At 64.5% G+C, this 57,295-nt stretch carries 50 protein-coding genes and 1 tRNA gene (2 of these 51 running past the window's edge); 26 read left to right on the top strand and 25 right to left on the bottom strand.

Annotated elements, in window-relative coordinates:
• The 3 genes in view from greB to M2333_RS06465 are tightly spaced (at most 50 nt apart) and all read right to left on the bottom strand, a layout consistent with a single transcriptional unit that may run on beyond the window.
• A protein-coding gene (greB, locus tag M2333_RS06475; protein ID WP_181559438.1) for a transcription elongation factor GreB crosses the window boundary here: on the bottom strand, window positions 1-439 show its 5' portion. It extends 50 nt beyond the left edge of the window; only the first 439 of its 489 coding nucleotides appear in the window; it begins with the start codon at window positions 437-439; its stop codon lies beyond the left edge, outside the window.
• A complete protein-coding gene (locus M2333_RS06470; protein WP_264611210.1) occupies window positions 436-618 on the bottom strand; it encodes a hypothetical protein in 183 nt (60 codons plus the stop codon). The genes greB and M2333_RS06470 overlap by 4 nt, the downstream gene beginning before the upstream one ends.
• A 50-nt stretch (window positions 619-668) precedes the next feature.
• Window positions 669-2,621, bottom strand: coding sequence for a lytic transglycosylase domain-containing protein (locus M2333_RS06465; protein WP_264611209.1), 1,953 nt, complete (start codon window positions 2,619-2,621; stop codon window positions 669-671).
• Between the two features lie 147 nt (window positions 2,622-2,768).
• Between M2333_RS06465 and dapA the strand changes: the two genes are divergently transcribed.
• The 9 genes from dapA to M2333_RS06420 all read left to right on the top strand — a co-directional run bounded on the left by dapA (window position 2,769) and on the right by M2333_RS06420 (window position 15,186).
• On the top strand, window positions 2,769-3,647 hold the full coding sequence (gene dapA / locus M2333_RS06460; protein ID WP_181559441.1) for a 4-hydroxy-tetrahydrodipicolinate synthase: 879 nt from the start codon (window positions 2,769-2,771) through the stop codon (window positions 3,645-3,647).
• 46 nt (window positions 3,648-3,693) lie between these two features.
• On the top strand, window positions 3,694-4,176 hold the full coding sequence (smpB, locus tag M2333_RS06455) for an SsrA-binding protein SmpB (protein ID WP_264570111.1): 483 nt from the start codon (window positions 3,694-3,696) through the stop codon (window positions 4,174-4,176).
• Entirely contained in the window at window positions 4,176-4,784 is a 609-nt protein-coding gene (locus tag M2333_RS06450) for a DUF2062 domain-containing protein (RefSeq protein WP_264611208.1), read from the top strand. Before smpB ends, M2333_RS06450 begins: the two co-directional genes overlap by 1 nt.
• Before the next feature lie 68 nt (window positions 4,785-4,852).
• Window positions 4,853-7,222: a response regulator gene (locus M2333_RS06445; protein ID WP_264612579.1), complete on the top strand. Its 2,370-nt coding sequence runs from the start codon at window positions 4,853-4,855 to the stop codon at window positions 7,220-7,222.
• A 107-nt stretch (window positions 7,223-7,329) separates the two neighbouring features.
• Window positions 7,330-8,511: an HlyD family efflux transporter periplasmic adaptor subunit gene (locus M2333_RS06440; protein ID WP_181559444.1), complete on the top strand. Its 1,182-nt coding sequence runs from the start codon at window positions 7,330-7,332 to the stop codon at window positions 8,509-8,511.
• Window positions 8,512-8,516: 5 nt separating this feature from the next.
• Entirely contained in the window at window positions 8,517-10,691 is a 2,175-nt protein-coding gene (locus M2333_RS06435; protein ID WP_264611207.1) for a glycosyltransferase, read from the top strand.
• Between the two features lie 108 nt (window positions 10,692-10,799).
• Window positions 10,800-11,879, top strand: a complete 1,080-nt coding sequence (recA, locus tag M2333_RS06430; protein ID WP_181559446.1) for a recombinase RecA — start codon at window positions 10,800-10,802, stop codon at window positions 11,877-11,879.
• A 189-nt stretch (window positions 11,880-12,068) separates the two neighbouring features.
• Entirely contained in the window at window positions 12,069-14,723 is a 2,655-nt protein-coding gene (gene alaS / locus M2333_RS06425) for an alanine--tRNA ligase (RefSeq protein WP_264611206.1), read from the top strand.
• A gap of 64 nt (window positions 14,724-14,787) precedes the next feature.
• Window positions 14,788-15,186 (top strand): cupin domain-containing protein, encoded by a 399-nt coding sequence (locus M2333_RS06420; RefSeq protein WP_264611205.1) that lies wholly within the window; start codon window positions 14,788-14,790, stop codon window positions 15,184-15,186.
• A gap of 13 nt (window positions 15,187-15,199) precedes the next feature.
• On the opposite strand, the gene M2333_RS06415 is transcribed toward M2333_RS06420, so the two are convergent.
• Window positions 15,200-16,984, bottom strand: coding sequence for a cation:proton antiporter (locus M2333_RS06415; RefSeq protein ID WP_264611204.1), 1,785 nt, complete (start codon window positions 16,982-16,984; stop codon window positions 15,200-15,202).
• Between the two features lie 113 nt (window positions 16,985-17,097).
• Window positions 17,098-18,318: an NADP-dependent isocitrate dehydrogenase gene (locus M2333_RS06410; RefSeq protein ID WP_264570116.1), complete on the bottom strand. Its 1,221-nt coding sequence runs from the start codon at window positions 18,316-18,318 to the stop codon at window positions 17,098-17,100.
• A 208-nt stretch (window positions 18,319-18,526) separates the two neighbouring features.
• Between M2333_RS06410 and M2333_RS06405 the strand changes: the two genes are divergently transcribed.
• Together M2333_RS06405 and M2333_RS06400 are read left to right on the top strand one after the other, a co-directional pair.
• Window positions 18,527-19,273: a phosphatidylserine decarboxylase gene (locus M2333_RS06405; protein WP_264570117.1), complete on the top strand. Its 747-nt coding sequence runs from the start codon at window positions 18,527-18,529 to the stop codon at window positions 19,271-19,273.
• A 58-nt stretch (window positions 19,274-19,331) separates the two neighbouring features.
• The gene (locus M2333_RS06400) at window positions 19,332-20,114 is read left to right on the top strand and encodes a CDP-alcohol phosphatidyltransferase family protein (RefSeq protein WP_264584893.1); all 783 of its coding nucleotides are present in this window, start codon (window positions 19,332-19,334) and stop codon (window positions 20,112-20,114) included.
• On the opposite strand, the gene M2333_RS06395 is transcribed toward M2333_RS06400, so the two are convergent.
• Complete coding sequence (locus M2333_RS06395) at window positions 20,074-20,301, bottom strand: hypothetical protein (RefSeq protein WP_264578727.1); 228 nt, start codon at window positions 20,299-20,301, stop codon at window positions 20,074-20,076. The two genes, M2333_RS06400 and M2333_RS06395, sit on opposite strands and share 41 nt — an antisense overlap.
• A gap of 210 nt (window positions 20,302-20,511) precedes the next feature.
• Between M2333_RS06395 and rpsB the strand changes: the two genes are divergently transcribed.
• The 12 genes from rpsB (at window position 20,512) to rpmE (ending at window position 31,764) form a co-directional block, all read left to right on the top strand.
• Entirely contained in the window at window positions 20,512-21,270 is a 759-nt protein-coding gene (rpsB, locus tag M2333_RS06390; protein WP_181559454.1) for a 30S ribosomal protein S2, read from the top strand.
• A 114-nt stretch (window positions 21,271-21,384) separates the two neighbouring features.
• Window positions 21,385-22,311, top strand: a complete 927-nt coding sequence (tsf, locus tag M2333_RS06385) for a translation elongation factor Ts (protein WP_264570120.1) — start codon at window positions 21,385-21,387, stop codon at window positions 22,309-22,311.
• Window positions 22,312-22,417: 106 nt separating this feature from the next.
• Entirely contained in the window at window positions 22,418-23,140 is a 723-nt protein-coding gene (gene pyrH / locus M2333_RS06380) for a UMP kinase (RefSeq protein WP_181559456.1), read from the top strand.
• An 18-nt stretch (window positions 23,141-23,158) separates the two neighbouring features.
• Window positions 23,159-23,716 carry a ribosome recycling factor gene (frr, locus tag M2333_RS06375; protein WP_264570122.1) on the top strand — a complete coding sequence of 186 codons (558 nt, stop codon included), beginning with the start codon at window positions 23,159-23,161 and terminating at the stop codon, window positions 23,714-23,716.
• 60 nt (window positions 23,717-23,776) lie between these two features.
• Window positions 23,777-24,520 carry an isoprenyl transferase gene (locus M2333_RS06370; protein WP_264611203.1) on the top strand — a complete coding sequence of 248 codons (744 nt, stop codon included), beginning with the start codon at window positions 23,777-23,779 and terminating at the stop codon, window positions 24,518-24,520.
• Complete coding sequence (locus tag M2333_RS06365; protein WP_264578728.1) at window positions 24,517-25,182, top strand: phosphatidate cytidylyltransferase; 666 nt, start codon at window positions 24,517-24,519, stop codon at window positions 25,180-25,182. Before M2333_RS06370 ends, M2333_RS06365 begins: the two co-directional genes overlap by 4 nt.
• Window positions 25,179-26,345, top strand: a complete 1,167-nt coding sequence (locus M2333_RS06360) for a 1-deoxy-D-xylulose-5-phosphate reductoisomerase (RefSeq protein WP_264611202.1) — start codon at window positions 25,179-25,181, stop codon at window positions 26,343-26,345. Before M2333_RS06365 ends, M2333_RS06360 begins: the two co-directional genes overlap by 4 nt.
• Complete coding sequence (locus tag M2333_RS06355) at window positions 26,342-27,478, top strand: M50 family metallopeptidase (RefSeq protein WP_264570126.1); 1,137 nt, start codon at window positions 26,342-26,344, stop codon at window positions 27,476-27,478. The genes M2333_RS06360 and M2333_RS06355 overlap by 4 nt, the downstream gene beginning before the upstream one ends.
• A gap of 175 nt (window positions 27,479-27,653) precedes the next feature.
• A complete protein-coding gene (gene bamA / locus M2333_RS06350) occupies window positions 27,654-30,266 on the top strand; it encodes an outer membrane protein assembly factor BamA (RefSeq protein WP_413716520.1) in 2,613 nt (870 codons plus the stop codon).
• The gene (locus M2333_RS06345; protein ID WP_264572649.1) at window positions 30,266-30,937 is read left to right on the top strand and encodes an OmpH family outer membrane protein; all 672 of its coding nucleotides are present in this window, start codon (window positions 30,266-30,268) and stop codon (window positions 30,935-30,937) included. The genes bamA and M2333_RS06345 overlap by 1 nt, the downstream gene beginning before the upstream one ends.
• A 6-nt stretch (window positions 30,938-30,943) precedes the next feature.
• The gene (gene fabZ, locus M2333_RS06340) at window positions 30,944-31,426 is read left to right on the top strand and encodes a 3-hydroxyacyl-ACP dehydratase FabZ (protein ID WP_264611200.1); all 483 of its coding nucleotides are present in this window, start codon (window positions 30,944-30,946) and stop codon (window positions 31,424-31,426) included.
• Window positions 31,427-31,536: 110 nt separating this feature from the next.
• On the top strand, window positions 31,537-31,764 hold the full coding sequence (gene rpmE, locus M2333_RS06335; protein WP_181559464.1) for a 50S ribosomal protein L31: 228 nt from the start codon (window positions 31,537-31,539) through the stop codon (window positions 31,762-31,764).
• A gap of 103 nt (window positions 31,765-31,867) precedes the next feature.
• Here the strand turns inward: rpmE and M2333_RS06330 are convergent, their stop codons facing one another.
• From M2333_RS06330 to M2333_RS06305, 6 genes are all read right to left on the bottom strand, one after another.
• Window positions 31,868-33,064 carry a S41 family peptidase gene (locus M2333_RS06330; protein ID WP_264611199.1) on the bottom strand — a complete coding sequence of 399 codons (1,197 nt, stop codon included), beginning with the start codon at window positions 33,062-33,064 and terminating at the stop codon, window positions 31,868-31,870.
• Between the two features lie 119 nt (window positions 33,065-33,183).
• Window positions 33,184-37,440 carry a DNA-directed RNA polymerase subunit beta' gene (gene rpoC / locus M2333_RS06325; RefSeq protein ID WP_181559466.1) on the bottom strand — a complete coding sequence of 1,419 codons (4,257 nt, stop codon included), beginning with the start codon at window positions 37,438-37,440 and terminating at the stop codon, window positions 33,184-33,186.
• A gap of 80 nt (window positions 37,441-37,520) precedes the next feature.
• Window positions 37,521-41,693: a DNA-directed RNA polymerase subunit beta gene (gene rpoB / locus M2333_RS06320; protein WP_181559467.1), complete on the bottom strand. Its 4,173-nt coding sequence runs from the start codon at window positions 41,691-41,693 to the stop codon at window positions 37,521-37,523.
• Between the two features lie 364 nt (window positions 41,694-42,057).
• On the bottom strand, window positions 42,058-42,612 hold the full coding sequence (locus tag M2333_RS06315) for a superoxide dismutase family protein (RefSeq protein WP_264578734.1): 555 nt from the start codon (window positions 42,610-42,612) through the stop codon (window positions 42,058-42,060).
• A 56-nt stretch (window positions 42,613-42,668) separates the two neighbouring features.
• Complete coding sequence (locus M2333_RS06310) at window positions 42,669-43,331, bottom strand: purine phosphorylase (protein WP_264611198.1); 663 nt, start codon at window positions 43,329-43,331, stop codon at window positions 42,669-42,671.
• 5 nt (window positions 43,332-43,336) lie between these two features.
• Window positions 43,337-43,900, bottom strand: a complete 564-nt coding sequence (locus tag M2333_RS06305) for an adenine phosphoribosyltransferase (RefSeq protein WP_264611197.1) — start codon at window positions 43,898-43,900, stop codon at window positions 43,337-43,339.
• A 179-nt stretch (window positions 43,901-44,079) separates the two neighbouring features.
• Between M2333_RS06305 and M2333_RS06300 the strand changes: the two genes are divergently transcribed.
• On the top strand, window positions 44,080-44,844 hold the full coding sequence (locus M2333_RS06300) for a hypothetical protein (RefSeq protein WP_264611196.1): 765 nt from the start codon (window positions 44,080-44,082) through the stop codon (window positions 44,842-44,844).
• Window positions 44,845-44,982: 138 nt separating this feature from the next.
• On the opposite strand, the gene rplL is transcribed toward M2333_RS06300, so the two are convergent.
• Window positions 44,983-45,363 carry a 50S ribosomal protein L7/L12 gene (gene rplL / locus M2333_RS06295; RefSeq protein ID WP_181559472.1) on the bottom strand — a complete coding sequence of 127 codons (381 nt, stop codon included), beginning with the start codon at window positions 45,361-45,363 and terminating at the stop codon, window positions 44,983-44,985.
• A gap of 84 nt (window positions 45,364-45,447) precedes the next feature.
• Entirely contained in the window at window positions 45,448-45,963 is a 516-nt protein-coding gene (rplJ, locus tag M2333_RS06290; RefSeq protein ID WP_181559473.1) for a 50S ribosomal protein L10, read from the bottom strand.
• Between the two features lie 550 nt (window positions 45,964-46,513).
• On the opposite strand from rplJ, the gene M2333_RS06285 reads away from it, so the two are divergent.
• Window positions 46,514-47,104 carry a PEPxxWA-CTERM sorting domain-containing protein gene (locus tag M2333_RS06285; RefSeq protein WP_264605298.1) on the top strand — a complete coding sequence of 197 codons (591 nt, stop codon included), beginning with the start codon at window positions 46,514-46,516 and terminating at the stop codon, window positions 47,102-47,104.
• Window positions 47,105-47,207: 103 nt separating this feature from the next.
• Here M2333_RS06285 and M2333_RS06280 read toward each other — a convergent pair whose 3' ends face one another.
• The 7 genes from M2333_RS06280 to M2333_RS06250 all read right to left on the bottom strand — a co-directional run bounded on the left by M2333_RS06280 (window position 47,208) and on the right by M2333_RS06250 (window position 53,076).
• Window positions 47,208-47,735, bottom strand: coding sequence for a TIGR02281 family clan AA aspartic protease (locus tag M2333_RS06280; RefSeq protein ID WP_264611195.1), 528 nt, complete (start codon window positions 47,733-47,735; stop codon window positions 47,208-47,210).
• Between the two features lie 72 nt (window positions 47,736-47,807).
• Window positions 47,808-48,839, bottom strand: coding sequence for a hypothetical protein (locus M2333_RS06275; protein ID WP_264611194.1), 1,032 nt, complete (start codon window positions 48,837-48,839; stop codon window positions 47,808-47,810).
• 166 nt (window positions 48,840-49,005) lie between these two features.
• Complete coding sequence (rplA, locus tag M2333_RS06270; protein ID WP_264611193.1) at window positions 49,006-49,704, bottom strand: 50S ribosomal protein L1; 699 nt, start codon at window positions 49,702-49,704, stop codon at window positions 49,006-49,008.
• Between the two features lie 4 nt (window positions 49,705-49,708).
• Window positions 49,709-50,140, bottom strand: a complete 432-nt coding sequence (gene rplK / locus M2333_RS06265) for a 50S ribosomal protein L11 (RefSeq protein WP_181559478.1) — start codon at window positions 50,138-50,140, stop codon at window positions 49,709-49,711.
• A gap of 178 nt (window positions 50,141-50,318) precedes the next feature.
• Entirely contained in the window at window positions 50,319-51,017 is a 699-nt protein-coding gene (locus M2333_RS06260; protein WP_264593014.1) for an HPP family protein, read from the bottom strand.
• A gap of 117 nt (window positions 51,018-51,134) precedes the next feature.
• Window positions 51,135-52,511 (bottom strand): MFS transporter, encoded by a 1,377-nt coding sequence (locus M2333_RS06255; RefSeq protein WP_264611192.1) that lies wholly within the window; start codon window positions 52,509-52,511, stop codon window positions 51,135-51,137.
• Between the two features lie 109 nt (window positions 52,512-52,620).
• Window positions 52,621-53,076, bottom strand: coding sequence for a hypothetical protein (locus tag M2333_RS06250; RefSeq protein WP_181559481.1), 456 nt, complete (start codon window positions 53,074-53,076; stop codon window positions 52,621-52,623).
• Between the two features lie 113 nt (window positions 53,077-53,189).
• Here M2333_RS06250 and M2333_RS06245 point away from each other — a divergent pair, with 113 nt between their 5' ends.
• Window positions 53,190-53,864 (top strand): spermidine synthase, encoded by a 675-nt coding sequence (locus M2333_RS06245; protein ID WP_264611191.1) that lies wholly within the window; start codon window positions 53,190-53,192, stop codon window positions 53,862-53,864.
• Between the two features lie 18 nt (window positions 53,865-53,882).
• Here M2333_RS06245 and M2333_RS06240 read toward each other — a convergent pair whose 3' ends face one another.
• From M2333_RS06240 to M2333_RS06225, 4 genes are all read right to left on the bottom strand, one after another.
• Complete coding sequence (locus tag M2333_RS06240; protein ID WP_264611190.1) at window positions 53,883-55,994, bottom strand: PQQ-dependent dehydrogenase, methanol/ethanol family; 2,112 nt, start codon at window positions 55,992-55,994, stop codon at window positions 53,883-53,885.
• A gap of 299 nt (window positions 55,995-56,293) precedes the next feature.
• Window positions 56,294-56,830 carry a transcription termination/antitermination protein NusG gene (gene nusG / locus M2333_RS06235; RefSeq protein WP_181559484.1) on the bottom strand — a complete coding sequence of 179 codons (537 nt, stop codon included), beginning with the start codon at window positions 56,828-56,830 and terminating at the stop codon, window positions 56,294-56,296.
• Window positions 56,831-56,874: 44 nt separating this feature from the next.
• A complete protein-coding gene (gene secE / locus M2333_RS06230) occupies window positions 56,875-57,081 on the bottom strand; it encodes a preprotein translocase subunit SecE (protein WP_181559485.1) in 207 nt (68 codons plus the stop codon).
• 144 nt (window positions 57,082-57,225) lie between these two features.
• A tRNA-Trp gene (locus M2333_RS06225) sits at window positions 57,226-57,295 on the bottom strand; it runs 6 nt beyond the window's last position.

Raw genomic sequence — 57,295 nt, 5'->3', positions numbered from 1 at the left:
GCAGGTCGACGCGACGCAGGTCGCCCACGGCCGCGCCCCGCAGGGCGCGCGCGAGCGGCGTGTCCCAGCCGATCCGTGCGGCGCCGGCATCCGCCTCGTCATTGCCGACGATGGTGACGCTGCGCTGATTGTCCTCCTCATCGGCGAGCGTGACGGTGGCGCCGAAGAAGATGCGGCTCTTGTCCGGCTGCTGCGCGGGTTCGACGATCTTGGCGAGCTTCATCCGCTGGGCCAGCCATTTCAGGCGTCGGTCGATTTCCCGCATCCGCTTGCGGCCATAGAGATAGTCGCCATTCTCGCTGCGATCGCCATTGCCGGCGGCCCAGCTGACGATCTCCACGATCTTGGGCCGTTCTTCCCCGAGAAGCTGGTCATATTCGGCGCGCAGCGCGGCAAAACCGCCCGGCGTGATGTAGTTCGGCCGAGGAAGCGCGCTCATTTGCCCCGGCGTTTCGGCCGCTTGCTGGCGTACATCAGGGCCGCCGCGAGCGCTGCCGATCCGATGCCGACGCCGGCCCAGAAGGCCTTGGTCCCGCGCTTTTCGTCGGTCTCGGCGGCGTCGGCAGGCCCGGAAATGGGCGTCGATGCGGGCGCGGTACTCGTCTCTCTTTCAGTCATGATCTCTATTCTGTTCTGGGTCGAAAGGTCGGATTAAGCGGAAGCGGGCCTCAGCCGGGCAGGGACTTGCCCAGGAACCGGCTGAGCGGCGCCAAGTCGGCGGTGCTCTGCACGGGGCTCAGCATGTCATAGATCACCGCATTCTCCAGCACACGCTGCACATAATTGCGCGTTTCGAAAATGGGAATGTCCTCGATCCACTGGACCATGTCCACGCCGGGCAGACGCGGGTCGCCGTTGGACTGCAACCAGCGGTTCACCCGGCCCATGCCGCCATTATAGGCTGCGATGGCGAGCGGGTAGCTGCCGTTGTAATAGCGCAGCAGCTGCTGGAAATAGGCACTGCCGAGCTGCACGTTATAGTTCGGGTCGTAGAGCGAGCTTTGGTTGAAGCTCATCCCGATCTTGCCCGCGACTTCGCGTGCGGTCGAGGGCAGCAGCTGCATCAGGCCATGCGCATTGGCGTGGGACACGATGGCCCGGTCGAACTGGCTTTCCTGCCGGGTGATCGCGTGGATCATCGTCCAATTGGAGCGGTCGCTCAGCGGCACGTTCATGCGGGGGAAGCTGTAGTCGGGCGCGGCGCTCAGGCCATTGCGGCCGGCGCTGCGTGCGGCCATGACGCCCAGATCCGGGCGGCCGAGGACTTGCGCCAGTTCGCCGGCAAGCGCCAGCTCCGTGTCCGTCTGCGCATTGTCGGCAATGGCGCGGATGAACAGCGACTGGTCGCGCGTCTGGCCGTTGCGCCCGAGCAGGCTGGCAGCGCGCACGACCGGTCGCGCCATGAATGCGGCGCGCTCGCTGGCGCTGGGGCGGACGGCACTGGCCAGCGCATCGGGATTGACGCGGCGCTTGAGGCGCTCGAGCGCGAGCTGGCCGTAATATTGATCGGGGTAGCTACCGGCCTTCTCGAAATGCGCGGTCGCCTGCGACTGGCGACCAGCAGCCAGTGCGGCGCGCCCCGCCCAATAATGGCCCTTGGAGCTGGTCTGGCCGGATTTGGCGCCATTGGCATAGCGGTCGAACATCGCCTCGGCATCGGCAGGGCGGTTCAGCTTGTTGAGCGCGATCATCCCGGCCAGCCATGTCAGACTGGTATAATCGTCGCGCACGCCGAGCGACTGCGCGCTGATGTCTGTCCCACGGGGGAAGGCATCATCGACCTTGGAGGCAATGGCAAAGGCGGTACTGAATTGATTGTCATTGTTCGCCGCACGGGCCTGCGCCAACAGCACCTCATACCATTTTTCCGCATCGGTCGGGCGCTGCATCAGCGCCGTGCGGTTGCCGAGCAGGCTGCGCGCCGCAGCAAGGTCGCCATTGTCGGTCAGCCAGCGTGCCTTGTCGGCCAGATAGCCGGCGTCGAGCATCCCCACGGGATCGGCCGGACCCATGAGGGCCGCAGCATTGGGCGATTTGCGCTGGAAGGCGATCCGCGCGGCGACAACCGCCTGGCGGGTCACCGGCACGGAGGCGAGTAGGCGTTCGGCGATCTCCGGGCGGCGTTGCCACAAAGCTGAATCCGCGCGCCGCAAATGATCTTCCGGCGTGAGGGCGGATGCGAACTGCATCCGCAGCCGGTCCTCCCATTTAGCGTCCATGGCGCCAGACGCCCAAGCGTCCCGCGCCATTTTCTGCGCCTCGCTTTGCTTGCCCATCCGCGCCAGCGTCAGCGCATGAATGGCCTTGGCCTGTGCGGAGCGTGCGGGATATTTGGTGAAGAAGGCGAGAATGACCGACGGCTCGTTGATGTCCGCATCGACCCGGCGCTCGGCATAGGAGCGCAGCTTGGATTCCTCGGGCCAGCCGGGATTGGCGAGCAGGAAGTTGGCGTAGACAGAGAAATCGTGGCTGTCGCTGGAGGCAATGCGGCGCCAGTTTTCAATCGCATCGCGGGTGCGCGCTTCGTCATTGGCACCAGCGGCAAGTCGCTCCTGAACGGCCTGCCAGGTGACGGTGGGCGTGCTTTGCGAGGACGAAGCGGTCGTCGCTGCCGAGGCCATGGCCGCAACAAGAACGACAGCAGATAAGCGAAGGTCTTTTCCCATGGGAAGCATTATGGCAGAGCCTCGATGATCGAACGGTGAACGGGCGCGTGCATTTGCCCCACTATGCCTGTCCGAGCGCGCGCTTTGAAGGAGTTTTTTCATATGTTTTCCGGCTCGATTCCGGCACTGATCACCCCGTTCCGTAATGACAGGCTGGATGAGGACGCATTCCGCAGCTTCGTGGACTGGCAAATCGAGGAGGGATCGAGCGCCCTCGTGCCGTGCGGAACGACCGGCGAGAGCGCCACGATGACCATCGAGGAGCATAATCGCGTCGTGCGGATCTGCGTCGAGCAGGCCGCCGGGCGCGTGCCGGTTATTGCCGGGGCCGGGTCCAACGACACCCGGATCGCGCTGGAACATATGTTCGCCGCGCAGGCCGCCGGCGCCGATGCCGCGCTGGTCGTCGCGCCCTATTACAACAAGCCGAGCCAGGAGGGGCTGTACCAGCATTTCGCCTATCTGGCGTCGCGCTGCGATCTGCCCATCGTACTCTACAATATTCCGGGCCGCTCCATCGTGGATATCGGCGTGCCGGTGTTGCACCGGCTGGTCGAGGAATTTCCGAGCATCGTGGGCCTTAAGGATGCGACCGGGAACATCGGCCGCGTGACCGCCCAGCGCCTCGCCTGCGGGGCGGACTGGTGCCAGCTTTCCGGCAATGACGAGACGGCGCTGGCGTTCAACGCCATGGGCGGCCGGGGCTGCATTTCGGTGACGGCCAATGTCGCGCCGCGTCTGTGCGCCGATTTCCAGAATGCTTGCCTTGAGGATCGCTGGAAGGATGCGCTGGCGTTGCAGGACCGGCTCTATCCGCTTCACGATGCGCTCTTCACCGATTCTTCACCGGGGCCCATCAAATATGCGCTTTCGCGGGTGCGACCGGAGATGCCGTGCGAGCTGCGGCTACCGATAACGTGGCCATCAGGTGCCTCGCGTGCGACGGTAGACCGCGCTCTTGAGATCGCGGGGCTGGTTTAGGCCGGTCACATCGCCTAAATCTGGCGCTCATTACAGAAAGATTCCGATGGCTCGCCCGCGCCCCGCGACATTCAACAAGGTCAAGACCGTGGCCGAGAACCGGCGCGCCCGTTTCGATTACGCGATTGAGGACGTTTACGAAGCGGGCATCATGCTGCGCGGAACCGAGGTCAAATCGCTGCGCTTTGGCGATGGCTCCATCACCGAGAGCTATGCCGAGGTGAAGGACGACGAGATCTGGCTGATCAACAGCAACATCCCCGAGTTCAGCCATGGCAACCGCTTCAATCATGAGCCCAAGCGCCCCCGCAAGCTGCTGCTGCGCGAGCGCGAGATCGCCAAGCTGCACGGCGCCGTCGCCCGGCAGGGCATGACGCTGGTGCCGTTGAGCGTCTATTTCAACGAGCGCGGCAAGGCGAAGGTCGAGCTGGCGCTGGCCAAGGGCAAGAACGTCCGCGACAAGCGGGAAACCGCCAAGGAGCGCGACTGGAAGCGTGAACAGGGCCGCATCATGCGGGAGCGGGGCTGATGCCCAAGCGCCGGCTGATCAAGGCTTTCCGCGCGTCCATGCCCAGCCGGGAGAGTCTGGCGGAAAACCGGTTCGTCAAGCCGGTGGCGCATCGCGTGCTGGCCCCCGAGCTGTGGCGCTTCACCCGCAGGTCCGTGCCGCGCGGCGTGGCGTTGGGCTTGCTCGTCGGCATCTTCCTGCTGATCCCCGGGCTGCAGATTGCCGGCGCGGCGCTGCTGGCGCTGCCGTTCCGCGCGAATGTGCCGCTGGCCGCTGCGATGACCTTCCTGTCCAATCCCGCGACGACGCCCTTCATCCTCGCCGCATCCTATTATGTCGGCGCGACCATGTTAGGGCGCTCCGGCGATGTCAGCCAGGTGATGGCGCTCATTCATCACGAGGCCGGGTTGGCGGAATGGACGGCGTGGCTTTTGTCCTCGACGGCACCGGTGCTGCTGTTCGGCCTGTTCGTCGTGTCGGTCGTCTCGGCCGCTATCGGCTATTTTGTTTCCTCCTGGCTGTGGAAGAGCCGCATCGGGCGGAAATGGCGCGGGCGTCAGGCGGGCCGATCCGACAGCGCTGAGACCGGAGGCGACGGAATTTTGCCGCTGGGAGGGCAGATTTCGTGAGCGATGGGGGAGCGAATGCGCGCAATGGCGATTTGCTCAATCTGACGGCAAATCAACCGCGCTTCCCCATGCTGCTGCTCGTCGCTCTGGTCGCGCTGCTGGCGGGCGCGCCGCTGTTATGGCTGTTCGGCGATCCGGCCGTGGGCGCCGTGTTCGGGGCGTCCGTGCTCGCGGTATCCGCGCTGCTCTGGGTGACGCAGCGCAGCCTCGCGCCGGTCGTGCCGGCTCTGCCTGCAGATCCGGACTGGACGCTGATTCGCGCGGCGGCCAATGCCGCAGGTTGCGCCATCGCCCTGACCGACCGGACGGGTCTCATGGTGTGCGCCAATGATCATTATGGCGACTGGTTCGGTGGCTATCCCGCGCCCGCCGAGATCGACATTTCCCCGAGCGATCTAAACCGCGTGGCACAGGCCGGGCAGGCAGCTTGGCGCGAGGGCGAAATCACCGTGCGTGGCATATTGCGCAGCAGCCTCCATCTCGATCTGCAGGTGACGCGTACCGGGCGGGCGGATGACTATCTGCTCTGGCGGTTCGAGAGTGTCCAGCAGGCCAGCATTGTCGATGATTTCGGCCGCATCGTGGCTGGCGAGGCGGGCGAGCGCCTGTCCGATTCCGGCGTGATGTGCGTGATGATTGGCGGGGAAGGGCGCATCCGTGCGGCCAATCCCGCCTTCATCCTGCGCGCGACCGGGCGCGCGGACAGCATCATCGAAGGTCGCGACTTCGCCGGCTATATGCGCGTCGACGCCGAGGGCCGCATCTTCTTCGCGCAGGAAGAAAAGCAGGCGGTGCCCATCCGCATGATCCAGGTGCCGCTGCGCCCGGATGACCCCTCCGGCCAGATCGTGCTGGTCATGGTGGATGAGAGCGTGTCGGCGGTGGAGGGCATTTCCAGCCTGGCTTACGTCGAAGCCTTGCTCTCGCTGCTGCCCTTCGGTCTTGGCATGGCCGACCGGGAAGGGCGGCTGCTGTTCTTCAACAAGGCCTTTGGTCGCGCTGCCGGCATCCCGCCGGGCGAGAAGCCGAGCTATCCGGGCGATATCGTGGTGGTGGAGGATCGCGCTGCCGTGGCCGACACTATCCGGCGCTTTGCCAATGGCCCGCAAATGTCCGGCGACATGCAGGTCGGCCTGCTCGGTGCGCCGGACGAGCCGGTGTCCCTGAGCCTTGCCGGGGTGAGGGGGCTGGGCGAGGCCGCGGTGCTGCTGAGCCTCAAGGACAATAGCGAGGAATCGCGCCTCAAGCGTCAGGTGGCGCAGCAGACCAAGATGCAGGCGGTCGGCCAGCTTGCTGGCGGCGTGGCGCATGATTTCAACAATATCCTGACTGCGATCATCGGCCATTGTGATCTCATGCTGATGCGCCACACGCCCGGCGATAGCGACTATGACGACATCCAGCAGGTCAAGGCCAATTCCAACCGCGCAGCCTCGCTGACTCGCCAGCTTCTCGCCTTCTCGCGCCAGCAGACCTTGCGTCCGCAGGTGCTGCAATTGCCCGATGTCGTGTCCGAGGTCTCCAGCCTGCTCAAGCGGCTGCTCGGCGAGAATATCCGGCTGGAGGTCTTCCATGGCCGCAATCTCGGCCATGTTCGTGCCGACCCCGGCCAGCTCGAGCAGGTCATCGTCAATCTGGTGGTGAACGCGCGCGACGCGATGCCGGAGGGCGGCACGGTGACCGTCCGCACTTTCCCGGTCTCCGCCGCTGATGTGCGCGAGATGAAGAACGAGATCATGCCCATCGGCGACTATACGGGCCTCAGCATCTCGGACACCGGCACCGGCATCCCGCCCGAGGTGCTGGGAAAGATATTCGAACCCTTCTTCACCACGAAGTCGGTCGGCAAGGGTACCGGGCTCGGGCTCTCCACCGTCTACGGCATCGTCAAGCAGTCCAACGGGTTCATCTTCTCCGATTCGACCGTGGGGCAGGGCACCACATTCAACATCTATCTGCCGGTACACGCGGTCGCCTCGGAAGGCATGTCTTCGCCCGTGGCCCCGCGCAAGGCGGCGGTCAGCGAGACATGGGGCACCGGCACCATCCTGCTGGTCGAGGATGAGGACATGGTGCGCAACGTCGCTGAGCGTGCGCTGGCCCGGCAGGGTTACACGGTCGTCACCGCGTCCGATGGCGAGCAGGGTCTGGCGCGGCTTGCCGAAGCCGAGCGGATCGATCTGCTGATTTCCGACGTGGTGATGCCGGGGATGGATGGCCCGACCATGGTCCGCCATGTCCGGGAGAGCCATCCTGACATCCCGGTGCTGTTCATGTCCGGCTATGCCGAGGAGCAGCTTCGCAAGTCCATCGACATCGAGAATGTGGCTTTCCTGCCCAAGCCTTTCTCGGTCTCCCAACTTGCCGAGGCCGCGCGCGATGTGCTGGCGAGCGCCCGCCAGGGCGATCCGCAGGATGATGCGACCGCCCGCGCATAACACGGCCCAGCCGTGCTTCGGCTAACGATATCGTAACCACGCCACTGCTAGTCCCGCTCCGTGGGCGCCGGGCAGACGCCCGGTATCTTTCAGGGGTGGTGGTATTCATGAGTCGCGTTGAAACGATCCTGCGGGCGCGCAGCACGCGCATTGCGCTGGCGGTAGCCTTGCTGAGCACGGGCGCCATTGGCTTTGCGCCTTATGTGTTCAACGATGTGTCGACGCAGGCGGCAGTCAACGCGCCGATCATCCGCCTGACCGCGGCCGCGGACGGGACAGTGGCGGCGCTGCCCGCCGATGGCCAGTATTTCATGAAGCCGACACCTGTGCATCTGCTCGATCTCTCGCAGGACACCGGCGAAGTCGCGGAGCTCAAGGCCCGGGCCGAAATCGCCCTCGCGCAGATCGATCTCGCCAAGCGCCAACTCGGGGAGCTGACCGCGCAGGAGGTCCGGCTGGGACGCCGTGCCACGGTGTTCTCCAACGCCACGACGGCGCGCCTCTCCGAGGATCAATCTGCCGCTGGCGCTGCCTTGTCCGGTTGTCAGGCCGAGCGGACGGAGCTTCGCGCAAGCCTAGCCCGAGCGCGCCAGCTCTCCGAGCAGGGCTTCATGTCTGCCTCCGGCGTGGAAAAGGCCAGCGCCTTGCTCGCCGCCAAGGACAGCGAATGCAGCGGCCTTGGGGCCAAGATCCAGTCCATCGGCATTGCCCGCAACGCCGCGCGCGCCGGGGTGTTTCTGGGCGACAGCTATAATGATGCGCCTTATGCCGTGCAGCAGGCCGATCGGGTGGTGCTCCAGCGCCAGACCATCGAGAAGATGCTCACCGACGCCAATGCCGAATATACCCAAACTCAGCTCCGGTTGAAGGATGCGCAGGCCCGCGCCAATTATGTGGCACCAGCCGGCACGCTGGTCTGGGCGACGACCGCCAGTTCCGGTACCTCCATTCGTGCCGGCGAGCCGGTTGTCGATCTGGTCGATTGCCGCCGACGCTTCGTGCAGGTGGCGTTGCCCGAGCGCAAGGCCGAGGTGATTCACGCCGGATCGCCCGCCAACATCCGCATGATCGGCGCGAGCGAGTGGATGAAGGGCCGGGTCATCGCGATCACCGGTGCCGCCGGTCGCCGGCAGGAAGGCCTGCTCGCCGCATCGACCTATTCCCTGCCGGAAGCGCGCGAGATCATCGTCGATGTTGCGCTGCCCGAGCAGGTGCCGGCCAAGGCCGATGCCGCGCGCAAATGCGATGTGGGGCGTCTGGCCGAGGTGCGGTTCAGCCGCAGCCTCTAAGCCCTATGACCGACGTCGCTTTCACGGCGCCCTGGGCCTCGCTGGCCCTGGTGCTGGGCGCCTTTGTCATATTCGGCGGGTTGTGGCCGTCGCGCGTCGGCATCGTGGCGACGATTGCCGCGGCCATCGTCAATTATCTGCACTGGCGGATTTTTAGCACGATTCCCTGGGGTGGCAGCTTCAGCGAGCTTTGGTGGCCGGTTTCCTGCCTGATCGTGGAGGTGCTGGCGCTGTTCGATGCCGGCATTCTTCTGGCGATTCTATCACGCCCGACCGATCGCTCGGCAGAAGCCGATGCGGGGGAAGCCCGCCTGCGGGCTTTATGGGCGGAGAATGCCGATCTTCTGCCCCCGGTGGACGTGTTCATCGCGACCTATAATGAGCCGCGCGAGGTGCTGGAGAAGACGATTCTCGGCTGTCTCGCGATGGATTGGCCGGAGGCGCGCGTCTGGGTACTGGATGACGGGCGGCGGCCCTGGGTACAGGATATGTGCTTCGCCAAGGGCGCGGGATATATCACCCGGCCGGACAACAAGGGTGCGAAGGCTGGCAATATCAACCATGGCCTCACCCAGACGAATGCGCCGTTCGTCGCCGTGTTCGATGCCGACTTCGTGCCCCAGCGCGATTTCCTCATCCGCACCATGGGCTTTTTTGAGAATGAGAAGATCGGGATCGTCCAGATCCCGCACAGCTTCTACAATCACGATCCCATGCAGACCAATCTTGGCCTGCAGCAGGCCATGCCGGACGATCAGCGCTTCTTCTTCGAGGCGATCATGCCGGGCCGCGATGGCTGGGATGCCTCCTTCTGCTGCGGTTCCAACTCGGTAACGCGCCGAGCGATCTTCGACGAGATTGGCGGCGGTCTGCCGGAAGGCTCGATCACTGAGGATATGCTGCTGACCCTCGCCAGCCTGCGCAAAGGCTACATCACGCGCTATCTCAACGAGCCGCTCGCCTACGGGCTGGCGCCGGAGAGCACCGCTGCCTTCTTCGTGCAGCGCCAGCGCTGGGCGCAGGGCGCGATCCAGATTCTCTATCTCAACCATGGGCCGCTGGGCGGCGCGCTGAAGCTGCGCTATCGGCTGCTGTTCCTCCCCTCCGCCTGGGTGACGCAGGGCCTGCAATCGGTCTTCACGATCCTCGCGCCGATTCTGTTCGCGCTGTTCAATCTGGCGCCGATGGTCGGAGTCGATTTGCCGGGCATTATCTTCTTCCTTCTGCCGATGATCGTCGCGCTGCTGGGTGGCATCAGCATGCTGGCGCCGGGCCGCTATTATCCGCTCGCGGCGCAGATCCTGTCCGTCTTCCAGACGTTCCGCATCCTGCCCGCTGCGCTCAAGACGCTGATCGCGCCGAAGGGACTGACCTTCAAGGTGACGCCCAAGGGCTCCGGCTCCAAGGGCGGCAAGCGCGGGCCGGGCGATTACGTGCTGTTCGCGTCGCTCACCCTCATGGCGGCGAGTCTGGCCAGCCTCGCCATCAACATGCTGCCCGATTATCGTATCGTCACGCAGGATGGCTTGCTGCCCGTCGTGGCCTTCTGGCTGGCGTTCAACATGGTGATGCTGCTGCTGGTGGCGATGATGTGCCTAGAGAAGCCGCGCGTGCGGGGCGAGGAGCGCTTCGACCTGCGCCAGACGGTGACGCTGATCGGCGACAACGGGCAGATGCTCAGCGCCTCGAGGGGGGATATCTCCATCTCGGGCATCGGCCTGCATCTCGATGCACCGAGCGGCTTCGCGGTGGGTGAAAGGGTGCAGATCGTGCTGCCGGATGTCGGGATATTGCGCGGCGAGGTGCGCTATTCGGCGCGCCGGATCGGCATCCTGTTCGACTTTCATTCCGAGGAAATCCGCGACCGGCTGATCGTGTCGCTGTTCACCAACGGTATGAACGTAAATGCACAGCGTCCCTCGGCACTGGCTGTCGCTGGCGCGATCGTCAGGCGGCTCTGGTCGGCAGACCTCAGCATCCGCGCCCAGGCCGCATCCGCGCCGGAAGCTCCGGAGGTGCCGGTCGAGAAGCTCAGCGCCGCAACGCGCTGCATCGCGCCCGGCAAGCGGCCGGATTTGCGCGGCCCGGTACCGCTGACGGCGGAGGAGGGGGCTTCCCTCGCCGCTGCCAAGGTTGCGGTCGTGCCGGTCCCGGCGGAAGGTCCGCGCCGGGTCGCCTGACCTGCGTTCTTAAATTTCGTTCCCCTCTTGTTCTGCAAGAACAAATAGGATACATGGCTCCTGTGACTTTCGGTTCACGAGGATTTGACTTCCATGGGGAGCAGGCACATGACGGCGAGCTTGAAGCTTATCGACGGCGAGAAGAACGTGGGAACCATGGAACGGCAGAAAGCACTCGAAGCAGCACTGGCGCAGATCGATCGCGCCTTCGGCAAGGGCTCGGCGATGAAGCTGGGCTCAAAGGAGGCAATGCAGGTCGAGGCGATTTCCACCGGCAGCCTGGGCCTTGATATCGCGCTCGGCGTCGGAGGCCTGCCGCGCGGTCGCGTGATCGAGGTCTATGGCCCGGAAAGCTCGGGCAAGACCACGCTGGCGCTCCATGTGATCGCCGAGGCGCAGAAGACGGGCGGCACGGCAGCCTTTATCGACGCCGAACATGCGCTCGATCCGGTCTATGCCCGCAAGCTGGGCGTGAACATCGATGAATTGATCGTCTCGCAGCCGGATACCGGCGAGCAGGCCCTGGAGATCACCGATACGCTGGTGCGCTCCAACGCCATCGACGTGCTGGTGGTCGATTCGGTCGCGGCGCTGGTGCCCCGCGCCGAGATCGAGGGTGAGATGGGCGATAGCCATGTCGGCCTGCAGGCGCGCCTCATGTCGCAATCGCTGCGCAAGCTGACCGGCTCGATCAGCCGCTCGCGCTGTATGGTGATCTTCATCAATCAGCTGCGCATGAAGATCGGCGTGATGTACGGCAATCCGGAGACGACCACGGGCGGCAATGCCCTGAAGTTCTACGCCTCTGTCCGCCTCGACATTCGCCGGACCGGCCAGATCAAGGATCGTGACGATATCGTCGGCAATGCCACGCGCGTGAAGGTGGTCAAGAACAAGGTCGCGCCGCCGTTCAAGCAGGTCGAGTTCGACATCATGTACGGCGAAGGCATTTCCAAGGTCGGCGAGATTCTGGACCTTGGCGTTAAGGCCGGCGTGGTCGAGAAGTCGGGCGCGTGGTTCTCCTATGATTCCGTGCGGATCGGGCAGGGGCGTGAGAACGCCAAGAACTTCCTGCGTGAAAATCCCGAGATGATGGACAAGCTGGAGCGCACCATCCGCGCGCGCACCGAGGCTGTGGCCGAGGGCATGATGACCGGGCCGGACAGTGACGAGGCAAGCGAGGATTGATCTTTTGGGCGGCCTGATCGTGCACAAGCACGGTCAGGTCGTCGTCTGGCAGTGGCGTCGCATGAGGGACGCGCTGTGCAGTTCGAGCAATCGTGAAGCTGTGCTTGTGACTGGCGATCGGATTTTGGTCGCGATTTTCCGTTCACTCACCGCTTGTCGGCGGCTGCGGCTTCCCCTAATCGCTCGTCCATGACGTCGACCAACGATATCCGCCGCGCGTTCCTCGATTATTTCGGGGCCAATGGTCATGAGATCGTGCCTTCCGCGCCGCTCGTGCCCAATAACGATCCCACGCTCATGTTCGTGAACGCCGGCATGGTGCCGTTCAAGAATGTGTTCACGGGACTTGAGAGCCGCCCCTACAAGACGGCGACCTCGTCTCAGAAATGCGTGCGGGCGGGCGGCAAGCACAACGATCTCGATAATGTCGGCTACACCGCGCGGCACCTCACCTTCTTCGAGATGCTCGGCAATTTCTCGTTTGGCGATTATTTCAAGGAACGCGCCATCGAGCTGGCGTGGACGTTCGTCACGCGCGAACTCGGCCTGCCCAAGGATCGGCTGCTGGTCACGGTCTATCACACCGATGACGAGGCATTTGGCTACTGGAAAAAAATCGGCCTGCCGGACGAGCGCATCATCCGCATCGCGACCAAAGACAATTTCTGGTCGATGGGCGATGATGGCCCATGCGGCCCCTGTTCTGAAATCTTCTACGATCATGGTCCGGACGTGCCCGGTGGGCCTCCGGGTTCGCCCGATGAAGATGGCGACCGGTTCGTCGAGATCTGGAATCTCGTCTTCATGCAGTTCGAGCAGCTGGGCGGCGAAATCGTCGGCGATCTGCCGCGTCCGTCCATCGACACCGGCATGGGCCTCGAACGCGCGGCCACGGTCATCCAGGGCGTGCATAGCGTCTTCGATACCGACCAGTTCCGGGCGCTGATCGATCTGTCCGCCGCGCTGACCAAGACGTCGGCAAAAGGCGAGCAGGCCGCCAGCCATCGCGTCATTGCCGACCATCTGCGTTCGGCGGGCTTCCTGATTGCCGATGGCGTGCTGCCAGCCAATGAGGGCCGCGGCTATGTGCTGCGCCGGATCATGCGCCGCGCCATGCGCCATGCGCATCTGCTCGGTGCCGCCGAGCCGCTGATGCACCGCCTGGTTGGCGGCCTGAGCGCGGAAATGGGCGCGGCTTTCCCCGAATTGATCCGCGCCCAGCCGCTGATCGAGGAAACGCTGCTGCGCGAGGAAACCCGCTTCCGGCAGACGCTGGACAAGGGCCTCAAGCTGCTGGACGAAGCCGTGGCCGGTCTGCCGACAGGCGCGACGCTGCCCGGCGACACGGCGTTCAAGCTCTATGACACCTACGGCTTCCCTTACGATCTGACCGAAGACGCGCTGCGCGCCCAGGGCCTCACCGTCGACCGCTCCGGCTTCGACGCGGCCATGGCGGCCCAGAAGGCCGCCGCGCGCGCCGCTTGGAAGGGGTCGGGCCAGAAGGCATCGGAAGACGTCTGGTTCGATATTGCCGAGAGCGAGGGATCGACCGAGTTTACCGGTTATCTGAGCGAAGCCGGTGAGGGTCGCGTGGTCGCGCTGGTCAAGGATGGTGCTCGCGTCGAGCAGGCGCAGGCCGGCGAGAGCGTGACCATCGTCACCAATCAGACGCCCTTTTATGGGGAGAGCGGCGGCCAGGCAGGCGATACCGGTCGGATCAGCAAGTCAGATGGGCTGTCCGCGACTGTCTCGGACACCGCCAAGCCCCTGGGCCGTCTTCACGCCCATCAGGCGAGCATCGAGGCCGGGCGAATCGCCATTGGCGATATCGTCCACATGGAGGTCGATGCCGCCCGCCGTGCGCGCGTACGCGCCAATCACAGCGCCACGCACCTGTTGCACGCTGCGCTCCGCAAGACGCTCGGCCCGCATGTGACCCAGAAGGGCAGCCTCGTCGCGGAAGACCGGCTGCGCTTCGACTTCTCGCATCCCGAGGCGCTCATGCCGGCGCAGATCGCGCGGGTCGAGGCCGATGTGAACGCGCAGATTCGCGGCAATGCCGAGGTCAGCACGCGCCTCATGTCGCCGGACGACGCGATTGCTGCCGGCGCCATGGCGCTGTTCGGCGAGAAATATGGCGACGAAGTGCGCGTGCTCTCCATGGGCACGGGCGATGAGGGCACCTATTCGGTCGAGCTGTGCGGCGGCACCCATGTGCGCGCCCTGGGCGACATCGCGCTGTTCAAGATCGTGGGGGAAAGCGCCGTTGCCAGCGGTGTCCGTCGGATCGAGGCGCTGACCGGAGAGGCCGCGCGCCTGTGGCTCACGCAGCGCGACGAGCAATTGCGCGCCATCGCCACGACCTTGCGGACGACGCCCGAGGACGCAACGGCCCGCGTGGCCGCGCTGGCCGAACAGAGCCGCAAGCTGGAGCGCGAGCTGGCCGAAGCCAAGAAGGCGCTCGCACTGGCCGGCGCATCGGGCGGCGGCGCTTCGGCTGAGGCTGCGCCAGAGATCGTCAATGGCTACAAGGTTCTCGCCCAGCAATTCGATGGGCTCGACCCCAAGGGGCTGCGCGGTCTGGTGGATGACGCCAAGGGCCGGCTTGCCAGCGGCATCGCCGTCGTCATCGCGGTGAATGACGGGCGCGCGAGCATCGCGGCCGGCGTGACCGACGATCTGACCGGCACGTTTAGCGCTGTCGATCTGGTTCGTCTCGGCGTGGCTGCGCTGGGCGGGCAGGGCGGCGGCGGTCGCCCGGATATGGCGCAGGGTGGCGGCCCGGACGGTTCGGCTGCCCCGGCGGCGATCGAGGCGATCAAGGCGCGCATCGCGCAGGGCTAACGGGGCGCTGAACGGGGGAGGGCAGACCTCTCGGTCCGGCCGGCTCCTGTGTGGGAGACGATCCATGACGCCGAAGTCGCTCAGCACCTATCCCATCCACCTCGCGCGGGGCGGTAAGGCCGTGGCACAGCCGGCTATGACCTCCGATCCGGCATGGTATGCCGCCTATGATGCCCGCCATGGCGGCGATGGCGCAGATGGCCGCCTGGTCAGCGCCTATCGCTTCAGCAGCAATTGGTCGATGTGGGAGCGGCATCCGCTCGGCGAAGAAATCGTATATTGCATCGCCGGCTCCGTGACGCTGCGGCAGCGCGCGGACGATGGCACGGAAACCCATGTTGCGCTCTCCGCCGGCGCCTATGCGATTAACCCCGCCAATGTCTGGCACACGGCGGATGCTGCCGGAGAGGTGGAACTGCTGTTCATCACCCCGGGCAGCGGAACCGAGCACGAGCCGCGCTAGCGGCGAGTTGGGCTCAGGCGGGACCGTTCGCTTCCCCCAGCCGTCGACTCCGCAGCCGCGGCGCGACGTCGAGTTCCGCCGCCGCCTTGATCTCATTCTGCAAGTCTTCGCGCTTCTGGTGCACGGACGCGATCACGGGCCCCATGGGCAGGCCGAGGTCCACCAGCGCGGTCTCGGCGAGATGCAGTGAGCTTTCCAGCGTCTCCGGCACCGCGTCGCTTGCGCCGGCCCGATAGAGTTGCGCGGCGTGGGTGGTGTCCCGTGCTCGCACGATGATCGGCAGATCGTCCAGCCAGCCCCGCACGCGATTGGTGACGCGCATCGCCAGCACCGGGTCGTCCATGGTGATGATGAGCGCCTGCGCGCGCCCGAGTCTCAGTCGATCGAGTGTGTCGGGGCGTGACACATCGCCGAATTGGACGGTGTAGCCCTCCGCCCGGGCCTGCGCGACGATATCGATGTCGTTCTCCACTGCCACATAGGGCACCTCATGCACGCGCAAGAGATCCGCGACAGTGCGGCCGACGCGGCCGAAGCCGAGGATGATGGCGGCGCGCGCATCGTCGTCAGTGTCGGTGCTATCCGGCTCCAGCGCATCCCGTTCGACCCGCCGGGCCATGCGATGCCCGAATTTGGCGAGGATGGGGGTGAGGGTGAGGCCGATGGCGGTGGCCATTTGCCAGAACGCCGCCGTCCCGGGGCTGATGAGATTGGCCGTCACGGCGCTCGCCAGCACGATGAGCGTCGTTTCCGACGGGCTGCCCATCAGGATGCCTGTTTCCAGCGCCACCCCGCGCCGCGCGCCCGCAAGCCGCAGCAGCAGGCTGGTGACCGCCACCTTGGCAAGCACAACGCCGGTGATCGCGAGCAGCAACCCATCCCATTGCGCGACCAGGGCGACCGGATCGATCGCCATGCCGACCGTGATCAGGAAGACGCCCAGCGCCAGGCCCTTGAACGGCTCGGTCATGCCTTCGACCTGGCCGTGATAGTCGGTTTCGGCAATCAGAATGCCCGCGACCAGCGCGCCGACGATGGGCGAGAGGCCTGCCGCCGTGGTGAGCAGGCTGGAGACCATCACCACGAGCAGGCTTGCCGCCAGAAAGACCTCGGGCCGCTTGGCCCGCGCCGCCTGTGCGAAGAGGCGGGGGAGCATGAAGCGCCCGCCGATCAGCAAGGCGAGGACGGCGAGGCCGCCGGTCAACAGGACGGTGGCAAGATTTTCCCAGCCATCGTCCGCGACATTGGGCGCCATGGCACCAAGTGCGAAGACGATGGGCACGAGCGCCAGATCCTCGAAGAGCAACATGCCGAACGCGGATTTGCCGACCGCCGAGTGCGTGCCCGCGATCGGCATGACGAGCGCCGTCGAGGAGAGGGAGAGGGCGAGGCCCAAGCCGATGGCGGCATATAGGCTGCTACCGAGCAGCAGCATCCCGCCACCGATCAGCGTGGCACTGCCGAGCAGTTCCGCCGCACCGATGCCGAAGACGAATTTGCGCATCGACCACAGGCGTTTGAACGACAGTTCCAGGCCGATGGAGAAGAGCAGCATGACGATGCCGAGTTCGGCAAAGGCGGTGATCGCCGATTCCCGCGAGATCGTCACATGGGCGAGCGCCGGATAAGCGCTGACGAACCGGCCGAGGCCGAAGGGGCCAACCAGCAGGCCGACGAGAATGAAGCCGATGATCGGGCTGATGCGGAAGCGTGCGAAGGCGGGGATCACGAGGCCCGCCGCGCCGAGAATGACCAGCGCCTCGTTGAAGGTCTGGCTGCCGAACGTGCCGTGGATCATCGGATCAGTCCGCTCGGGCGAGTGGGCGGGAGGCCAGGGTGCGGGCGTACCGCAGGGAGGGAGGAGGGCGCTTCGAGCGTGGTTGACCCCATCGAAGCGCCCCCTTCAGGTCTTTAGGACCAGTTGCTCATTTCAGCTTCGAGGTTCCGGCGGATCGCCTCGAAGAACTGCTCGGTGGTCATCCAGGCCTGATTCGGCCCGATGAGGATCGCGAGGTCCTTGGTCATTTCGCCATTTTCCACCGTCTGCACGCAGACGCGCTCCAGCGTCTCGGCAAAGCGGACGACGTCCGGCGTCTCGTCGAACTTGCCACGGAACTTGAGGCCACCGGTCCAGGCGAAGATGGAAGCGATCGGGTTGGTCGAGGTCGCCTTGCCCTGCTGGTGCTGGCGATAGTGACGGGTCACGGTGCCATGCGCGGCTTCGGCCTCGACCGTCTTGCCGTCGGGCGACATGAGGACGGAGGTCATCAGGCCGAGCGAGCCGAAGCCCTGCGCCACGGTGTCCGACTGAACGTCGCCGTCATAGTTCTTGCACGCCCATACGAACTTGCCGCTCCACTTGAGTGCGGCCGCGACCATGTCGTCGATCAGGCGGTGCTGATATTCGATGCCAGCAGCCGCGTACTTGTCCTTGAATTCACGGTCGAAAACGTCCTGGAACAGATCCTTGAAGCGACCGTCATAGGCCTTGATGATCGTGTTCTTGGTGGAGAGGTATAGCGGCCACTTGCGGTCGAGCGCATAGTTCATGGATGCACGGGCGAAATCGATGATCGACTGGTCGAGATTGTACATCGACATGGCGACGCCCGAGCCGGGGAACTGGAAGACTTCGCGGTCAATCACCTTGCCATCGTCGCCCTCGAACACCAGACGCAGCTTGCCGGGACCGGGCACGAGGAAGTCGGTGGCGCGATACTGATCGCCAAAGGCATGACGGCCGATCACGATCGGGTCGGTCCAGCCCGGCACCAGGCGGGGCACATTCTTGATGACGATCGGCTCGCGGAACACGACGCCGCCCAGAATGTTGCGGATCGTGCCGTTCGGCGACTTCCACATCTGCTTGAGGTTGAACTCCTCGACGCGCGCCTCATCCGGCGTGATCGTGGCGCACTTCACGCCGACGCCGTACTTCTTGATCGCCTCGGCGGAATCGATGGTGATCTGGTCGTTGGTGCGGTCACGCTCTTCGACGCTCAGATCATAATAGTGAAGGTCGACGTCGACATAAGGCTTGATGAGCCGCTCGCGGATCCATTCCCAGATGATCCGGGTCATCTCATCGCCGTCGATCTCGACGATCGGATTTTTCACCTTGATCTTGCTCATGCGTGCCATGTTCCCTGTTCGATGTCGCTGGGGCCGCCGCGAACGCGCGCGGCAGGACCTTTCAGCATGCCTCTAGGGAAGGTCGCGGCGATGATCAACTGCCCTGGCCACGCATGAGAGGCTGATGTCGGGCGATTTATGCCGCGTGGCAGGCCTGTTTGGGCCGGCGGGGATTGTGCCGGGCGGCGGCTCACCCTAAACAGAGCCCATGACAACAGAATTTTCGGGCACGCAGCCGGTCGCGCCTTCACGGACAAGCGTCAAGTGGAGTTTCCCATCGGTTCACCCGGAGGGGCGGCGCTTTGGGGCGATTGCCGCTGCGATTACCCTCATTTTTGCCTTGATGGGCTGGTCGATCCTGGCCTGGCTGATGGTCGGCGTGACGCTTTGGGTGTTCGCCTTCTTCCGCGATCCCATCCGCGCCGTGCCGCAGGACGAGCGCGCAATCATCGCGCCGGCGGATGGGCTGGTGACCCTGATTCAGGTCGTTCCGCCCCCGCCGGAGATGCTCGGACCAGACAAGCTTGGAACCGAACCCATGACACGGGTTTCTATCTTCATGAGCGTGTTCGACGTCCACATCAATCGCACCCCGATCAGCGGCACCATCAAGGATGTCGTCTATATCAGTGGCAAGTTCGTCAATGCGGACCTGGACAAGGCCAGCGAAGACAATGAGCGCCAGCACATTCTGGTCGAGCGCAGCGATGGCGTGCGGGTGGGCTTCACGCAGATCGCTGGGCTGGTCGCGCGGCGGATCGTTCCTTTCGTCAAGCGCGGCGATATCGTCGCGGCAGGCCAGCGCGTCGGGTTGATCCGCTTCGGCAGCCGCGTGGACGTCTATCTCCCTGCCGGCACGGCGCCGCAGGTCGCGCTTGGCACGCATACCGTCGCCGGCGAAACGATCCTGGCGCATCTGGGCGAGAACCAGTCCGCCACGGCTGTGCTGCAATGAGGCCTCGCTCGCTTGGCGCGCCCATTGGCGGCCCCGCGCCTGTTTCGGATTTGATATAATGGCGCGACCGCGTCCCATCGCCCGGATGAGCCGCGGCATCACGCTGCGTCAGGTTGCACCGAACGCCATTACGGCGATGGCGCTCTGCTTTGGTCTCACCGCCATTCGCTATGGCATTTCCGGTGAATGGCAGCTTGCCGTCGCGGCGATCATCTTTGCCGGCGTGCTCGATGGGGTCGACGGACGTGTCGCGCGCCTGCTGCGGGCGGACAGTCGCTTCGGCGCGGAACTCGATTCGCTCTCGGATGCGATTGCCTTCGGCGTCTCGCCAGCGCTTCTCGTCTATCTCTGGTCGCTGCAGTCCATGCCGCGCTTTGGCTGGATCGTCGCGCTGGTGCTGGCGCTCAGCTGCGCGCTTCGCCTCGCGCGCTTCAATGCCAGCCTCGATGTCATCGATCAGCCGCGCAAGGCCGCGGGTTTTCTCACCGGCGTGCCTGCTCCGGCGGGCGCCGGCATTGCTTTGCTGCCCCTCTATGCCTGGTTCATCACCGGGCTGGACGTGTTCCGCGACTGGCGGCTTGTCGCCCCGTGGATCATCATTTCGGCGTTCCTGATGATCTCCAGCCTGCCGACGCTGGGCTGGAAGGGGCTCCGCGTGCCGCCGGCCTGGCGCCTGTTCGCCATTCTGCTGGCCGGCATCTTCGCCGCGAGCCTGATGGTTGCGCCGTGGCATGCCCTGCTTCTGCTGTCGCTGGCATACATCGCGCTGCTGCCGGTCGGGCTGGTCAGCTACGCTCGAGTCAAGCGGCGGCTCGTGGCGGCATCGCTATCGCAAGGCTGAGGCCTGTCGCGGCGACGGGCTGTGCCGTCTGCCGCTGCCCGGCACGTTCGGGCGTCCAACCTTCCAGATCCAGCGTCCGCAGGGCGCGTATCATCGCGCCATGGCGCAGGCGCAGTTCATGGACCATGATCGTCGCCGCCAAAGTCGCCGCAACCGCAAACAAGGCACATCCCAGAATATAGAACATCGTCGTCCCTTTCCTGTGTCCACAGCATCGCCATGGCTTTATGTTCACTATTTGTTCTTGTTCTCGCCGCCTGTCAAGCGTGATGTGCAGGCTTGTGCTCCTGTCGGGCTTGGTCTAAGGGCGCGCGTCTAACCCACATGGGATTCGCCACATACCGGTGCCGCTTCGCGGTCACTGAATCCCAGAGGCTCAACCGGAAGGAGATATATTATGGCGGCACCCGTCGTCACCCTGCACCAATTGATCGAGGCCGGCGCGCACTTCGGCCACCAGACGCACCGCTGGAATCCCCGCATGAAGCCGTACATCTTCGGGGAGCGGAACGGCATCCACATTCTCGATCTCTCGCAGACCGTTCCCCTCTTCGCCCGCGCGCTGGACTTCGTGTCCGCGACGGTCGCCGCTGGCGGCAAGGTGCTGTTCGTCGGCACCAAGCGCCAGGCGCAGGAGCCGATTGCCGAGGCCGCCCGTCGTTCGGGTCAGCACTTCGTCAATCACCGCTGGCTGGGCGGCATGCTCACCAACTGGAAGACCATTTCCGGCTCGATCAAGCGTCTCAAGACGCTTGAGGAGAAGCTGTCGGGTGACACCCACGGCCTCACCAAGAAGGAAGTGCTCCAGATGACGCGCGAGCGCGACAAGCTCGAGCTGTCCCTCGGCGGCATCCGCGATATGGGCGGCATTCCGGACGTGATGTTCGTCATCGACGTCAACAAGGAAGAGCTGGCGATCAAGGAAGCCAACACGCTGGGTATCCCGGTGGTCGCGGTTCTCGACTCGAACGTCGATCCGTCGGGCATCGCCTTCCCTGTTCCGGCCAATGACGACGCCAGCCGCGCCATCCGCCTCTATTGCGAGGCTCTGGCCCAGGCTGCGACCCGCGGCAACCAGAACGCCGCAGCGGCATCCGGCATGGACCTTGGCGCCATGGACGAGCCGCCGGCTGAGGAAGCGCTCGCGCAGGCCTGATCGGCGCCGTCAAACGCACGCAACAATGTGCGGGCAGGGCGCCGGATCGGGAACGATCCTGGCGCCCGCCTGACATCTGGCAATATTGAATTCGAGATTTGAGGAACAAGAGACATGGCAGAGATTACCGCAGCCGCCGTCAAGGAACTGCGCGAGCGCTCGGGCGCTGGCATGATGGACTGCAAGAAGGCGCTTGCCGAAACCAATGGTGACGTGGAAGCCGCAGTCGACTGGCTGCGCGCCAAGGGCCTTGCCGCCGCGCAGAAGAAGTCGAGCCGCACCGCAGCCGAGGGCCTCGTGGTCGTGGCTGTCGATGGCACGCGCGGCGTTGCCGTTGAAGTGAACAGCGAGACGGACTTCGTCGCCAAGAACGATCAGTTTCAGGGCTTCGTCCGCACGGCGGGCGACGTGGCGCTCAAGAACGCCATCGGCGATGCCGAGGCCCTGCTGGCCGCGCCGCACCCAGCCGGTGGCACGATCAACGATGCGCTGGTGACCAATGTCGCCACCATCGGCGAAAACCAGCAGCTGCGTCGCGTGAAGGCGGTGTCGGTCGATCAGGGTCTGGTCATCGATTACATGCACAACGCCGTCGCGCCCTCACTCGGCAAGATCGGCGTGCTCGTCGCGCTGGAGAGCCCGGCCGGTGCCGACGTGCTCGCCCCGCTCGGCAAGCAGATCGCCATGCACATCGCGGCGGCTTTCCCGGTCGCGCTCAAGGCTGAGGACATTCCGTCCGAGATTCTCGACCGCGAGCGCAAGATCGCGGCGGAGAAGGCTGCCGAGTCGGGCAAGCCCGCCGACATCGTCGCCAAGATGGTCGACGGCGCCGTGGCGAAGTTCGCCAAGGAGCAGGCGCTGCTCTCGCAGATCTTCGTGATGGACAACAAGACGCCGATCGCGGACGTCGTGGCCAAGGCCGCGAAGGATGCGGGCACGACCATCGTCCTCAAGGACTATGTCCGCTTCCAGCTCGGCGAAGGAATCGAGAAGGAAGAGAAGGATTTTGCGGCAGAGGTCGCAGCCGCCGTCGGCGCCTGATCCTTTCCTTCATTTATTACGCACCGGGCGCGCTCGGTGCTTGGCATGGCGGCGCGGGCTTACTAAGGTCCGCGCCGCTCCCGTCTCTGGAATTTGTTAGGCATTCATGACCACCACCGCCCCCAAGCGCATTCTCATCAAGCTCTCGGGCGAGGCCGCGATGGGGGCTCAGAGCTTCGGCATCGATCCGGGCACTGTCGCGCGCGTGGCCGGGGAAGTGAAGGAAGCCAAGGAATCCGGCTTCGAGATCTGTCTGGTGATCGGTGGCGGCAACATCTTCCGTGGCATGGCCGGGGCGGCGCAGGGCATGGACCGCGCCAATGCCGATTACATGGGGATGCTGGCGACCGTGATGAACGCGCTCGCTATGCAGGATGCCCTTGAGCATCTGGGCGTCGCGACGCGCGTGCAATCCGCCATTCCCATGGCCAGCGTCTGCGAGCCCTATATCCGTCGCCGCGCGCAGCGGCATCTGGAGAAGGGGCGGGTGGTGATCTTCGCCGCTGGAACCGGCAATCCCTATTTCACGACGGACAGCGGCGCGGCGCTGCGTGCAGCCGAGATGAGCTGCGATGCGCTCTACAAGGGCACGTCGGTCGATGGCGTCTATGATGCCGATCCCAAGCTCGTCGACTCCGCAAAGCGTTTTGATCGCGTGAGTTACGATCAGGTGCTCACACAAAATCTCAAGGTGATGGATGCCAGCGCCGTGGCGCTGTGCCGCGACAACGCCATTCCCATCATCGTGTTCAACATTCGCGAGCAGGGCAACCTTGCCCGCGTGCTGCGCGGCGAGGGCGTTTCGACCCTGGTCGACAGCGGTCGCTAGGTTCATCGGAGAGGCAAGATGGCAAAATATGACAAGGCTGATCTGGAGCGCCGCATGGCAGGCGCCGTCGACGCGCTCCAGCACGATCTGAACGGGCTGCGTACGGGCCGGGCCAATGTGGGCCTGCTCGATCCCATCACCGTAGAGGTGTACGGCGCCAAGATGCCGCTCAATCAGGTCGCGACCGTTTCTGCGCCGGAGCCGCGCCTGCTCTCCGTGCAGGTGTGGGACAAGTCCAATGTCGGCCCGGTCGACAAGGCGATCCGCTCGGCGGGGCTTGGCCTTAATCCGATCGTCGACGGGCAGAACGTCCGCCTGCCGATTCCCGACCTGACCGAAGAGCGCCGCAAGGAACTCGCCAAGCTGGCCGGCCAATATGCCGAGAAGGCGCGCGTCGCCGCCCGCAACGTCCGCCGCGACGGCATGGACAATCTGAAGACCGACGAGAAGAAGGGCGAGATCAGCGAGGACGAGCGCAAGCGCGCCGAAGCCGACGTGCAGAAGCTCACCGATTCGACCATAGCGGATATCGATGCGGCAGCGCAGGCGAAGGAAAAGGAAATCCTTGGCAAATAATCCGTCCTTCGACTGCCGAGGGAGAGGCCAGGGCTATTTATGAGCCTTTTGAGGTCCAGGATGACGCGCAAGGCCGCGCCGACCCCCGCCCAGACCGGCGGGGAAGGGGCTGTGCTGCGCCATGTCGCGATCATCATGGATGGCAATGGTCGCTGGGCGAAGGCGCGCCGCTTGCCACGCGTCGCCGGTCATCGCGCCGGAGCCGAGGCCGTGCGCCGCACCCTGCGCGCTGCATCCAAGCTCGGCATTGAATGCGTGACGCTCTATGCCTTCTCGTCTGAAAACTGGAAGCGGCCCGAGGACGAGATTGCCGACCTGACCGGCCTGATGAAGCAGTTTCTCCGCGCGGAAGTGGACGATCTGCACGAGGCCGGCATCCGGCTGAAGATCATCGGCAATCACCATGCCTTCGAGCCGGAAGCGGCAGCGATGGTCGATGCCGCCGTGGCGCGCACCGCCGCCAACACCGCGTCCACGCTGGTGGTGGCGCTCAATTATGGGTCGCAGGACGAACTAGCTCGCGCGATGCGCGCTCTTGCCCAGCAGGTGCAGGCCGGCACGCTGGCACCAGAGGCGATCACGCCCGCTGTCATCGCGGCGCAGCTCGACACTGCCGACCTGCCGCCGCTCGATCTGTTGATCCGCACCTCGGGCGAAGTGCGCCTCTCCAACTTCCTGCTTTGGCAGGCGGCCTATGCCGAGCTGTATTTCACCGAGACGCTCTGGCCGGACTTCGATGAGGCGGCGCTGGCAGCCGCGGTGGAAAGCTACGCCTGCCGCGAACGCCGGTACGGAGGGCGATGATGGCCGAACGCGCGCCTCGCTCCGATCTGGCGGTTCGCACCGGCTCGGCGATCGTGCTGCTGGTCGGCGCCGGGCTGGCTTTGTGGGCCGATGGCGCGGTGCTGATCCTGCTGGTGGCGCTGGTGAGCGCCCTCGTTTTCTGGGAATGGCGCGGCCTTGTCCGGCGCTTTCCCGATGGCACGCTCGCCCGCGTGCTCTGGCTGCTCTTCGGGCTGATCTATATTGGCGGCGCGGCGCTGGCGCTGCTGTCTTTGGGCGCTGCGACGCGCTGGTTGCTCATCGGCATCGTCATCGCGACGGATGTGGGCGCCTATTTCGCCGGGCGGACGATTGGCGGACCGAAGATCGCCCCGGCGATCAGCCCCTCCAAGACCTGGGCGGGGCTGGGCGGCGGCATGACCGCCTCGGCATTGCTGGTGGCGGTTGTCGCCAGCGTGAGCCTGCAGCCCGGCTTCGTGCTGGTCAGCGCGCTGCTCGGCGCGGCCATCGCAGTGGTGGCGCAAGTCGGCGATTTCTTCGAAAGCTGGATGAAACGGCGTGCGGGCGTGAAGGATAGCGGCAATCTCATCCCCGGCCATGGCGGCATGTTCGATCGGGTGGACGGCCTGCTGCTGGCCGCCATTCTGGCTGCTCTGGCCAGCGCAGGAGGGATGCTGGGATGATCGCGCCGCGCACAGTTTCCGTCTTCGGCGCGACCGGGTCGGTCGGCACCTCCACGCTCGATCTCATCGCGCGCGAGCCGGAGGCGTTTGAGGTTCTGGCCGTGACCGCCGGGGACGATGTCGACAAGCTCGCCGCGATCGCCGTCACGCACCGCGCCCGCCGCGCCGTCATCGCCAATGAGAGCCGCTATGACGCGCTCAAGGCTGCGCTGGCCGGTAGCGGCATCGAGGTCGCCGCTGGCAGCGAGGCACTGATCGAGGCGGCGCAAATGGGCGCGGACTGGACGATGGCCGCCATTGTCGGCTGCGCGGGACTGGCTCCGACGCTTGCGGCGGTCGCCGGGGGCAAGACGGTGGCGCTGGCCAACAAGGAGGCGCTGGTCTCGGCCGGTGACGTCATGATGGCGGCCGTCGCCCGCAGTGGCGCTGCGCTGCTGCCGGTCGACAGCGAGCACAACGCGATCTTCCAGTGCCTCGCAAGCGGCGGCCTCGACGCCGTGCGCAAGATCACGCTGACAGCCAGCGGCGGCCCGTTCCGCACACTCAGCCGCGAGGCCATGCGCGCGGTGACGCCGGCGCAGGCGGTCAAGCATCCCAACTGGTCGATGGGCCGCAAGATCAGCATCGACAGCGCGACGATGATGAACAAGGGGCTGGAGCTAATCGAGGCTTATCACCTCTTCCCCATCGGCCTTGAGCGCTTTTCGATCCTCGTTCACCCGCAATCGGTCATTCACTCGATGGTCGAATATCGGGATCGGTCGACCATTGCGCAGCTGGGTTGCCCGGATATGCGCATCCCCATCGCCAGCGCTTTGGCCTGGCCGCAGCGCATGGAGACGCCCTGCGAACCGCTCGATCTGGCCACGCTTGGCCGGCTCGACTTCGAGGCGCCCGATGAGGAGCGCTTCCCCGCGCTGCGCCTTGCGCGCGAGGCGATCCAGGCCGGCGGCGGCGCACCGGCCATTCTCAATGCCGCCAACGAGATCGCCGTTGGCGCGTTCCTCGATGGGCAGATCGGCTTTCTTGATATTGGCCGGATCGTCGAAGACGTGCTAGCCCGGAGCGACGCCGGCCGCATCGCTACGCTCGAGGATGTTCAGGCCATCGACAGGTCGGCGCGTGCAATGGCCGAGCGGCTGACGGCGGAGCTCATCAATTGACCGATAACCCCGGTTTCTTCTTCACGATCCTCGCGTTCCTGCTGGTCATCGGCCCGCTCGTGTTCGTTCATGAGCTGGGACATTATCTCGTCGGCCGCTGGTTCGGCGTTCATGCCGAGACCTTTTCCATCGGCTTCGGCAAGGAGGTCTTCGCCTGGCATGACAAGCGCGGCACGCGCTGGCGCGTCGCGGCGCTGCCGCTCGGCGGCTACGTCAAGTTCGCCGGAGACATGAACGCGGCCAGCCAGTCCGACCCGAGCTGGCTGCAACTGCCGCCGGATGAGCGCAACCGCACCTTCCAGTCCAAGTCGGTCGGCAAGCGCGCGCTGATCGTGCTGGCCGGGCCGCTTATCAATCTGCTGTTCGCCGCGATCATTCTGGGCGGCTTTGCTTATGCCTATGGCGAGAATGTCACCCCGGCCGACGTGACGGCGGTGGAAGCCAATTCCGCGGCGGACCGCGCCGGCATCCTGTCCGGGGACAAGATTCGCGGCGTGGATGGCAAGCCGGTGGAGCTGTTTGGCGAGCTGCGCCAGATCATCGTGACCAAGCTGCCCGGCGAGGAGGTCACTCTCACCGTCGAGCGTGGCGGGGCAGCGCGCCAGATTCCGGTGAAGATCGGCGAGGTCGTTCAAGTCGATCGATTCGGCAACGAGTTCCGTTATGGCGCGCTCGGCGTGCGTAGCCTTGAATCGGTTTCGCGCCCTGTCGGGTTGCTCGAGGCGCCCTGGGTCGGCGTGCGCCGCACGGGCGAGCTGATCGGCATGATGGCGAGCGGCCTCGCCGACATCGTCACCGGGCGACGCTCGGTCGATGAACTGGGCGGGCCGCTTAAGATCGCGCAGATTTCCGGCGAGCAGGCGGCATTGGGGCCGGAGGCGCTGATTGCCTTCGTTGCGCTGGTCTCCATTAACTTGGGGTTCATCAATCTCTTGCCAATTCCCATGCTCGACGGGGGTCATTTGTTCTTCTACGGAATAGAAGCTATTCAGCGCAGGCCGGTCAGTCCACGCTTTCAGGAAATGGCGTTTCGGTCGGGCCTCGCGCTTTTGCTGGGACTGATGATCTTCGTGACTTTGAACGATCTGGCGTCGTTTGGCGTCTGGCGAGGGCTGAGCGGCTTGATTGGCTGATCGGGTTGGGGCAGGGGAGGCAGCGCGGATGCGGCTTCCCCGGATGAAGTGCATTCAGGACATGTCGAGGAATCTGAGTTTGAGCGAAGCAGCACGCATTTCATCGACACAGGGCCGCCTCGCGCCGTTGCTCCTGTGTGGCACCATCCTGGCGGGCTTCGGGTCCGTGCCGGCGATGGCACAGGCCACCGGAAGCGCCACAGCGCAGCCGGCCCCCGCGCTGCCCTCCGCGCCTGCGGTTCAGCCGGTGACCGCCGAAGAGCGCACCATCTCCGCCATCACGGTGGAAGGTGCCCAGCGCCTCGAGGGGGACACGGTCCTCTCCTATACCAAGCTGCGGATCGGCAACAAATACACCCGCGAGACGCTCGACGAGGCGCTGCGCGAGCTTTACGCCAGCGAACTGTTCTCGGATGTGCAGATCCGCGACAATCAGGGCGCGCTCACCATCCAGGTGACCGAGAACCCGGTCATCAATCGTATCGTGCTGGAGGGCAATAAGCGCCTCAAGGATGACAAGATCCTTCCCGAAATCCGCATGGCGCCCCGGCAGATCTACACGCGCTCCAAGGTGCGTGCGGACGTCGCCCGGATCATCGAGCTGTATCGTCGCCAGGGCCGGTTCGCGGCGGTCGTGGATCCCAAGCTGGTGCAGCTGGACCAGAACCGCGTCGACATCGTCTACGAGATCACGGAAGGGCCGAAATCCAAGGTCCGCCAGATCAACATCATCGGCAACGACAAATTCTCCGATGGGCAGCTGCGCAGCGAGATGGCGACCAAGCAGTCGCGCTGGTTCCGCGTCTTCTCGTCCGGCACTACCTACGATCCCGACCGTCTGGCCTATGACCAGCAGAAGGTCCGTCAGTTCTACCTGACGCAGGGCTATGCCGATTTTCGCGTCGTGTCGGCCGTTGCCGAGCTGACGTCGAACAAGCAGGACTTCATCATCACCTATGTGGTGGAGGAAGGCGACCGCTACAAGTTCGGCGACGTGACCGTGCAGAGCGATATTCGCGACCTCAGTTCCGAGGGCCTGTCCCGCTCGCTGCGGATGAAGAAGGGCGACTGGTACAACGCCAAGGCCGTGGAAGACACGGTCGAGCAGCTCAACCAGACCGCCGGTCTGTTCGGCTATGCTTTCGCCGACGTGCAGCCCGAGTTCAATCGCAGCCGCGAAGACCTCACCATGGGCATCACCTTCCGTATCGCCAACGCGCCGCGCGTCTATGTCGAGCGGATCGATATCAATGGCAACACGCTGACGCAGGACAAGGTGGTCCGCCGCGAGTTCCGTCTGCACGAGGGTGATGCGTTCAACACGTTCCAGGTCCGCCGCTCGCAGGACCGGATCAACTCGCTGGGCTTCTTCCAGGAGCGTCTGGAGATTGACCAGAAGCCGGGTTCCGCGCCCGACCGCATCGTGCTGGAAACCAATGTCGAGGAAAAGGCGACCGGTGAGCTTCAGCTCTCAGCTGGTTTCTCGAGCCTTGAGCGCTTCATCCTCTCGGCGTCGGTCACGCAGCGCAACTTCCGCGGCATGGGCCAGGAACTGCGCACTTCGGTCAATTATTCGAGCTATTCGAAGTCCGTGAACGTCGGCTTCACCGAGCCCTACTTCCTGGACAAGAACATCGCGCTGGGCGGCGATATCTTCCGGCAGGATACGAACTCATTCAACTACCTGTCCGGTAATGACCGCAACACGTTGTACAGCCAGGTCCGCACCGGCTTCCAGCTGCGTGCCGGTTTGCCGATTACCGAATATCTGTCGCTGGCGCTGCGCTACGGCCTCTCATTCGAGGACGTGACGCTGGACAAGGCCAACTATTATTCCGACCGTGAGCAGGCCGGCAACTTCCAGTGCGACCCTCTGCGCGCAAGCCAGTACCTGTGCGATGCCATCGGCAAGCGCACCACGTCGTCGATCGGCTATTCGTTGATCTACGACATGCGGGACAACCGCATCCGTCCGACGCGCGGGCACAGCATCACGTTCAGTCAGGACTTTGCCGGTCTGGGCGGTAACGTCCGTTACCTGCGCAACCGTCTCTCTGCCGATAAATACTGGCCGCTCGGCGGCGGCTTCATCTTCTCGGTGAAGGGCGAGGCTGGCTACATCCATTCGTTCGAAGATGGCGCGGGGCCGAATTCCGACCCCGTCCGCCTCGTCGATCGCTTCTTCCTGGGTGAGCCGCAATTGCGCGGTTTCGATATTCGCGGCGTCGGGCCGCGCATCGTGCGCAAGCCTTATCTGTACGACGAGAATAATAACGTCATCGGGCTCAGTGAAAACCGCGACCAGTGGTCCGACGACGCTCTGGGCGGCCGCGCTTACTATCTCACGCACTTTGAGATCGAGATTCCGCTTGGTGCCGGCGCGCGCGACATGGGCCTGCGTCCGTCAGTGTTCGTTGATGCCGGTGCCGTCTTCGGCGTCCGTCGTCCGAACTTGATCGACCTACCCCAGAACATCGATTTTCCCATCCGGGATGCCAGCGGCTTGAGGCAGTGCATCACACCTGCGACCGACACGACCGCCAGTTCGCTTTCGTCCATTCCCGATGGCGCTAGCTGTCCTTCCGGTACGACGCCTTACGTAACGTCGATTGGTGGCTTCAAGGAAGTCTTCCTCGGCGACAGCCCCAAACCGCGCGTGTCGGTCGGTTTCGGCGTGAACTGGAATTCGCCCTTCGGTCCGTTCCGGATCGATATCGCCAAGGCCCTGGTGAAGGTCGACGGCGATGATACCAAGCTTGTAACCTTCAACATAGGGACACAATTCTGATGCGTAACTCCATCTTTTCCGCTGTTGCGCTCGCAACGGCATCGGTCGCGGCCCTCAGCGTTTCTGCGCCGGTTTCCGCACAGGTCAAGCAGGCGATTGCCGTCGTCAACATCGACGAGGCGATTGGCCAGTCGAGCGCGGCCACCACGGCCAGCCAGCAGATGCAGGTGACCTACAAGTCGAATATCGACCAGATCAACACGCGTCGCACTGCGCTGCAGACCGAGATTCAGCAGAAGCAGACTGCGCTGCAGACCGCAGCGCAGGCCGCTGGCCAGAACCCGCCCGCTGCCACGCAGACCACCCTGCAGAACCAGTATAACGAGTTGCAGCGTCGCGCGCAGGAAGCGCAGGCCGAACTGCAGCGTCTCGAGCAGCCGCTCCAGCTCGCCCGCGCCTATGTGCTCGAGCAGATCGGCGCCAAGCTGCCCGAGGCCATGCGCAACGTGATGACCAAGAACAAGATCGACCTGCTGGTGAAGGCGGAAGCCGCAGAAGCCTTCCAGCCCACGGCGGACGTCACCCGTCTGCTCGTGCAGGAGATCAACGCGCTGGTCCCGTCCGTCAGCATCACGCCGCCGCAGGGCTGGCAGCCCGGTGGTCAGCAGCAGCAGCAGCCTGCCGCTGCAGCGCCGGCTGCGCGCACGCCGACGGCTGGCGAAGGGCGCTAATCAACGATGAGCGAAGCGGAAAGCGCAGGGGCTGAACAGAGCGGCGGTCTCGATATCCGTGGCGTGCTGGCAGCCTTGCCGCATCGTTACCCGTTGCTGCTGGTCGACCGTGTGGTCTCGATGGTTCCCAAGACCTCGATCCACGCGGTCAAGGCCGTGTCGATGAACGAGCAGTTCTTCCAGGGGCATTTCCCCGGGCGTCCGATCATGCCGGGCGTGCTCATCGTCGAGGCGATGGCCCAGGCTGCCGGCATCCTCGCCGTCGAGTCTCTCGGGCTCGCCGGCACGGGCAAGCTCGTTTATTTCATGACCATTGAGGGCGCGAAGTTCCGTGCGCCTGTCGAGCCGGGGCATCTGCTGGACCTCCATGTCGAGTTCACGCAGCTGCGCGGTTCGGTCTGCAAATTCTCCGGCAAGGCCAGCATCGACGGCAAATTGTGCGCAGAAACAAATTGCGTCGCGATGATCGCCGATCCGCCGAAGGACTGAGCGGGACACAAACCCCGCAGAGCCTTGCCAAGCCGGCCCTTTCCCGCTAAGGGCCGCGCTTCCCTAACGCCCCGGACCGGTCGGAAACCGGTCATTTCAGGAGCCGACACATGAAAAAAGACACGCATCCCGAATATCATCTCATCACCGTGCAGATGACGGACGGGACCAGCTTCCAGACCCGCTCGACCTGGGGCAAGGAAGGCGACACGATGACGCTGGAAATCGATCCGACGTCGCACCCGGCATGGACCGGCGGTCAGCGCCAGCTCGATCAGGGCGGCCGTGTTGCCCAGTTCAACAAGCGCTTCGGTGGCCTTACGCTCAAGAAGAACTGAGCGGTTTCACCAAAGGGTTCAGAGGAAGGCTCCGGTTTCCGGGGCCTTTTTCTTTGTCAGGAGCGCCGACGGAGGCCTGGCCGCGCGCCCATCATGCTGACCGTCAGCGCGCTGTATCCATCGAGACCGGCTCGGGCTGGAAAGCTTCCCTCGGCGTTCCATCGACAGCGTACAGGCGCTCGGTCGGCAATTTGATGATCACGCCGGATTTGGGCAACGCATGATCGTAGATCGCGCCCAGGAGCCCTGCCATCCTGCTGCCTTGCACGCGCGCGCCTATGGCATGCAGGCCAATCGCCAGGCCTTCGCCCATGCTCCCGGTCCAGCGTGACACCCGCACACTGAGGGGGCCGGCATGGTGCTTCCCCGCCCGTGGCAGCACCTGCTCGATCCACTGCCGCGCAATGCCTGTCTCGCGCTGTTCGACGGGCAGGTTGTGAATTTGATAGGCGGTGGGCTGGGTGACGAACCAGCCCATGATCGCCCGCGCCACCGTGGTATTGCCGCCGCTGGCTGTGTCGGTCAGGTCGAGGATGATCGGCTTGCCCGGCGTCAGCGCTGCCATGGCCGTATCGAAGGCTGGGATCGTGTCATCGCGACCGAGGGAATCGTGGAAACGGATGATCGCCGCGCCGCGGGCGTCCTCCGCGACCGAAAGCGGCGGCATGTCCTGAGGCTTGAGGGCGTACAGATTGGGCAGTTCGACCGTGCGTGGTGACCTGCCGCCCGCCTTCACGGTCAGCTGTCGCGGCCGGTCGCGACGGCCCGCCGCGAGTACGCGCGCGGCATAGCCGGCATCGCCTTCGCCCGGCGCGATGCCGAGGTCAGTCCAGAACGCGTCGACCGCTGCCTGTACAGGCGTCCCGGCAATGGCGATCAGCTCGTCTCCGGCTTGCACACCGGCCTGTTCCGCCGGGCTGCCGGCCCGGACCTGCTCAATACGATAGCCAGCGCCGCGCCGCTCGATCCACAGGTCGCCATAGCTTGGGAAAACCGCCCAGCTGTTGGAGAAGGAGGCCCCCGTGATTGCATGATGGTCGGCGAGAACCATGAGGGCGCGTTCTGCAAGGCGGATGAGGCCATCCTCATCGCGCACCGCCTCGGCTTCCGCCTGGAGCCGGGAGGGCAGGCGATATTCGCCGCCTGCAAGGCGCTCGGGATAGGCATAGGTTTCCGCGATGATCCCCGGCAGCGCGCGGGCATCCTCCTGATAGGGATTGGTCTGGCCCAGCGCGCCACTAGCGGAGAGGGTGAGGGCGCCGAAGGTTAGGGCAAGGCAGCAGAGCCTCAGTTTCAGCATCATATGTCCTGCGGCCAGGGGAGTCGATGCCACAGGATATCGCGCCGGACATCCAAGCAAAAGGCCCGCCGGATCGCTCCGGCGGGCCTCTCTATTCGCTTCCCGAAAAGACCTGATGCTTAGTTCATGTCCTCGGTGGTGAAGTCCTCACCCTGCACCTTGCCGAGCGGATCGTCGCCGATGGCGGCTTCCACGGGCTGGCGCAGCTCGGCCTCATGCTCTTCGGCGGCCGTCTGCGGCGCGACGAGGTGAACCTCGTTGGCGGCCCGCATGGCGGCGCGGAGCGCAGCATCGCGGCTGTTCGCGGCGATCCGCATCCGGTTCATCGAGGAGCCGGTGCCGGCCGGGATCAGACGCCCGACGATCACATTCTCCTTGAGGCCGATCAGCGTGTCCTTCTTGCCCTGAACGGCCGCCTCGGTGAGGACGCGGGTCGTTTCCTGGAAGGAGGCAGCCGAGATGAAGCTGCGGGTCTGCAGCGACGCCTTGGTGATGCCGAGGAGCACGGGCTTGCCGAACGCCGGCTGCTGGCCGGGCGCGAGGCGGGCGTTCACTTCGTCCATTTCCTCGCGATCGACCTGCTCGCCTGCCAGCAGCGTGGTGTCGCCGCCGTCGGTGATCTCAACCTTCTGCAGCATCTGGCGAACGATCACCTCGATGTGCTTGTCGTTGATCTTCACGCCCTGCAGTCGATAGACCTCCTGGATCTCCGCGACCATATATTCCGAAAGCGGCTCGATGCCGAGCACTTCGAGAATGTCGTGGGGATCGGGCGAACCGCCGATCAGGTTGTCGCCACGCTTCACGTAGTCGCCTTCCTGAACGTCGATCACCTTGCTCTTGGGGATCAGATACTCGACCGGCTCGCCGCCATCCTCGGGGAGGATCGCGATCTTGCGCTTGGCCTTATAGTCCTTGAGGAACTGAACGCGGCCCGAGACCCGTGCGATGATCGCATTGTCCTTGGGCTTGCGCGCCTCGAACAGCTCCGCCACGCGCGGCAGACCGCCCGTGATGTCGCGGGTCTTGGCAGCCTCGCGGGAGACACGGGCCAGCACGTCACCGGCCTGCACCTGCGCACCATCCTCGACCGAGAGCGTTGCGCCCGGTGCCAGGAGGTAACGCGCTGCCTCGCCGGAGGCATCGTCCAGCAGGGTCAGGCGCGGACGCAGATCGTCCTTGGAGCGGGACGGGGCACGATATTCGGTCACCACGCGCTGCGTGATGCCGGTGGCCTCGTCCGCCTGTTCGGTCAGCGTCTTGCCGTCGATCAGGTCCTGATACTTCACGATACCCGGCTTCTCGGTGATCACCGGCTGCGTGAACGGATCCCACTCGGCGATGCGGTCGCCCTGCTTCACCTTGGCGCCATGCTTGAACAGGATGGCGGCACCATAAGGCAGGCGATGGACCGCACGCTCGCGGCCTTCATCGTCGATGATCGCCAGTTCGCCATTGCGGGCCAGCGACAGGTTACGGCCGTGCTTGTCCGTGATGGTCGGCATGTCGCGCAGCTCGATCGAACCGTCGGAGACGGCCTCGAGGTTGGACTGCTCGTTGAGCTGGGCGGCACCGCCGATGTGGAAGGTCCGCATCGTCAGCTGCGTGCCCGGCTCACCGATCGACTGGGCGGCGATCACGCCGACAGCCTCACCGATGTTCACCGGCGTACCGCGGGCGAGATCACGCCCGTAGCACTTGGCGCACACGCCCATCTTGGATTCGCAGATCAGCGGCGAACGGATCTTGACCGCCTGAACGCCGATGGCCTCGATCTTCGCGACCATCGCCTCGTCCAGCAGCTCGCCCTCGGGGACGATGACCGAGCCATCCTTGCTGTCCACAATGTCCTCGGCCGTGGTGCGGCCGAGCACGCGCTCGCCGAGCGATGCGATCACGCTGCCGCCCTGGATGATGGCCTTCATCTCCAGCGCCTTCTGCGTGCCGCAATCCACCTCGACGATGGTGCAGTCCTGGCTCACGTCGACCAGACGGCGGGTCAGGTAACCCGAGTTCGCCGTCTTGAGCGCCGTGTCGGCCAGACCCTTACGGGCGCCGTGCGTCGAGTTGAAATATTCAAGAACGGTCAGACCTTCCTTGAAGTTCGAGATGATCGGCGTCTCGATGATCTCGCCCGACGGCTTGGCCATCAGGCCGCGCATGCCGGCCAGCTGCTTCATCTGCGCCGGGGAACCACGGGCACCCGAGTGGCTCATCATGTAGATCGAGTTGATCGGCTTCAGGCGGCCCGTATCGGGATCCTGCGGCATCGAGCGAATCTCGTCCATCATGGCGTTGGCCACACGGTCACCGCAGCCCGACCAGGCGTCGATCACCTTGTTGTACTTTTCCTGCTGGGTGATCAGGCCGTCCTGATACTGCTGCTCATAGTCGGCCACCAGCGCCTTGGTCTCATCGACCAGAGCCACCTTGCTGTCCGGAATGATCATGTCGTCCTTGCCGAACGAGATGCCCGCCTGGAACGCGTGGCGGAAGCCCAGCGCCATGATGGCGTCGGCAAACAGCACCGTGTCCTTCTGGCCGGTGTGACGATAGACCTCGTCGATCACGTCGCCCACGTCCTTCTTGGTGAGCAGGCGGTTGACGGCGTCGAACGGCACCTTGTGGCTCTTGGGGAGGCACTCGCCGATCAGCATACGGCCCGGCGTGGTTTCCACGCGGCGCATGTAGGTCTCGCCATTCTCGTCCGTCTGCGGCACGCGGCTGATGATCTTGCTGTGCAGCGTCACCGCCTTGGCGAAGAGGGCCTGGTGGACCTCCTGCATGTCGGCGAGGATCATGCCTTCGCCCGGCTCGCCGGCCAGTTCCATCGACAGATAATAGATACCCAGTACCATGTCCTGCGAGGGCACGATGATCGGCTTGCCGTTGGCGGGCGAGAGGATGTTGTTGGTGGACATCATCAACACGCGCGCTTCCAACTGGGCCTCAAGGCTCAACGGAACGTGGACGGCCATCTGGTCACCGTCGAAGTCGGCGTTGAACGCGGCGCAGACCAGCGGGTGAAGCTGGATGGCCTTGCCCTCGATCAGCACGGGCTCGAACGCCTGAATGCCGAGGCGGTGGAGCGTCGGAGCGCGGTTCAGCAGCACAGGGTGCTCGCGGATCACCTCATCGAGGATGTCCCAGACTTCCTTGCGCTCCTTCTCGACCCACTTCTTCGCCTGCTTGAGGGTCATGGAGAGACCCTTGGCGTCGAGACGGGCGTAGATGAACGGCTTGAACAGCTCGAGCGCCATCTTCTTGGGCAGACCGCACTGGTGCAGCTTGAGCTCCGGACCGGTCACGATGACCGAACGGCCGGAATAGTCGACGCGCTTGCCGAGCAGGTTCTGGCGGAAGCGGCCCTGCTTGCCCTTGAGCATGTCGGAGAGCGACTTGAGCGGACGCTTGTTGGCGCCGGTGATGACGCGGCCACGACGGCCGTTGTCGAACAGGGCGTCAACGGCTTCCTGCAGCATGCGCTTTTCGTTGCGGACGATGATGTCCGGCGCACGCAGCTCCATCAGGCGCTTCAGGCGGTTGTTACGGTTGATGACGCGACGATAGAGATCGTTGAGGTCCGAGGTCGCGAAGCGGCCGCCATCCAGCGGCACCAGCGGGCGCAGTTCCGGCGGAATGACCGGCACGACGTCGAGGATCATCCATTCCGGGCGGTTGCCGGAATCGATGAAGCTTTCCACGACCTTGAGGCGCTTGATGATCTTCTTGGGCTTCAGCTCCGACTTGGTCGTCGCCAGCTCTTCCATCAGTGCCTTCTGCTCGCCCTCGAGATCGAGGTCCATGAGCATCTGCTTGACCGCCTCGGCGCCGATACCGGCGGAGAAGGCGTCTTCGCCATACTCGTCCTGCGCCTCGACCAGCTCGTCCTCGTTGAGAAGCTGATACTTCTCCAGTGGCGTGAGGCCCGGCTCGATGACGATGTAGCTCTCGAAGTAGAGGACGCGCTCAAGCTGCTTGAGCTGCATGTCGAGCAGCAGGCCGATGCGCGAAGGCAGCGACTTCAGGAACCAGATGTGGGCAACCGGCGCGGCCAGCTCGATATGGCCCATGCGCTCGCGGCGGACCTTGGAAACGGTCACTTCCACGCCGCACTTTTCGCAGACGATGCCCTTGTACTTCATGCGCTTGTACTTGCCGCACAGGCACTCATAATCCTTGATCGGGCCGAAGATGCGCGCGCAGAAGAGGCCGTCACGCTCGGGCTTGAACGTGCGATAGTTGATCGTCTCCGGCTTCTTGATCTCGCCGAAGGACCAGCTGCGGATGCGCTCAGGCGATGCAATGCCGATCTGGATCTGGTCGAAGGTTTCCGGCTTGGCCATCGGATTGGCGAAGGTGGTCAGTTCGTTCATGTCTCAATTCCCTGCAGAGGGCTGAAGTTCGTAAAGGGGCGAAGGGGAGGGGCGCCGCGCGAGCAGCGCCCGTTTTCCCGTTATTCCGCCGCCTCGGGCAGTTCGTCGTCGCCATCGCTGTCGGAGAGGTCTTCCAGCGCCGCCAGCTCAACATTGAGGCCGAGCGAGCGCATTTCCTTCACGAGCACGTTGAAGCTTTCCGGAATGCCGGCCTCGAAGGTGTCGTCACCCTTGACGATCGCCTCATAGACCTTGGTACGGCCGACCACGTCGTCGGACTTGACCGTGAGCATTTCCTGCAGCGTGTAGGCTGCACCATAAGCCTGCAGTGCCCAGACCTCCATCTCACCGAAGCGCTGACCACCGAACTGGGCCTTACCACCCAGCGGCTGCTGGGTGACGAGGCTGTAGGGGCCGATGGAACGGGCGTGGATCTTGTCGTCCACAAGGTGATGCAGCTTGAGCATGTAGATGATGCCCACCGTCACCTTGCGATCGAACGCGTCACCGGTCCGGCCGTCATAGAGCGTGGACTGGCCCGACGTATCGAGCCCTGCCAGCTGCAGCATGGCCGAAACGTCGGCTTCACGCGCACCGTCGAACACCGGTGTCGCGATCGGAACGCCGGTCACGAGGTTGGAAGCAAGCTCGATGACCTGCTCAGCCGAGCGGGACTTGATCTCGTCCGCATAATCCTCGCCATAGACGGTCAGCAGGCGCTCCTTCACCGCTTCCGGCATTTCACCGCCGGTCGCGTTCGGGTTGGCCTCGCGCCAGTCGCGCAGGGCATGCTTGATCTGCTGGCCGAGACCGCGGGCGGCCCAACCAAGGTGCGTCTCGAAGATTTGCCCGACGTTCATGCGCGACGGCACGCCCAGCGGGTTGAGCACGATGTCGACCGGGGTGCCATCCTCCAGGAACGGCATGTCCTCGACCGGCAGGATGCGCGAGATGACGCCCTTGTTGCCGTGACGGCCGGCCATCTTGTCGCCCGGCTGCAGCTTGCGCTTCACCGCAACGAAGACCTTGACCATCTTGAGCACGCCCGGGGGCAGCTCGTCGCCGCGCTGCAGCTTCTCGACGCGGTCCTCGAACTTCTCGACGATAACCTTCACGGCCTCGTCATACTGCGTCTTGACCGCTTCGAGCTGAGACTGGCGGGCATCGTCCGCAACCGCGAACTTCCACCACTCGTGACGCTCAACCTCGGAAAGCAGCTCCTCGGTGATGTCGACGCCCTTCTTGACGCCCTTGGGCGCTGCCGTGGCCGTCTGGCCGATCAACATCTCGCGCAGGCGGTTGAAGGTTGCGCGATTGAGGATCGCGCGCTCGTCCTCGCGGTCCTTGGCGAGACGGTCGATTTCCTCGCGCTCGATGGCCATCGCACGCTCGTCCTTGTCGATGCCGTGCCGGTTGAACACGCGCACTTCGACGATCGTGCCGGCAACGCCCGGGGGCAGACGGAGCGAGGTGTCGCGCACGTCGCTGGCCTTCTCACCGAAGATGGCGCGGAGGAGCTTCTCTTCCGGCGTCATCGGGCTTTCACCCTTGGGCGTGATCTTGCCGACGAGAATATCGCCAGGCTCCACCTCGGCGCCGATGTAGACAATGCCCGCCTCGTCGAGGTTGCGCAGGGCTTCCTCGCCGACGTTGGGGATGTCGCGGGTGATGTCTTCCGGCCCGAGCTTGGTGTCGCGGGCCATCACCTCGAACTCCTCGATGTGGATCGAGGTGAAGACGTCGTCCTTCACGATCCGCTCGGAGATCAGGATGGAGTCCTCGTAGTTGTAGCCATTCCAGGGCATGAACGCGACGAGGCTGTTGCGGCCCAGGGCCAGTTCGCCCAGCTCGGTCGAGGGACCGTCGGCGATCACGTCGCCGGCCTTCACATGCTCGCCCACCTTCACCAGCGGACGCTGGTTGATGCAGGTATCCTGGTTGGAGCGCTGGAACTTCATCAGCGTGTAGATGTCGACGCCCGACTTGCCGGCCTCGATCTCTTCGGTGGCGCGGATCACGATGCGGGTGGCGTCCACCTGATCGACGATGCCCGAGCGCTTGGCCGCGATGGCGGCGCCGGAGTCACGCGCAACCGTCTCTTCCATACCGGTGCCGACGAACGGCGCCTCGGCCTGCACGAGCGGCACGGCCTGACGCTGCATGTTCGATCCCATGAGCGCGCGGTTGGCGTCATCGTTTTCCAGGAAGGGAATGAGCGATGCGGCAACCGAAACAAGCTGCTTGGGGCTGACGTCCATCAGCGTGATGTGGTCGCGCGGCGCCATCAGGAACTCGCCGGCCTCACGGGCGGAGATGAGATCCTCGGCGAAGGTGCCGTCCGGGTTCACTTCGGCGTTGGCCTGCGCGATCGTGTGCTTGGCCTCTTCCATGGCGGAGAGATACACGACCTCGTCCGTCACCTTATTGTCGATGACCTTGCGATAGGGCGTCTCGATGAAGCCGTACTTGTTGACGCGCGAGAAGCTCGCCAGCGAGTTGATCAGGCCGATGTTCGGGCCTTCCGGCGTCTCAATCGGGCAGATGCGGCCATAATGGGTCGGGTGAACGTCGCGGACCTCGAAGCCGGCGCGCTCACGGGTGAGACCACCCGGGCCCAAGGCCGAAACGCGACGCTTGTGCGTGATTTCGGAGAGCGGGTTGGTCTGGTCCATGAACTGCGAGAGCTGCGAGGAGCCGAAGAACTCGCGCACCGCCGCCACAGCGGGCTTGGCGTTGATGAGGTCGTTCGGCATCACCGTCGAGACGTCGACGCTGGACATGCGCTCCTTCACGGCGCGCTCCATGCGGAGCAGGCCGACGCGATACTGGTTCTCCAGCAGCTCACCTACCGAACGCACGCGGCGGTTGCCGAGATTGTCGATGTCGTCGATCTCGCCCTTGCCGTCCTTGAGGTTCACCAGCTCCTTGACCACGGCGAGGATGTCCTCGCGGCGCAGCGTCGTGATGGTGTCCTCGGCGTCGAGGCCAAGGCGCATGTTCAGCTTCACGCGGCCCACGGCCGAGAGGTCATAGCGCTCGCCGTCGAAGAACAGGCCTTCGAACAGGGCTTCGGCGGTCTCGCGCGTCGGCGGCTCGCCGGGGCGCATGACGCGGTAGATGTCGGAAAGCGCGTGGTCGCGGTCTTCGGCCTTGTCGACCTTGAGCGTGTTGCGGATCCACGGACCTGTGTTCACATGGTCGATGTCGAGCAGTTCGAGGCGGTCGATACCGGCCGCATCCAGCTTGGCGAGGTTCTCGGGCGAGACCTCGTCGCCGGCTTCGATGTAGATCTCGCCGGTGCTCTCGTTGATCAGGTCATAGGCGCTGTAGCGGCCATAGACTTCCTCGGTCGGAATCACGAGCGCTTCCAGGCCGTCCTTCGCGGCCTTGAGCGCCGCACGCGGGCTGATCTTCTGCCCGGCTGCGAACACCACTTCGCCGGTCTTGGCGTCGATGATGTCGAAGGTGGGCTTGAGGCCGCGCCAGGCGTCCGCCGTATAGGGGATCTGCCAGCCATTCTCGCCGCGTACATAGGTGACCTTGTTGTAGAACTCGCCGAGGATTTCCTCGCTGTTCAGGCCAAGCGCGAAGAGCAGGGCAGTGACCGGCAGCTTGCGCTTGCGGTCGATACGCACGTTCACGATGTCCTTGGCGTCGAACTCGAAGTCCAGCCAGGAACCGCGATACGGGATCACGCGAGCGGCGAAGAGATACTTGCCGGAGGAGTGGGTCTTGCCACGGTCATGGTCGAACAGGACGCCCGGCGAGCGGTGCATCTGGGACACGATGACGCGCTCTGTACCATTGACGATGAAGGTGCCGTTGCCGGTCATGAGCGGCATGTCGCCCATGTAGACATCCTGCTCCTTGATATCGAGAACCGAGCGGGTCTCGGTGTCCTGATCGACTTCGAAGACGATCAGGCGGAGCGTGACGCGCATCGGCGCGGCATAGGTGATGCCGCGCTGACGGCATTCCTCGGTGTCGTACTTGGGATCTTCCAGCTCATAGTGGACGAAGTCCAGCTCGGCCGTGCCGGCAAAGTCGCGGATCGGGAAGACGCTGCGCAGCGTCTTCTCAAGGCCGGACACATAGCCGATTGCGGGATTGGACCGCAGGAACTGCTCATAGCTTTCGCGCTGAACCTCGATGAGGTTCGGCATTTCCACGACCTCGTGGATGTTGCCGAATACCTTGCGGATGCGCTTGGTGGCGCTTTCGCCGGGCTTGATGGGGAGAGCCTTGGTTGCCATGCCAGAGATACCTGACCTTCCTGCGTGTTGTGGTCCCGATAATATTTTTCGCATTGCAGCGAAAATTCAGCCTTTTGCTGCGTCTGCGCACCTCAATTCGAGGGCTGCGAGCACGCAAAAAAGTGCGGGCCGGGGCTGTCCGATCCGCACTTGAGCGTCATATGAACCTCGCTGTCACCCCATATGTGATGCATGTCGTGCGCAACGCGTCATGCTTGCCCGGGTAACGGCAGGCGACTGGCGGGCAGATGCCCGACCAATCCGAATGACCAGCGATATAAGGCCATCGCGCGGCATTGCAAGGGGGTTGCGGCGCGCTGCAATGCCTTTGCGGTGCCGGTCGGAGACGAACCCAGATCCGCGATCAGGATTCCTTGCGGTAGAACACGCCGCACATCACCCGGCCGCCGCTGTTGCCCGTGGGGTCGGTGCGCATGTCGTCGGCGTCGGCGTGGATCACCAGCGCCGCGCCATCGTCGTCCAGCAGGGTCGCCATGTTGGTGTGCGCCATGAACGTTACCTTGGCAGCGCCGCGCGCGTCAGCGGTCACCATGGGCAGGTCCCCGGCATGGGGGCCTTGCGGGTTCTCGGTGCCGTGCTGCTTGCTTTCGGGGTTGAGGTGGCCGCCGGCCGATACGAAATCGGGCAGGGTGCATTTGCCGATGGCGTGAATGTGCATCCCGTGCGCGCCCGGCGTCAGCCCGCGTGTCACCTCCACGCTGCCGCGCATATGACCGTCTTCCGGCACCAGCGTCGCGACACCGGTGCGGTTGCCCTGGCCATCATAAAGGATCGCCTCGGCGAAGGGCTCGGGCGTGGGCATCGGCCCCGCCGGGGCCTTGGCGCCGCAGCCCTGCAAGGCCAGACAGAAGCCGGTGGCGGCGAGGAGGAGGGGGGAAGCAGCAAAATGAGCCATCATGTCTCTCTGTGTTGGGGCGATGCAGTGGGTGCAATCTAGCGTGTTGTCCGGCGAGGTCAAAGCAGGTCGAGCACCCGTTCCATGGCAAGCCCGGCCCGGCGGGAAGCGGCGCGGAGGTTGGCGTGGAAATCCCCGGCACTGTCGGGATTGGCATCGTCCGTCGTCGCCTTGATGCCGCCCCAGGGGAGCCCACACTGGGCGGCATATTGGGCGAGCGCGCCGGTTTCCATGTCGACGATGTCGGCCTCCAGCGCAGCAACGAGATGGGCGGCGTAGGCGCCATCCTCGATGAATGCGTCACCGCTGGCGATGCAAGCATGGGGCAGGGCGCTGCCGGGATCGGGCATGGCCGCATAAGGCGTGACATTGGCCGGCCCCATTGGCCAGGCGCCAGCGGGATAGTGCACGAAGGCATCCGGGCGACGCGCGCCATAATCATGCTGGACCGCGCGGGCGAGCCAGAAGCAATCGCCGGCGAGGGCGCTCAGCTTGCCGGCCGTCCCGAGGATCATCAGCATATTCGCTTCGTGGAGCGCGTGCAGCCGCGCGGCGGCCGCGGCGATGTTGACCTTGCCGATGCCGGTCGTCGCGATGTGAATCCGATGGCGCCCGGTGTCGACGCGGCGCACCAGCGGCCAGTCGCCGTCCAGCCTGTCCCCGGCATCCGGCAGAAAGGCATCGGCCTCCTCGGGCAGGGCGGCGAGCATCAGGATGCGCATGCGGTTCAATGCCCTTCAAAGGTGATGAGGGAGAGAGGCGTGATGCCCACGTCCCTGAGGCGCGCCGCACCGCCCAGCTCGGGCAGGTCGATGACGAACGCCGCCTGATCGACAATGGCACCTTCGCCCCGCAGCAGGGCAGCGCCGGCGAGCGCGGTCCCGCCGGTCGCCAGCAGATCGTCCACCAGCAGCACCCGTTGCCCCGGCCGCACGGCGCCCTGATGCATCTCGATCCGGTCGGTGCCATATTCGAGCGCATAATCAATGCCGACCGTCGCGCCGGGCAGCTTGCCGGACTTACGCAGCATCAGCTTGCCCTTGCCGAGCTTGTAGGAAAGGCCGGCCGCGACGATGAACCCGCGCGCCTCGATGCCGGCGATGAGGTCGATCTGCGCCGGATCGACCATTGCCGCGATCCGGTCGATCGTCGCCCGAAAGCCCTCGCCATCCAGCAACAGGGTCGAAACGTCGCGAAACTGGATGCCGGGAATCGGATAATCCGGGATGGTCCGCACCAGCGCTTTGAGATCGTCATTGTTCGTCGTGGTCAGAGAAGACGTCTCGGCCATGATGATGTGTCCCTTCGATAATCGGCTGGCGCAGGCCGCACGTGTCGGCGCAAGGATCGGGCGGCACAGGGCGCCTTGTGTCCCTCACGCTTTACATTGGCGCGACGATATGCTGATCGCAGTCTGTCCCGAAATGGGTCGGTGGGGTCATAATGAGATTGCCTGTTGTCTTTCCAGGGATGGCGTCGCTCGCCTGCCTTCTCGCCGTGAGTCCGGCGGCAGGGCAAGCGGAAACTGCGTTTGCCCGGGCAAGCTCCAGCCTTCTCGATCTCCAGAAGCTGACCAGCCTGCTGCTCCCGCCTGCTTTCGGGCAGGATAATCAGGTGCGGGCGCCGATGCTGATCGCCAATGAGGTGCGGCCCGAGAGCCGGGACCGTCTGACGCAGCCCTCCGCGCGGCCGGAGTCGCGCGACCGCCTCGCGCGGCCGGTGAGCGAATTGCCAGCCTATCGCCCGGAGAGCCGCGATCCCTTGGCGCGCTCCTATGAGGATGTGCGCACGGCGCGCCCGGAGTTGCTGGACTCTGGTACAAAGGCGGTGGCCCTGGCGCAGGATGTCGCGGCGGCCAATGAGAGCGTGGCCGGGGCGCCTGCCATGAATAGTGCGGATGGGCCACCCGTGCCGATCGCGCTGTCAGCAGTGCCGATGGGCGCCGGGCCGGCGGGGCCCACCTTGCAGCGCACGCAGGGCAAGGCCGAGGGCCTCGGTCTGGCGCAATATCTCTCCGCGCCGTGGCAGCAGATCGGCTTCATCGCCGGCCTGGTGCTGCTGGCCAGTCTGCTCTTCTGGCGGCTCGGGATGCGCGGGCGGCAGGGGCCGCTGGCCCTGACCGACTATGGACGGGCCGAGCGCTCCGCTGCCCGGGAGGAAGGCGACAGGGCGCGCTACCCGACGCTGCGCGAAGCCATCGAGGCGATGAAGGCCGAGGCTGCCACACGCCGTTGATCGGCATTGGGGCGCCATCGATCACGCCTGATCCACGCGACGATCCCTCAAACGCAAAAAAGAAGCGCGCCCGGATCGCTCCGGACGCGCTACTTTTTGTCGGGCGGGAACGGCTGGGCCGCTCCCCTCCCATCAAGCTTACTTGATCTCGACGGTCGCGCCGGCTTCCTCGAGCTTCTTCTTCAGCTCTTCGGATTCCGCCTTGTTCACGCCTTCCTTCACAGCCTTCGGCGCGCCTTCGACGAGCGCCTTGGCTTCCGTCAGGCCGAGACCGGTGATGGCGCGGACTTCCTTGATGACGTTGATCTTCTTGCCACCGTCGTTGACGAGGATCACGTCGAACTCGGTCTTCTCTTCAGCAGCGGGGGCATCGCCACCGGCGCCACCGGCGGGCGCAGCAACCGCGACTGCGGCAGCAGCGGAAACGCCCCACTTCTCTTCGAGAGCCTTCGACAGCTCGGCAGCTTCGAGAACGGTCAGCGCGGAGAGCTGGTCGACGAGCGAGTTGATATCAGCCATGTAATTCACTCCATTTTCTAGCGGGGCCGGGTCTGGCCCAAGTCAATTGATTGCAACTGTCTGCCGGGGGAGGCGGCCTGAAGATCAGGCAGCGTCCTTGGTGGCATAAGCGTTGAAGACGCGCGCGAGCTGCGCGGCCGGTTCCTTGGTGACGACTGCGAGCTTGGTCGCCGGGGCCTGAATGAGGCCGATCAGCGTTGCGCGCATCTGGTCGAGCGACGGCATCGAAGCCAGCGCCTTGATGCCATTGGCGTCCAAGAGCGTAGTGCCCATGGCGCCGCCGACGATCTCCAGCTTGTCGTTCGTCTTGGCGAAATCGATCGCGACCTTTGCAGCCGCAACCGGATCGGAAGACGTCGCCAGGCCCACCGGTCCAACCAGCATCTCTTCGATGCTGGCATAATCGGTGTCCTTGATGGCGATCTTGGCAAGGCGGTTCTTCGTTACCTTGTAGGTCGCACCCGCATCGCGCATCTTCTGACGGAGCTGGGTCGACTGGGCCACGCTAAGGCCCAGATTGCGGGTCACGACGACCACGCCCATTTCCTTCAGAGATTCGTGAAGCGCGGAAACGACCTCGGTCTTTTCATTGCGATCCATGCCATTCTCCTCTGCGGCAAGGCCCGGAAGGCCCGGCCGCGTTCACACATGTGCCGCGCACGACCCGAGAGGGGCCGCAAGCGGCGAAGCAGTCCGAGGGGAAGGGTTGACTGGTCCAGCACGAGAGTGCGGACAGACCCGGATTGAGCTGCGCATCGAAGCGGAGCGCCGTCCGGCAAGAACTTTTCCCCGTCTCGGCTGGGCATTAAGATGGGCAGATCCCATCACCAGCTGTCTCGGACGGTGCACCGGGACGGACCCGGTGAGCGAAGGCCCGATAGGCGGGGCGGCGGTGAAAAGCAAGCCGTTTCCAATTCCGGCCACGGCGAGGGAGCCGGGGAGGGCGGTGGACGCCTAATTTGTGACCCTTTGGCAACGTCTGTCGGCCATCTGCGCAAAGGTGGTTAAGACGTGGGAAAAGAAGGTTAAAGCGCTTTAATTCTTTCCATCGCAGGTTTAGCACGGGTTCATGGAAAGCTTATCGACAGACTCGCTCCGTTGGGCGCGCCGTGAAATTGAACGGCACCGGGCTTTGATCGGTCTGGCCGTGGTGGCCAGCGCCTTGATCGCAGCCGCGCCGCACAATGAGCGCCGGATGTTCACCATCCCTGAGTTCGCCTCGGCGTTCGTCGCCGTGCCGGCGCCGGAAGAGACGTCGCTGCGCTCCGCGATCATGGGCTATCTTCGCGATGGCTGTGCGCCCGAGTTCGTCAATTCTAAGGGTGACCTGACCCAGCTGGTCAATCGCGCCGATTGCGGTCCTGGCCGTTCGCGCAACCAGGGCAGCAGCCCGTTCGCGCAGAAGCCGACCGCGACCCCGAACAAGTCGCCGGTTGCGCCGACCGCCTTCTTCGCCGAGCCGGAAGCTGCCGATTTCGTATCGAACCTCAACAGCCCGCTGATCGTGACGCAGCCGACGCTGGAGCCCTCCATGGCCTCCTTCACGCCGCCGACAGGTGGTACGGGCGGTGGCGGCGGGTTCATCCCCGGCATTCCCATTCCCTTGCCCGATTTTGTGCCGCCGGTGTTCGGTTCGGTTCCCGAGCCGTCGACCTGGGCGCTGATGATCGCGGGCTTCGGTCTGGCCGGCACGATGATGCGCCGCCGCAATCCGGTGAAGGTTACCTTCGCCGCCAGCTGATGGCCGGCTTTACACGCGTTTCCCGCTGAAAAGGCCAGTCCGGGGGGACTGGCCTTTTCTTTGCCGATTGCGCGGCGGGATCGGTCTGGCTGGGAAGCCCGGTTCAGTGGATCGTCAAGGTGTCGCCGCTCAGGGTGACGGTGCCGAGTTGCTGGAGCGCATTCTGGCCCATCAGCGAAACCGGCAGGGCGCCATCGACCACGGCGGCGCTGATCTGCTCGATGCGCTTGCCGGCCATTTCCATCCGCTCGATCTTCGCCCAGCGCATCGCGGACGATCCGTTGACGGTGCGCATCTGCGCGCGACCGGGCAGGCTCTCATAAGTCAGGCCGAGCTTGGCCGCGTCGGCCCGATTGAGTACCACGACCGTCGCGCCGGTATCCACCACGAAGCGGATCGAGTGGCCATTGGCCTTCGCCTCGACATAGAAGAGGCCGTCGGCATGGCGCTGCACGGTATTGGCAGGCAGCCGGATGGCCGAAGAATCCAGAACTGCGGCCTCCGGCACGGCAATGTTCGCGGCGGCTTCCTTCTGGATGTTCTGGTGATCCGTGAACGGGTTGCTCAGCGCAACGGCAATGGATGCCATTGCCGCCATGATGCTGCCGAATTCGAGATGGATGCCGATCATGCCGCATCATCACTCCGACTCACCCAAGAAGCGGTTTCGAGATTGAGTTAGCGCGGCATTAAGAAAGGGCGGTCAGGCGGGCGCCTGCGTCGTGTGCGAGGCCTCGATTTCATCCTCCATCCGCTGCTTCACCCGGCGGCGGCGGCGACCGAAGATGAAGGCGGCAAGGCCGGAGATCAGGGCCGAAATCCCGAATTCGGCGGCAAGGACGTTGTAGCGCCAGGTCAGCTTGTCGAGCCCGCTGAACAGTACGAAGTTATCATCCTCGACGTCATAACCGGCATGGCGATACAGGTTGACGATCTCGCCGGGCAGGGCCTCGCGCCGCAGAACGCCGTCGAGATAGGGGGTGAAGACGAGGTGTGAGAGGCGGAACCGCCAGACGCGCACCAAATCCTCATCCTTGGGGAAGGTGATGGGATGATAGCCTTCCGGCACATCGTTGCGCCGCACCTCGACAAAGTAGCGCAGCGGTGAGCGGTCGTCCGGCCCGGAGCGAACCGGCGCGAAATAGAGCGAGCGCTTGACCAGCAGCAGATCCTCATTGAACTGCGCCGTCTCGCGCAGATCGATGCTGCCGGTAATGACGGCGCGGCCTTCCACCGGCGCGATCGCATCGGGCGACCCAACGACGATGCTGCGCGGGGTTCCCTCATCGGATGGCAATTGCAGCCGCAGGATCAGCACAATGACCGCCGCAAGCAGACTGCCAACGCAAACGCCGGCAAAAAAGCCCTGGAGGCGGGCAAGGCGGCCCTTCACGATGCGCAGATCGTCCTGCCGGGCAGGGCCGAAGGATTCGGTGCGGCGCTGGCGGGTACGCAGCAGCCACACGGCAGCGATGAGCGGCGCAGAGAACAATGCGGTCACCGCGACGAAGGTGAGGGTGGGCCAGTAACGATCGAAATGAAGAAACTGCCATTCGGCCAGTCGCGCGATCAACCCGCGATAATCGAGCGCCTGAAAGAGGAAGAACAGGCTGACAAGAGCGATCCAGAAGCCGAGAAGGCGAACCGCCAGATTGAGCTGTTTCGACACCCGGTCATAGGCATCCTGTCCAGCAGTTGGATGTCGCTTCTTCACCCCAATTTCCCTGTTTTTCATCTGAGTTCTATCGTCGCGTGCCTCGCCAAGCAATGCCATCGCAGGGTTAACAGGCGCTTTACGAACAAACGCCTAATCAGACCGCCGACTCAGATCACAACATCGGGCAATAAAAAAGCCCCGCCGCGGTGGATACCGGGCGGGGCGTTTTTAGAATTGGGTGAGATCAGGCCGAGGCGACCTGAGCCACGTCCACCTTTACGCCCGGGCCCATCGAGGACGACAGGGCGATCTTGCGGACATACTTGCCCTTCGAGCCCGAGGGCTTGGCCTTCACAATGGCATCGACGAAGGCGTCGAAGTTCTTGCGCAGGTCGGCTTCGGTGAAGCTGGCCTTGCCGAGACCGGCGTGAATAATGCCGGCCTTCTCGACGCGGAACTCGATCTGGCCGCCCTTGGCAGCCTTCACGGCTTCGGCGACGTTCGGCGTGACGGTGCCGAGCTTCGGGTTCGGCATCAGGCCCTTGGGACCCAGCACCTTACCGAGGCGACCGACCAGGCCCATCATGTCGGGCGTCGCGATCACGCGGTCGAAGTCGAAATTGCCGTTCTGGATGTGCTCGAGCAGATCCTCGGCACCCACGATCTCGGCGCCGGCTGCCTTGGCGGCATCCGCCTTGTCGGCGCGGGCGAAGACGGCAACGCGCACGTCCTTGCCGGTGCCGGCAGGCAGGGTGACGACGCCACGGACCATCTGGTCGGCGTGACGCGGATCGACGCCCAGGTTCATCGCGACTTCGACGGTCTCGTCGAACTTGGCGGTGGCGTTCTTCTTGATGAGCGCGATGGCTTCATCGACGCCGTGCAGCTTGTTCGCATCGACTGCGGTGGCCATTGCCTTGGCCTTCTTGGTCAGCTTTGCCATGTTCTTAGCCCTCCACCACGGTCAGGCCCATCGCGCGGGCGCTGCCTTCGATGATCTTCGTCGCGGCCTCGATGTCGTTGGCATTGAGGTCGACCATCTTCGCTTCGGCGATCTCGGCGAGCTGGGCACGCGTGATCTTGCCGGCGGAGACCTTGCCGGGCTCCTTGGAGCCGGACTTGAGGTTCACGGCCTGCTTGATGAGATAGGTTGCCGGCGGCTTCTTGGTGACGAAGGAGAAGCTGCGGTCAGCGTAGACGGTGATGATCGTGGGCAGGGGCGTACCCTTCTGCTCCTTCTCGGTCGCCGCGTTGAACGCCTTGCAGAATTCCATGATGTTCACGCCGCGCTGACCCAGGGCAGGGCCGATCGGCGGCGAGGGGTTGGCGGCTCCAGCGGGCACCTGGAGCTTGATATAGCCCGTAATTTTCTTGGCCATTACACTCACTCTGTAGAAGGCGGGGCCAATGGCGCCGCCCGGTTCAAGCTTAGCGGTCAAACGGCTGACCTTGAGGGGTCGTCCTCCCGCAATGGGCTTCCATCGGGCCTGCAAGACCGTCCGGAAGCCGGCGCCTATAGCGGTGACCGGTGCAAAAGGAAAGAGCGGTCTTCTCGATTCACTTTTGCCCGGCAGTACGCCGCGCCAGCGCATGAAGCTCCGCCTGGGAGAGCAGCAGGGCGAGATCGTCCCGGCTGATGTCGAAACTCTCGTCCATATCCTCCAGCGCCTTGTCGATATCCTCGCTGTGCAGCCCTGATGCCTCTCGCACCTGCGCGCTCTGGATTGCGGGCGCAGCCGGCTGATGCGGATAGCTGTGACCGGTCATGCGATGGAAGAACATGGCGAGCGACACCAGCGCGATGGAATTGAGCCCAACGGGCGCGAAGGCGAAGGCATAGCCGGCATCGTGAATGCCCTGGCTGCCGATCACGGCGGTCAGCGCCGCCGCCCCGCCGGGCGGGTGCAGGCAGCGGCAGAGCGACATCACGAGGATCGCGCCGCCGACCGCGACCCCGGCGGCCAGCGCCATTGGCGGAATCCAGCGGGCCGCCGCCACGCCCACCAGTGCCGAGAGAATGTTACCGCCCACCACGGACCAGGGCTGGGCGAGCGGACTGGTCGGCACGGCAAAGACCAGCACTGCCGAAGCGCCAATGGGCGCGACGATGATCGGCAGATCGGCAGAGGCAATCGGGAATTGCAGGCAGAGCACGATCGTCAGCCCGATCCCCGCCGTCGCGCCGATCACGGCCAGCAGGCGCGGCATCAGCCGGGCGCCGGCGAGGATCGGTTTGAAGAGGCGCTCTGTGGTCATGGGTTCCGTCGCACCGGCTTGGAAGAGAGGCGCGCTATTGGCGCGGCTTCACCCAGAAGACCAGCGAGCATTTCCCCTTGCCGATCAAGCCGGGCTTTTAGGTCGTCGCGCCGCCGCTCATTCCGCCGGCGCGGGCTGTGCCATGTTGAGCACGTCTGCTGGTGCTTTGCGGCGCTTCACGATCATGCCGATGCCGAGCGCGCACAGTGCCAGAACGGCAGGGCACAGCGCCAGAATGGCAAAGCTGCGCACGATCGGCAGGCCGCTCGCCAGCACGAACGCGCCGATGATCGGCCCTGCAATGCCGCCGATCTTGGCTACGGATGTTGCCCAGCCGGCGCCGTTCGCCCGGATTGCGGAGGGATAGAAGACGCCGGCAATCGACAGAATGCCGAAATGCGCGCCGCCCACGAAGCTGGTCGCGGCGACCGAGACGATCAGGAAGAGCGTCGGCTCCATCGGCACCAGGCCGACAAGCAGCAGCAGCGGGAAGGCGACGGCCGGATAGACCGCCACCGCCAGCGGCCCCTTGCCATCGGTAAAGCGCATCAGCAGCAGGCCCAGCACCGCGCCGGCGATGCCGCCGATGGACGAAACATAGGCCGCCGTCTCGCGCGAGAATTTGAGATCCTCATAGACGATCGGGCCCCAATTGGCCTTGAAATAGACGGCCAGCGTACTGGCGATATAGGCCAGCCAGAGCAGTGGCGTCAGCCATTTGAGGTCGCCCTTGAACAGCTTGGCGGCAGTGAAATTGCTGGTGTCCTGCTTCTCGTCGCTGAGCACGAAGCGGTCCTGCGCGGTCGCGCCGAGCGTGGAATCGACCTTGTTCAGCGTCTTGGCGATCAGGTCCGGCTTGAGGTTCTTGCTGGCGAGGAAGCGCACCGATTCCGGCAGCCAGAACAGCAGGGCAAAGGCGCAGACGATCGTGCCGAGGCCGCCGAAGACGAACACGCCCTCCCAGCCATAGGTGGGGGCAAGCCACACGGTTACCGGCCCGGCCAGCGAGGAGCCGAGACTGTAGCCGACCATGATCACCGTCACCACGGTCGAGCGGTATTTGGTGGGCACATATTCGATGTTGAGCGCCCAGGCGAGCGGCAGCATGCCACCAATGGCAAAGCCATCGAGGAAGCGCAGGATGAGAAGGGCTTCATAGCTCTGCGCCAGCGCGGTGGCGGTGGTGAGAATGCCGAATGCGAAGGCGGCGCCGATGATCGTCTGTCGCCGCCCGATCCTGTCGCCGATGTATGCGAAGGCAAAACCACCCACCATCATGCCGAACAGACCGGCGGAAAACACATTGCCCAGCTGGTGCGTGGAGAGGCTCAACTCATCGCGCATCCAAGGCGCGGTGAAGCTGATCAGCATCATGTCGAACCCGTCGAACACCGTGATCAGCCAGGAGAGAACGATCAGCCGGAAATTGAACGGGCCGAGCTTCCGCTCATTGATGAACGTGGCGATATCGATCGAGCGGGGCGCGCTGGCCATGCTGGCTGTCCTCTCCGGCTGTGCCTCGAATCGTTCGTAAGGCAACTATTCTTTTAATGGTTAGCAATCTATCGGGCGGCGGCAAGCGATACCTGCTGCGCCGCCCGGTTCAGATATCGGTCGAAAGTACGAAACCACGCAAGGCGCGGGCGTCGTGCAGCGCATTATGCGGCACCTGGCTGTTGCGCGCACTGCTGAACCCGGCGGCGTTGACCAGCTCGAAGCGGAGGCCGCGCACATCGATCATCTCGCCGGGGCCTGTCATCAGCAGCGTTGCGAAATGCGCGATGTCCTCGGGCCAGTCTGCGACGATCATCGGCTCATTGTCGCCGGCGAGATAGGTGGCGACCAGTTCGGACGCATTGGCCCGCTCCACGGCATAATCCAGCCCGGTCGGCACATGGCGCAGATAAGGGATCACATTATGCTCGACCCAAGGGTGGAGCGGTTCGGGAAGCGGCAGAAGCGAGAGATACAGCTCCTGATCGCCATATTCGGGCACCAGGGCCAGGCTGATCAGGGCGCCGCCAAAACCATTATATTCGGTATCGAGAAAGTAACGCATGAAGCTCCGGGGATTGGATTGGGGGGAGAGTCGCGCGGAGGCATACAGTGCCGGGACCGTTTGCGCGATGCCTCCGGGTCTGCCAGAGGGACGGCTCGGTTGAAAGGAACGATATGAAGCCCCGCGAACATCTCGGCACGGCAAAGGTGCCCGGCGGCGAGGATCTGCGCCTGTTCCGGCGCGGCGACGATTTCATGATCGTGCTGGACCGCAACGAACTGATGAACAGCCGGATGAGCGGATCGGAAAAGGCGCTGGCGCTGATGACGCTGGAGCGGCTGCCTTCCCGCGCGGGGCGTCACCTGCTGATCGGCGGCTATGGCATGGGCTTCACGCTGCGCGCGGCGCTGGGCGCGCTCGATGCGCAGGCGAAGGTCACGGTGGCCGAGCTGGTGCCGGAAATCATCGAATGGGCGCGGGGGCCGATGGCCGAATTGGCGGCCGGCTGCCTGGATGACCCCCGCGTCGATCTCGTCCACAGCGACGTCGCCGAGCTGATCGAGGACGGGCAGGGGCGCTACGATGCCATTTTGCTCGACGTCGATAACGGCCCCGACGGCCTCACCGTGCCGGCCAATGACCGGCTCTATTCCGCGCGCGGCCTCTCCCAGGCGATGCGGGCACTCAAGCCCGGCGGCATTCTCGCGGTCTGGTCCGCCGGATCGGACGAAACCTTCACCCGCCGGCTGAAAAGCGCCGGATTCATCGTAGACGAGGTGGCGGTGAAGGCGCGAGAGAACGGCAAGGGGCCGCGCCACGTCATCTGGTTTGCCCAGCGGCGCGGCTAGGCCGCACATAGCGACCCCTCATTGGCGCACGGCGTCGTCCTGCCAATCCTCATTGCCGCGCGCGATGAGGTAGGCGTGGATCGCCTCCGCCTGTGTCTTGTCCAGCACGCCCTTGAAGCTGGCCATGCCCAGATCGGCCTTGGTGCCCTCCAGCACGATGTCGAGGAACTGCGCGCGGGTGTCGGGCGTCATGTAGCGCAGATCCTTGAGGCCGCCGCGCGCATTCTCGCCATGGCAGCGGGCGCAGGTCTCGCCATAAAGCTGGGCGCCCAGCCGCACCTGCGCTTCGGTGGCGCGGAGGAAGGGCGGGCGGGGCAGGGCCGTCGGCGGCGGTAGCGGCGGCAGCGTCACGCCTTTTGCATCCAGCCTGAACACCAGCAACCGCGCCGGTGAGACCCGGAAGCCACCGGGAATCTTGCTCAGCCCGGCGACGATCGATCCGCCCCAGCCGACATTCACTGCCACATATTGCACGCCGTCGATGGCGTAAGTGACGGGCCCGCCGATGGCGACATTGTCGACATTCATGTCCCAGAGCTTCTGCCCGGTGTCGGCCCGGTACGCCGCGAAGGTCTTCTCGATCGTGCCCTGAAAGACGAGATTGCCCGCCGTCGCCAGCGTGCCACCCGAGCCGGGGAGTGAATAGGGCACGCGCCACACTTCTTTCTGCGTCACCGGGTTCCAGGCGAGCAGATAGCCTTTCTCCATGGCATCCGCCTCTGCCTGCAAGGCCTTGCGCTGCGCGGCCCATTCCGGCGTGGCGCCGGCATAATCGAAGCCGGCATTGTTGCGGAACGGCACGAAGGTAAAATCCTCGTCCCGCTGCCGGGCATAGACGATGGATTGTTCCATGGCCGGGACATAGACCAGCCCGGTCTTCGGGCTGAACGACATGGGGTGCCAGCTATGCGCGGCGAGCAGGCTCGGCGTGATGCGCTGGGGCGTCGTTGTCAGATGCACGCCCGGATACAGCACCGGCCGCCCGGTCTTCATGTCGATATGGCTGGCCCAGTTGCTCGGCACGAATTTCTCGGCCGAGAGCAATTCCCCGGTCTTGCGGTCGAGCACATAGAAAAAGCCGTTCTTGGGCGCCTGCATGATGACCGGGCGGGTCTTGCCTTTGATCTTCAGGTCCGCGAGCATCATCGGCTGGGTGCAGGTAAAGTCCCAGTCTTCCTCCGGCACCGCCTGATAATGCCAGCGATAGGCGCCAGTGTCGGCATCCACCGCCACGATGGAGCACAGGAACAGGTTGTCGCCCTTGCCCGCGCTGCGGAAATGCCAGCTGATCGGCGATCCATTGCCGGTTCCGATGTAGACGAGATTGAGCGCCGGATCGTAGACGAAGCTGTCCCACGCAGTCCCGCCGCCGCCATATTGCCACCATTTTCCGTGCCAGGTCGGCAGGGCGATCTTCATCGCCGCGTCCGAGGCTTCGCCGTCGGGGCCATCGGCCGGGTTTCCGGGTACGGTGTAGAACTTCCACAGCCGTTTTCCGGTCTCCGCATCCCAGGCGCTGACGAAACCGCGCACGCCATAGTCGGCGCCGCCATGGCCGATCACCACCTTGCTGTCGAACACGCGCGGCGCGCCGGTGATGGAATAGGGATGCGCGCGGTCGAAGGTCTGCACTGTCCAGACCTCCTTGCCGGTCCGCGCATCCACGGCGATCAGCCGGCCGTCGAGCGCGGCGACGTAGATCTTGCCGTTCCACGCCGCAATGCCACGGGTCGAGGGGCCGCAACAGGCCAGCCGGGCCCACTGCCGCTCGACCTGCGGATCATAGGTCCACAGCTTGCGGCCGGTCCGTCCATCATAGGCGGTCACGATGTTGAAGGCGGAGGCGTTGTAGATCACGCCATCGACCACCAGCGGTGTCGCCTGCACGCCGCGATAGGTGTTCAAATCATCGTACCAGGCCAGTCCCAGCCGCTGGACGGTCTTGTCGTTGATCTGGGTGAGCGGCGAATAACGCTGCTCGTCATAGCTGCGCCCATAGGCCATCCAGCTGCCGGCGCTGGCGGGTGCGTCCGGCGCCCGCATCCGCTCGCTGGTGACATGGGCTGGCTGCATTCCGCCTGATCGTGCGTCCTGCCCCGCGAGGAGCAGCGGCGCCGTTATCAGCGCCATGCCTGCGATCCACGATCTCCTGCTCCCTGCCACGACCATTCCCTCCCGACGCGGCACCGTTGCGGTGCTCGCGCAATCAAGCGATCATTCGCCGCGCCAACGCAATCGCCCTGCGCGATGGTCAGGTTGGATGAGGTGGAAGAACGGTTGAAGACCGGCGCGGCGCGTTTGTGCCTTTTCGGCGTTTCCTGCCGTCATTCCCGCGTTCGCGGGAATGACGAGCAAGTTGTCGGGGCCGACACAAGAAAAGAGCCGCCGATCAGGGACCGGCGGCTCGAAAAAATTGGCTGTCGAAGGCCTTATTTGGAGAGTTCGACTTCCTCGAAGTCCAGTTCCACCGGCGTCGCGCGGCCGAAGATCGAAACGGAGACCTTCACGCGGCTCTTCTCGAAGTCCAGTTCCTCGACGGTGCCGATGAAGCTGGCGAACGGGCCGCTCATCACCTTCACGCTGTCGCCGATCTCGTAATCGACATTGACCTTGTGACGCGGCTGGGCGGCGGCTTCCTCGCGCGCGCCGAAGAAGCGGGCGGCTTCCGCCTCGCTGATCGGCTGCGGCTTGCCGGAATTGCCGAGGAAGCCGGTGACTTTGGGCGTGTTCTTGATGAGGTGGTAGATATCATCGTTCATGCTGAGCTTGGCGAGCACATAGCCCGGCATGTTCTTGCGCTCGACCTGAACCTTCTTGCCGCGCTTCACTTCGGTCACGGTCTCGGTCGGCACCTCGACCTGCTCGATGAGCTGGGCCAGACCCATGCGCTCGGCTTCGGACAGGATGGACTCGCGGACCTTGTTCTCGAAGCCCGAATAAGCGTGGATGATGTACCAGCGCGCCATAATTTTATCGTTTCCTCAATTCGTCTTGGTCGGGAGAGCGGCGATCAGCTCTGGCCCGCGGCCAAACCCAGCAGCGTGCGAACGATCCAGCCAAAGAACGTGTCGATGCCAAAGAAGAAAAGTCCGAGCACCGTAGTCAGGATCACCACCATGATCGTGGTCATCACCGTCTCGCGCGAGGTCGGCCAGGTGACCTTGTTCCACTCGGCCTTGACCTGGTTCACGAATTCGATGGGGGAGGTTTTCGCCACGCTCAGCCTGCTCTTTCAGATGAAACCAGAACTCTTTGAAACACAAGAAAGCGGACCGCACCCGGAGCTTTCTCCGGCCGGCCCGCCGCCTGCATTTCGCAACCGTCCTTGCCTCTACGCGCTCGGGCGCCTCGGGGCAAGTTTTGGCAGGGGCGATAGGATTCGAACCTACGACATTCGGTTTTGGAGACCGACGCTCTACCAGCTGAGCTAC

This window comes from Sphingobium sp. B11D3B (genome assembly GCF_025961735.1).
GTDB lineage: Bacteria > Pseudomonadota > Alphaproteobacteria > Sphingomonadales > Sphingomonadaceae > Sphingobium.
This window is presented reverse-complemented; position numbering and strand designations above follow the sequence as displayed.

Bases quoted from the DNA above. Each gene is read 5' to 3' on its own strand.
- M2333_RS06300 (WP_264611196.1), top strand. From the start codon at position 44,080: ATGGCGTCGCTCGCCTGCCTTCTCGCCGTGAGTCCGGCGGCAGGGCAA.
- tsf (WP_264570120.1), top strand. From the start codon at position 21,385: ATGGCAGAGATTACCGCAGCCGCCGTCAAGGAACTGCGCGAGCGCTCG.
- rpoC (WP_181559466.1), bottom strand. From the start codon at position 37,440: ATGAACGAACTGACCACCTTCGCCAATCCGATGGCCAAGCCGGAAACC.
- alaS (WP_264611206.1), top strand. From the start codon at position 12,069: ATGACGTCGACCAACGATATCCGCCGCGCGTTCCTCGATTATTTCGGG.
- M2333_RS06405 (WP_264570117.1), top strand. From the start codon at position 18,527: ATGACAACAGAATTTTCGGGCACGCAGCCGGTCGCGCCTTCACGGACA.
- M2333_RS06345 (WP_264572649.1), top strand. From the start codon at position 30,266: ATGCGTAACTCCATCTTTTCCGCTGTTGCGCTCGCAACGGCATCGGTC.
- smpB (WP_264570111.1), top strand. From the start codon at position 3,694: ATGGCTCGCCCGCGCCCCGCGACATTCAACAAGGTCAAGACCGTGGCC.
- M2333_RS06330 (WP_264611199.1), bottom strand. From the start codon at position 33,064: ATGCTGAAACTGAGGCTCTGCTGCCTTGCCCTAACCTTCGGCGCCCTC.
- rpoB (WP_181559467.1), bottom strand. From the start codon at position 41,693: ATGGCAACCAAGGCTCTCCCCATCAAGCCCGGCGAAAGCGCCACCAAG.
- M2333_RS06445 (WP_264612579.1), top strand. From the start codon at position 4,853: ATGCTGCTGCTCGTCGCTCTGGTCGCGCTGCTGGCGGGCGCGCCGCTG.
- M2333_RS06365 (WP_264578728.1), top strand. From the start codon at position 24,517: ATGATGGCCGAACGCGCGCCTCGCTCCGATCTGGCGGTTCGCACCGGC.
- rplJ (WP_181559473.1), bottom strand. From the start codon at position 45,963: ATGGATCGCAATGAAAAGACCGAGGTCGTTTCCGCGCTTCACGAATCT.
- rplL (WP_181559472.1), bottom strand. From the start codon at position 45,363: ATGGCTGATATCAACTCGCTCGTCGACCAGCTCTCCGCGCTGACCGTT.
- fabZ (WP_264611200.1), top strand. From the start codon at position 30,944: ATGAGCGAAGCGGAAAGCGCAGGGGCTGAACAGAGCGGCGGTCTCGAT.
- M2333_RS06470 (WP_264611210.1), bottom strand. From the start codon at position 618: ATGACTGAAAGAGAGACGAGTACCGCGCCCGCATCGACGCCCATTTCC.
- rplK (WP_181559478.1), bottom strand. From the start codon at position 50,140: ATGGCCAAGAAAATTACGGGCTATATCAAGCTCCAGGTGCCCGCTGGA.
- frr (WP_264570122.1), top strand. From the start codon at position 23,159: ATGGCAAAATATGACAAGGCTGATCTGGAGCGCCGCATGGCAGGCGCC.
- M2333_RS06420 (WP_264611205.1), top strand. From the start codon at position 14,788: ATGACGCCGAAGTCGCTCAGCACCTATCCCATCCACCTCGCGCGGGGC.
- M2333_RS06275 (WP_264611194.1), bottom strand. From the start codon at position 48,839: ATGAAAAACAGGGAAATTGGGGTGAAGAAGCGACATCCAACTGCTGGA.
- rpmE (WP_181559464.1), top strand. From the start codon at position 31,537: ATGAAAAAAGACACGCATCCCGAATATCATCTCATCACCGTGCAGATG.
- nusG (WP_181559484.1), bottom strand. From the start codon at position 56,830: ATGGCGCGCTGGTACATCATCCACGCTTATTCGGGCTTCGAGAACAAG.
- M2333_RS06310 (WP_264611198.1), bottom strand. From the start codon at position 43,331: ATGCGCATCCTGATGCTCGCCGCCCTGCCCGAGGAGGCCGATGCCTTT.
- M2333_RS06260 (WP_264593014.1), bottom strand. From the start codon at position 51,017: ATGACCACAGAGCGCCTCTTCAAACCGATCCTCGCCGGCGCCCGGCTG.
- M2333_RS06245 (WP_264611191.1), top strand. From the start codon at position 53,190: ATGAAGCCCCGCGAACATCTCGGCACGGCAAAGGTGCCCGGCGGCGAG.
- M2333_RS06305 (WP_264611197.1), bottom strand. From the start codon at position 43,900: ATGGCCGAGACGTCTTCTCTGACCACGACGAACAATGACGATCTCAAA.
- M2333_RS06465 (WP_264611209.1), bottom strand. From the start codon at position 2,621: ATGGCCTCGGCAGCGACGACCGCTTCGTCCTCGCAAAGCACGCCCACC.
- M2333_RS06240 (WP_264611190.1), bottom strand. From the start codon at position 55,994: ATGGCGCTGATAACGGCGCCGCTGCTCCTCGCGGGGCAGGACGCACGA.
- M2333_RS06395 (WP_264578727.1), bottom strand. From the start codon at position 20,301: ATGTTCTATATTCTGGGATGTGCCTTGTTTGCGGTTGCGGCGACTTTG.
- M2333_RS06250 (WP_181559481.1), bottom strand. From the start codon at position 53,076: ATGCGTTACTTTCTCGATACCGAATATAATGGTTTTGGCGGCGCCCTG.
- M2333_RS06450 (WP_264611208.1), top strand. From the start codon at position 4,176: ATGCCCAAGCGCCGGCTGATCAAGGCTTTCCGCGCGTCCATGCCCAGC.
- rpsB (WP_181559454.1), top strand. From the start codon at position 20,512: ATGGCGGCACCCGTCGTCACCCTGCACCAATTGATCGAGGCCGGCGCG.
- pyrH (WP_181559456.1), top strand. From the start codon at position 22,418: ATGACCACCACCGCCCCCAAGCGCATTCTCATCAAGCTCTCGGGCGAG.
- M2333_RS06370 (WP_264611203.1), top strand. From the start codon at position 23,777: ATGACGCGCAAGGCCGCGCCGACCCCCGCCCAGACCGGCGGGGAAGGG.
- dapA (WP_181559441.1), top strand. From the start codon at position 2,769: ATGTTTTCCGGCTCGATTCCGGCACTGATCACCCCGTTCCGTAATGAC.
- rplA (WP_264611193.1), bottom strand. From the start codon at position 49,704: ATGGCAAAGCTGACCAAGAAGGCCAAGGCAATGGCCACCGCAGTCGAT.
- M2333_RS06435 (WP_264611207.1), top strand. From the start codon at position 8,517: ATGACCGACGTCGCTTTCACGGCGCCCTGGGCCTCGCTGGCCCTGGTG.
- M2333_RS06360 (WP_264611202.1), top strand. From the start codon at position 25,179: ATGATCGCGCCGCGCACAGTTTCCGTCTTCGGCGCGACCGGGTCGGTC.
- M2333_RS06400 (WP_264584893.1), top strand. From the start codon at position 19,332: ATGGCGCGACCGCGTCCCATCGCCCGGATGAGCCGCGGCATCACGCTG.
- bamA (WP_413716520.1), top strand. From the start codon at position 27,654: ATGGCACAGGCCACCGGAAGCGCCACAGCGCAGCCGGCCCCCGCGCTG.
- M2333_RS06280 (WP_264611195.1), bottom strand. From the start codon at position 47,735: ATGATCGGCATCCATCTCGAATTCGGCAGCATCATGGCGGCAATGGCA.
- recA (WP_181559446.1), top strand. From the start codon at position 10,800: ATGACGGCGAGCTTGAAGCTTATCGACGGCGAGAAGAACGTGGGAACC.
- M2333_RS06415 (WP_264611204.1), bottom strand. From the start codon at position 16,984: ATGATCCACGGCACGTTCGGCAGCCAGACCTTCAACGAGGCGCTGGTC.
- M2333_RS06440 (WP_181559444.1), top strand. From the start codon at position 7,330: ATGAGTCGCGTTGAAACGATCCTGCGGGCGCGCAGCACGCGCATTGCG.
- M2333_RS06410 (WP_264570116.1), bottom strand. From the start codon at position 18,318: ATGAGCAAGATCAAGGTGAAAAATCCGATCGTCGAGATCGACGGCGAT.
- M2333_RS06315 (WP_264578734.1), bottom strand. From the start codon at position 42,612: ATGATGGCTCATTTTGCTGCTTCCCCCCTCCTCCTCGCCGCCACCGGC.
- M2333_RS06255 (WP_264611192.1), bottom strand. From the start codon at position 52,511: ATGGCCAGCGCGCCCCGCTCGATCGATATCGCCACGTTCATCAATGAG.